General features: G+C 73.9%; 44 protein-coding genes. 19 read left to right on the top strand and 25 right to left on the bottom strand.

The genetic code is table 11. The features are described 5' to 3' along the window. Positions 1–68 precede the first annotated feature (68 nt). The 4 genes from QC029_RS22990 to lipB form a co-directional block, all read right to left on the bottom strand. The gene (locus QC029_RS22990; protein WP_279557657.1) at positions 69–758 is read right to left on the bottom strand and encodes a DUF4191 domain-containing protein; all 690 of its coding nucleotides are present in this window, start codon (positions 756–758) and stop codon (positions 69–71) included. A 10-nt stretch (positions 759–768) separates the two neighbouring features. Continuing rightward, complete coding sequence (locus QC029_RS22985) at positions 769–948, bottom strand: hypothetical protein (RefSeq protein ID WP_279557656.1); 180 nt, start codon at positions 946–948, stop codon at positions 769–771. Positions 949–1,102: 154 nt separating this feature from the next. Continuing rightward, positions 1,103–2,041, bottom strand: a complete 939-nt coding sequence (gene lipA, locus QC029_RS22980) for a lipoyl synthase (RefSeq protein WP_279557655.1) — start codon at positions 2,039–2,041, stop codon at positions 1,103–1,105. A gap of 75 nt (positions 2,042–2,116) precedes the next feature. Continuing rightward, entirely contained in the window at positions 2,117–2,896 is a 780-nt protein-coding gene (gene lipB / locus QC029_RS22975) for a lipoyl(octanoyl) transferase LipB (protein ID WP_279557654.1), read from the bottom strand. 276 nt (positions 2,897–3,172) lie between these two features. On the opposite strand from lipB, the gene QC029_RS22970 reads away from it, so the two are divergent. Beyond that, complete coding sequence (locus QC029_RS22970) at positions 3,173–4,669, top strand: regulator (protein WP_279557653.1); 1,497 nt, start codon at positions 3,173–3,175, stop codon at positions 4,667–4,669. 87 nt (positions 4,670–4,756) lie between these two features. On the opposite strand, the gene QC029_RS22965 is transcribed toward QC029_RS22970, so the two are convergent. Together QC029_RS22965 and QC029_RS22960 are read right to left on the bottom strand one after the other, a co-directional pair. Beyond that, positions 4,757–6,160 carry an FAD-dependent oxidoreductase gene (locus QC029_RS22965; protein ID WP_279557652.1) on the bottom strand — a complete coding sequence of 468 codons (1,404 nt, stop codon included), beginning with the start codon at positions 6,158–6,160 and terminating at the stop codon, positions 4,757–4,759. 262 nt (positions 6,161–6,422) lie between these two features. Beyond that, on the bottom strand, positions 6,423–7,313 hold the full coding sequence (locus tag QC029_RS22960) for a TIGR01777 family oxidoreductase (protein WP_279557651.1): 891 nt from the start codon (positions 7,311–7,313) through the stop codon (positions 6,423–6,425). A 50-nt stretch (positions 7,314–7,363) separates the two neighbouring features. On the opposite strand from QC029_RS22960, the gene QC029_RS22955 reads away from it, so the two are divergent. Continuing rightward, positions 7,364–7,909, top strand: coding sequence for a GNAT family N-acetyltransferase (locus tag QC029_RS22955; protein ID WP_279557650.1), 546 nt, complete (start codon positions 7,364–7,366; stop codon positions 7,907–7,909). Here the strand turns inward: QC029_RS22955 and QC029_RS22950 are convergent. Then, entirely contained in the window at positions 7,890–8,417 is a 528-nt protein-coding gene (locus QC029_RS22950; protein ID WP_279557659.1) for a DUF4240 domain-containing protein, read from the bottom strand. The genes QC029_RS22955 and QC029_RS22950 overlap by 20 nt on opposite strands. Positions 8,418–8,584: 167 nt before the next feature. Here QC029_RS22950 and QC029_RS22945 point away from each other — a divergent pair, with 167 nt between their 5' ends. Then, positions 8,585–9,553, top strand: coding sequence for an SDR family oxidoreductase (locus QC029_RS22945; protein ID WP_279557649.1), 969 nt, complete (start codon positions 8,585–8,587; stop codon positions 9,551–9,553). 54 nt (positions 9,554–9,607) lie between these two features. Here the strand turns inward: QC029_RS22945 and QC029_RS22940 are convergent, their stop codons facing one another. Further along, a complete protein-coding gene (locus QC029_RS22940) occupies positions 9,608–10,573 on the bottom strand; it encodes a YafY family protein (protein WP_279557648.1) in 966 nt (321 codons plus the stop codon). Positions 10,574–10,663: 90 nt separating this feature from the next. Between QC029_RS22940 and QC029_RS22935 the strand changes: the two genes are divergently transcribed. After that, positions 10,664–12,217 (top strand): sodium-dependent transporter, encoded by a 1,554-nt coding sequence (locus QC029_RS22935; RefSeq protein WP_279557647.1) that lies wholly within the window; start codon positions 10,664–10,666, stop codon positions 12,215–12,217. After that, positions 12,217–12,366, top strand: coding sequence for a methionine/alanine import family NSS transporter small subunit (locus QC029_RS22930; RefSeq protein WP_279557646.1), 150 nt, complete (start codon positions 12,217–12,219; stop codon positions 12,364–12,366). Before QC029_RS22935 ends, QC029_RS22930 begins: the two co-directional genes overlap by 1 nt. Positions 12,367–12,425: 59 nt before the next feature. On the opposite strand, the gene aceE is transcribed toward QC029_RS22930, so the two are convergent. From aceE to QC029_RS22890, 8 genes are all read right to left on the bottom strand, one after another. Then, positions 12,426–15,119 (bottom strand): pyruvate dehydrogenase (acetyl-transferring), homodimeric type, encoded by a 2,694-nt coding sequence (gene aceE / locus QC029_RS22925; RefSeq protein ID WP_279557645.1) that lies wholly within the window; start codon positions 15,117–15,119, stop codon positions 12,426–12,428. Between the two features lie 145 nt (positions 15,120–15,264). Beyond that, entirely contained in the window at positions 15,265–15,888 is a 624-nt protein-coding gene (locus QC029_RS22920; RefSeq protein ID WP_279557644.1) for a GntR family transcriptional regulator, read from the bottom strand. Between the two features lie 110 nt (positions 15,889–15,998). Next, positions 15,999–17,840, bottom strand: coding sequence for a 2-oxoglutarate dehydrogenase, E2 component, dihydrolipoamide succinyltransferase (gene sucB, locus QC029_RS22915; protein WP_279557643.1), 1,842 nt, complete (start codon positions 17,838–17,840; stop codon positions 15,999–16,001). Positions 17,841–17,899: 59 nt separating this feature from the next. Next, a complete protein-coding gene (lpdA, locus tag QC029_RS22910) occupies positions 17,900–19,288 on the bottom strand; it encodes a dihydrolipoyl dehydrogenase (protein ID WP_279557642.1) in 1,389 nt (462 codons plus the stop codon). 365 nt (positions 19,289–19,653) lie between these two features. After that, the gene (locus QC029_RS22905; protein WP_279557641.1) at positions 19,654–21,237 is read right to left on the bottom strand and encodes a leucyl aminopeptidase; all 1,584 of its coding nucleotides are present in this window, start codon (positions 21,235–21,237) and stop codon (positions 19,654–19,656) included. Positions 21,238–21,417: 180 nt separating this feature from the next. Then, positions 21,418–22,260 (bottom strand): adenosylcobinamide-GDP ribazoletransferase, encoded by an 843-nt coding sequence (locus QC029_RS22900; protein WP_279557640.1) that lies wholly within the window; start codon positions 22,258–22,260, stop codon positions 21,418–21,420. 40 nt (positions 22,261–22,300) lie between these two features. Continuing rightward, a complete protein-coding gene (locus tag QC029_RS22895; protein WP_279557639.1) occupies positions 22,301–23,422 on the bottom strand; it encodes a nicotinate-nucleotide--dimethylbenzimidazole phosphoribosyltransferase in 1,122 nt (373 codons plus the stop codon). Between the two features lie 42 nt (positions 23,423–23,464). After that, positions 23,465–24,712: a bifunctional adenosylcobinamide kinase/adenosylcobinamide-phosphate guanylyltransferase gene (locus QC029_RS22890; RefSeq protein WP_279557638.1), complete on the bottom strand. Its 1,248-nt coding sequence runs from the start codon at positions 24,710–24,712 to the stop codon at positions 23,465–23,467. A gap of 113 nt (positions 24,713–24,825) precedes the next feature. On the opposite strand from QC029_RS22890, the gene QC029_RS22885 reads away from it, so the two are divergent. Next, a complete protein-coding gene (locus tag QC029_RS22885) occupies positions 24,826–25,038 on the top strand; it encodes a hypothetical protein (RefSeq protein ID WP_279557637.1) in 213 nt (70 codons plus the stop codon). Positions 25,039–25,108: 70 nt separating this feature from the next. On the opposite strand, the gene QC029_RS22880 is transcribed toward QC029_RS22885, so the two are convergent. From QC029_RS22880 to QC029_RS22865, 4 genes are all read right to left on the bottom strand, one after another. After that, positions 25,109–26,173 carry a trypsin-like peptidase domain-containing protein gene (locus QC029_RS22880; protein ID WP_279557636.1) on the bottom strand — a complete coding sequence of 355 codons (1,065 nt, stop codon included), beginning with the start codon at positions 26,171–26,173 and terminating at the stop codon, positions 25,109–25,111. A gap of 42 nt (positions 26,174–26,215) precedes the next feature. Continuing rightward, entirely contained in the window at positions 26,216–28,033 is a 1,818-nt protein-coding gene (locus tag QC029_RS22875) for an ABC transporter ATP-binding protein (protein ID WP_279557658.1), read from the bottom strand. Between the two features lie 267 nt (positions 28,034–28,300). Continuing rightward, a complete protein-coding gene (locus QC029_RS22870; RefSeq protein ID WP_279557635.1) occupies positions 28,301–29,086 on the bottom strand; it encodes a bifunctional 2-polyprenyl-6-hydroxyphenol methylase/3-demethylubiquinol 3-O-methyltransferase UbiG in 786 nt (261 codons plus the stop codon). A gap of 73 nt (positions 29,087–29,159) precedes the next feature. Beyond that, a complete protein-coding gene (locus tag QC029_RS22865) occupies positions 29,160–29,762 on the bottom strand; it encodes a DUF3043 domain-containing protein (RefSeq protein ID WP_279557634.1) in 603 nt (200 codons plus the stop codon). A 233-nt stretch (positions 29,763–29,995) separates the two neighbouring features. Between QC029_RS22865 and QC029_RS22860 the strand changes: the two genes are divergently transcribed. Both QC029_RS22860 and QC029_RS22855 read left to right on the top strand, forming a co-directional pair. Further along, complete coding sequence (locus QC029_RS22860; protein ID WP_279557633.1) at positions 29,996–30,802, top strand: PspA/IM30 family protein; 807 nt, start codon at positions 29,996–29,998, stop codon at positions 30,800–30,802. Positions 30,803–30,893: 91 nt separating this feature from the next. Continuing rightward, positions 30,894–31,184 (top strand): hypothetical protein, encoded by a 291-nt coding sequence (locus tag QC029_RS22855; RefSeq protein ID WP_279557632.1) that lies wholly within the window; start codon positions 30,894–30,896, stop codon positions 31,182–31,184. 26 nt (positions 31,185–31,210) lie between these two features. Here the strand turns inward: QC029_RS22855 and QC029_RS22850 are convergent, their stop codons facing one another. Both QC029_RS22850 and nadA read right to left on the bottom strand, forming a co-directional pair. After that, complete coding sequence (locus QC029_RS22850; protein WP_279557631.1) at positions 31,211–32,101, bottom strand: GNAT family N-acetyltransferase; 891 nt, start codon at positions 32,099–32,101, stop codon at positions 31,211–31,213. A 59-nt stretch (positions 32,102–32,160) separates the two neighbouring features. Beyond that, entirely contained in the window at positions 32,161–33,393 is a 1,233-nt protein-coding gene (nadA, locus tag QC029_RS22845; protein WP_279557630.1) for a quinolinate synthase NadA, read from the bottom strand. A gap of 246 nt (positions 33,394–33,639) precedes the next feature. On the opposite strand from nadA, the gene QC029_RS22840 reads away from it, so the two are divergent. Further along, positions 33,640–34,005 (top strand): iron-sulfur cluster assembly accessory protein, encoded by a 366-nt coding sequence (locus tag QC029_RS22840; RefSeq protein WP_279557629.1) that lies wholly within the window; start codon positions 33,640–33,642, stop codon positions 34,003–34,005. Positions 34,006–34,013: 8 nt separating this feature from the next. Here the strand turns inward: QC029_RS22840 and QC029_RS22835 are convergent, their stop codons facing one another. Further along, positions 34,014–35,549, bottom strand: coding sequence for a hypothetical protein (locus tag QC029_RS22835; RefSeq protein ID WP_279557628.1), 1,536 nt, complete (start codon positions 35,547–35,549; stop codon positions 34,014–34,016). A gap of 187 nt (positions 35,550–35,736) precedes the next feature. On the opposite strand from QC029_RS22835, the gene QC029_RS22830 reads away from it, so the two are divergent. After that, positions 35,737–36,711: a carbohydrate kinase family protein gene (locus tag QC029_RS22830; protein WP_279557627.1), complete on the top strand. Its 975-nt coding sequence runs from the start codon at positions 35,737–35,739 to the stop codon at positions 36,709–36,711. Positions 36,712–36,787: 76 nt separating this feature from the next. Here the strand turns inward: QC029_RS22830 and QC029_RS22825 are convergent, their stop codons facing one another. Continuing rightward, positions 36,788–38,239, bottom strand: a complete 1,452-nt coding sequence (locus QC029_RS22825; RefSeq protein ID WP_279557626.1) for a cysteine desulfurase/sulfurtransferase TusA family protein — start codon at positions 38,237–38,239, stop codon at positions 36,788–36,790. 265 nt (positions 38,240–38,504) lie between these two features. Here QC029_RS22825 and coxB point away from each other — a divergent pair, with 265 nt between their 5' ends. The 4 genes from coxB (at position 38,505) to QC029_RS22805 (ending at position 42,887) form a co-directional block, all read left to right on the top strand. Continuing rightward, positions 38,505–39,449 carry a cytochrome c oxidase subunit II gene (gene coxB / locus QC029_RS22820; RefSeq protein ID WP_279557625.1) on the top strand — a complete coding sequence of 315 codons (945 nt, stop codon included), beginning with the start codon at positions 38,505–38,507 and terminating at the stop codon, positions 39,447–39,449. A gap of 3 nt (positions 39,450–39,452) precedes the next feature. After that, the gene (ctaD, locus tag QC029_RS22815; protein WP_279557624.1) at positions 39,453–41,195 is read left to right on the top strand and encodes a cytochrome c oxidase subunit I; all 1,743 of its coding nucleotides are present in this window, start codon (positions 39,453–39,455) and stop codon (positions 41,193–41,195) included. Next, a complete protein-coding gene (locus QC029_RS22810) occupies positions 41,192–41,590 on the top strand; it encodes a cytochrome c oxidase subunit 4 (protein WP_279557623.1) in 399 nt (132 codons plus the stop codon). Before ctaD ends, QC029_RS22810 begins: the two co-directional genes overlap by 4 nt. 103 nt (positions 41,591–41,693) lie before the next feature. Then, positions 41,694–42,887: an Ig-like domain-containing protein gene (locus QC029_RS22805; RefSeq protein ID WP_279557622.1), complete on the top strand. Its 1,194-nt coding sequence runs from the start codon at positions 41,694–41,696 to the stop codon at positions 42,885–42,887. A gap of 78 nt (positions 42,888–42,965) precedes the next feature. On the opposite strand, the gene QC029_RS22800 is transcribed toward QC029_RS22805, so the two are convergent. Beyond that, positions 42,966–43,367, bottom strand: coding sequence for a hypothetical protein (locus QC029_RS22800; protein WP_279557621.1), 402 nt, complete (start codon positions 43,365–43,367; stop codon positions 42,966–42,968). Positions 43,368–43,581: 214 nt separating this feature from the next. Between QC029_RS22800 and QC029_RS22795 the strand changes: the two genes are divergently transcribed. From QC029_RS22795 to trpD, 5 genes are all read left to right on the top strand, one after another. After that, positions 43,582–44,190, top strand: coding sequence for a heme-copper oxidase subunit III (locus tag QC029_RS22795; RefSeq protein WP_279557620.1), 609 nt, complete (start codon positions 43,582–43,584; stop codon positions 44,188–44,190). Between the two features lie 55 nt (positions 44,191–44,245). Continuing rightward, positions 44,246–45,055: a c-type cytochrome gene (locus tag QC029_RS22790; protein WP_279557619.1), complete on the top strand. Its 810-nt coding sequence runs from the start codon at positions 44,246–44,248 to the stop codon at positions 45,053–45,055. Continuing rightward, a complete protein-coding gene (locus tag QC029_RS22785; protein WP_279557618.1) occupies positions 45,052–46,119 on the top strand; it encodes a Rieske 2Fe-2S domain-containing protein in 1,068 nt (355 codons plus the stop codon). Before QC029_RS22790 ends, QC029_RS22785 begins: the two co-directional genes overlap by 4 nt. After that, positions 46,116–47,756 carry a cytochrome bc complex cytochrome b subunit gene (locus tag QC029_RS22780; protein ID WP_279557617.1) on the top strand — a complete coding sequence of 547 codons (1,641 nt, stop codon included), beginning with the start codon at positions 46,116–46,118 and terminating at the stop codon, positions 47,754–47,756. Before QC029_RS22785 ends, QC029_RS22780 begins: the two co-directional genes overlap by 4 nt. A 205-nt stretch (positions 47,757–47,961) precedes the next feature. Beyond that, a complete protein-coding gene (gene trpD, locus QC029_RS22775) occupies positions 47,962–49,026 on the top strand; it encodes an anthranilate phosphoribosyltransferase (RefSeq protein ID WP_279557616.1) in 1,065 nt (354 codons plus the stop codon). Positions 49,027–49,154: the final 128 nt, after the last annotated feature.

The following is a 49,154-nucleotide window of genomic DNA, read 5'->3' as shown; positions in this document are numbered from 1 at the left end:
CCCGGAACTCGTCCGAGTTCCGGGCCTCCGCCGTGTCCGCCGTGTCCGTACGGTGGTCCGTCAGCGCCTCAGCGGCGGGTCGGGCCCTTGGGCATCCGCATGCCGCGGGGCATCGGCCCCTTGGGCATCGGCAGGTTGTTCATCAGGTCGCCCATGGCACGCAGCCGGTCGTTGGTCTCCGTGACCTGGGGGCCCTGGAGCACCCGGGGGAACTTGAGCAGCTTGGTGCGGAGCTTCTTCAGCTCCGTCTGGCCCTCGCCGGTGCCCACGACCACGTCGTGGACCGGGACCCCGCCGACGATGCGCGCCATGCGCTTCTTCTCGGAGGCGATCAGGCCGCGCACCCGGTTCGGGTTGCCCTCACCGACGAGGACGATGCCCGCCTTGCCCACGGCCCGGTGGACGACGTCCTGCTGCCGGTTCACGGCCACCGCCGGGGTGACCGTCCAGCCGCGGCCGATGTTGTCCAGGACGGCGGCCGCCGCGCCCGGCTGGCCCTCCATCTGGCTGAACGCCGCCCGCTCGGCCCGTCGGCCGAAGACGATCGCCATCGCCAGGAAGGCGAGCAGGAAGCCCAGGATGCCCAGGTAGACCGGGTGGCCGATCCAGAAGCCGATCGCGAGGAGAACACCGAAGGTGACGAGCCCCACGCCCGCGAGGACGAAGCCGATCGACTTGTCGACGCGCCGCGTCATCTTGTACGTCAGGGCGATCTGCTTGAGCCGCCCCGGATTCTCGGATGTTTCCTTCCTCGCCATACAGCGAAGTCTACGTCGCCCTTCTGCGCCCGGTCCCCGCGGCCTCCAGGACCGCGGCGGCCTCTGCCCGCGCCCGCGCCCGGCGGCGGTCCTCCAGGACGGCCGTCCAGGCGTTGCGGCGCGCGGTGCGCTGCCCGCCGGGCAGCAGCAGCCCTTCCAGTCTTCCCAGGATCCGTGTGGTGGTGTGCACCGAGAGGTCCCCTCCCCATGGCTGGCCCCGCGGGGCCGGTGGCGCGGGCGGTCCGTGGTCCCACCCTCGCCGAACGGTGTTACCAGCGGGTGACGGGAGGGTCAAAGACGCCGGGAGCCGGGCGAGCGGATCAGGCCGGGGGAGGGGCGGGGCGTCACGCCGCGGTGGCGCCCCGGCGCTCGACCGCCTGCTGGTACAGGCGTCCGGCGCGGTAGGAGGAGCGGACCAGCGGACCCGACATGACACCGGCGAAGCCGATCTCGTCCGCCTCGTCCTTCAGCTCCACGAACTCCTGCGGCTTCACCCAGCGCTCCACGGGGTGGTGCCGCGGCGAGGGGCGCAGGTACTGGGTGATGGTGATCAGCTCGCAGCCGGCCTCGTGCAGGTCGCGCAGGGCCTGGCTGACCTCCTCGCGCGTCTCGCCGAGCCCGAGGATCAGGTTGGACTTGGTGACCAGCCCCTCCGCGCGGGCCCGGGTGATCACCTCCAGCGACCGCTCGTAGCGGAAGGCGGGGCGGATGCGCTTGAAGATCCGCGGGACCGTCTCGACGTTGTGCGCCAGCACCTCCGGGCGCGAGGAGAAGACCTCGGCGAGCTGCTCGGGCACCGCGTTGAAGTCCGGGATCAGCAGCTCGACGCCGGTGTCCGGCATCAGCGCGTGGATCTGGCGGACGGTCTCGGCGTACAGCCAGGCGCCGCCGTCCTCCAGGTCGTCGCGCGCGACGCCGGTGACCGTGGCGTACCGCAGCTCCATCTGCCGGACGGACTCGGCCACCCGGCGCGGCTCGTCGCGGTCGAACTCGGCGGGCTTGCCGGTGTCGATCTGGCAGAAGTCGCAGCGCCGGGTGCACTGCTCGCCTCCGATGAGGAAGGTGGCCTCGCGGTCCTCCCAGCACTCGAAGATGTTGGGGCAGCCGGCCTCCTGGCACACCGTGTGCAGGCCCTCGCGCTTCACCAGGGACTGCAGCGCGTTGTACTCGGGGCCCATCTTCGCCCGGGTCTTGATCCACTCGGGCTTGCGCTCGATGGGGGTCTGGCTGTTCCGGACCTCCAGGCGCAGCAGCTTCCTACCGTCGGGTGCGACAGCGGACACGTCCGGCACTCCCCTTTGTGTTGGATGGCCTTTGAATCTTCGGCGGACACCAGGGTACGCCTTGGCTTGTTCGGATCAGACGGCGCGGGGCAGCGGTTCCACCGACTCCAGCACCGCGCGCAGGTGCTTCTCCACCACGGGCAGCACCTCCGCGACGGTCACCGTCCTGCCCAGCTCCTGCGAGATCGAGGTGACGCCGGCGTCCCGGATGCCGCAGGGCACGATGCGGTCGTACCCGGTGTTGTCGGAGTCGCAGTTCAGCGCGAAGCCGTGCATGGTGACGCCCTTGGCGACGCGGATGCCGATGGCGGCGAGCTTGCGGTCGTCGCCGCGCTGGCCGGCGTTGGAGGGGGCGTACTCCGGGCCGCGCAGTCTCGGGTCGTACTCCTCGTCCGTCAGCCTCGGGTCGAAGTCCAGGTCCAGGCCGCCCAGCCCGGGCCGTCGCTCCGGGGCGCCCAGCACCCACACCCCGCTGCGGCCCTCGATCCGGGTGGTCTCCAGGCCGAACTCCGCGCAGGTGCGGATCAGCGCCTCCTCCAGCCGCCGTACGTGGGCGACCACGTCCACCGGGCGCGGCAGCTTGAGGATCGGGTAGCCGACGAGCTGGCCCGGGCCGTGCCAGGTGATCTTGCCGCCGCGGTCCACGTCCACCACGGGGGTGCCGTCCAGGGGGCGCTCGCTGTCCTCGGTGCGGCGCCCGGCGGTGTACACCGGCCGGTGCTCCAGGAGCAGGCAGGTGTCGGGGATCTCGTCGGCGAAGCGGGCCGCGTGGACCTCGCGCTGCCTCTGCCACGCCTCCAGATACTCCACGGCGTCGTCACCGAAGCCCAGGTGGACAAAGCGCAGCTCGCTCACGGCGGCTCCTCCTCCGGTCGTCTCGGGCCGCGGCCCACGTCGTTCCACGTCCCGGCAGCCACTGTACGGCGCGGGGGAGGGGAACCGGCGGGGTGGGCCGGGTGGCGGAGGGACGCGGCCGAGCGGTTCCGTTCCCCGCCGTCACTCACACGTATGGATGAAACCTCCGCGCAGACCCCCGGCGGGACGGGCCGGGCGGCTACATTCGCGCCGTTCCAGCAGGGCGCCCCGGCGTCTGTCGTACCCCAAGCCGTGAGGCAGGAGACCGCAAAGCCGATGTCGACGGAACGACCTGGGAAATCCTCCCAGCGCACCCCCAACCGCCAGCTCGCCGCGCTCATCGCCGAGGCCGGGTTCTCCAACGCCGGCCTCGCCCGGCGGGTCGACCAGCTCGGGTTGGAGCACGGACTGGACCTCCGGTACGACAAGACCTCGGTGACGCGCTGGCTGCGCGGCCAGCAGCCGCGCGGCACGACCCCCGCGCTGATCGCCGAGGTCTTCACCCGCCGCCTGGGCCGCAGGCTCACCGCCCAGGACCTGGGCCTGGACGCGTGCGCGCCGGTCTACGCCGGGCTGGAGTTCGCGGCCACGCCGAGCGAGGCGGTGGACATCGTCGGCGGGCTGTGGCGCAAGGACACCGGGAACCACGCCGAGCTGCGCAAGATCGCCTTCACCCCGGCCGGGCTGGTGGTGCCCAGCCGGGACTGGCTGATCGGCCGCCCCGACGAGCGGGTCGCGCGCGGCGAGCCCGCGCCGGAGGCCCCCAGGGTGCCCCCGCAGGGCCGCGCGCCCCTGCCGGGCCCCGCCGCCGTACCGCCGCCCCGGGTGGGGCAGGCGGCCCGGATCGAGCGGGTGGAGCGGGGGCCCGGGCAGCGGATCACGGCCGGGGACGTCGCCGCCCTGCGCTCGGTCGGCGAGCTGTTCCGCACCCTCGACCACGCCTACGGCGGCGGCCACGCCCGGCAGGCGCTGGTGCGCTACCTGGAGCACGAGGCCGAGCCGATGCTGCGCGGCGCCTACGGGGAGCAGACCGGGCGCCGGCTGTTCGCGGCGGTGGCCGACCTGACGCGCCTGGCGGGGTGGACGGCGTACGACATCGCCGCCCACGGGCTGGCGCAGCGCTACTTCGTCCAGGCGCTGCGGCTGTCCCAGGCCGCGGGGGACCGGGCGTACGGCAGCTACGTCCTGGTGACGATGAGCAGGCAGGCGGTGTACCTCGGGCACGGCCGGGAGGCGGTGCAGCTGGCGCGGGTCGCCCAGCAGGGCGTCGGGTCCTCGGTGCCGCCGGTGGTCCAGGCGCTGCTCCACGCGGTGGAGGCCCGCGGGCACGGGGTGCTGGGCGAGGTGCGGGCCTGCACGGCGTCGCTGGCCCGCGCCGAGCGGGCGCTGGAGCAGGCCCGGCCGGGCGACGAGGCGCCGCACTGGGCGCGGTTCTTCGACGAGGCGCAGCTCGCCGACGAGTTCGGCCACTGCCACCGGGACCTCCAGCAGTACCGCGCGGCGGCCCAGCACGCCGAACGCTCCCTGCAGCTGCGGGGTTCGGGCTATGTGCGCAGCAGGCTGTTCTGCCGGATGGTGCTGGCCACGGCCCGGCTGGGGCTGGGCGACGTGGAGCAGGCGTGCGCCCTGGCCGCGGAGTCGGCGCAGCAGGCCGCGGAGATGCGCTCGGTGCGGGCGCACGAGTACGTCAAGGACTTCGAGCGCCGTCTGGAGCCGTACCGGGACGCGACCCCGGTGCGCACCTACCGCGAGCGCGTCGCCGCCCTCGTCTGACGGCCCGGACCGCACCCCCGGGCCCCACCCGGCCACTCGGCCGACCGTGCCGCCGCGCCGCCACGCGGCGGCACGGTCATGTCCGCCTCAGGCCGCGGCGGGCAGGGCCGGGTCCCCCGGGAGCGGCCGGATGCCGAAGTCGCGGCGGATCGCGTCCGCGGCGCGCCGGGCCGAGCGCAGGGCGCCCCGGACGTCGGCGGTGTCGCGGTGGTCGCCGCAGACGTAGAGGCCGTACAGCACCCGGACCGGGCGCCGCGGATCGTGCGGCGCGGGAGTGGCGGGCACGGCCCGCGGGTCGTGGTGGGCGGCCAGCAGCTCCCAGCGGCCGGTCGGGACGCCGTACAGCCCGGCGAGCTGGGCGCGCGCCGCCCGGTCCAGCTCGGCGACCGGTTCGGACGCGGCGGCGCCCAGCACCACCGAGGTGACCAGCGCGCCGCCCGGCCGGGCGCGCGAGGGGTCCACGGCGCTGGCGACGGTGGTGTACGCCACCGGGCCGCGCCGGTCGGCGTCGAGCAGCAGCAGCGGTTCGTCCGTCGGCGCCCGGCCGGCGTCCACCGCGTGGTGCAGCACGGTGACCGGGCGGAAGTCCGGCACCCGCAGGCCCGGCAGCAGCTCGGCCGCGTCGTGCGCACCGGTGGCGATGAGCACCGCGCGGCAGCGGATCGTGCCGTGGTCGCGCGTCACCACGGCGTTCACGGCCACGGAGAGGGCGCGCACGCCGGTGCGGACGGTGCCGGGCGGCAGCCCGTCCGCCAGGGCCCGGGGCAGGGCCGCCGCGCCGCCCGCGGGCAGGCACAGGCCGCCGCGGGCGAAGTCGCGCAGCACCAGGTCGCCGATCCGGCTGGAGGTCGTCAGCTCCGGGTCGCACAGCAGCGCGCCGAGCAGGGGGCGCAGCAGGCTCTCGGCCGTACGGGGCGGCAGGCCGCGGACGGCCAGGGCCTGGGCGGCGGACCGCTCGGGGCGCAGGTCCAGGCGCTCGGCCGGGGTCGAGGCGAGCCGGGCGAGCTGCGCGTGCAGCCGCGCCAGATCCAGTGTGGTGCCGAGGGCGCTGCCCAGCGGGCGCCGGGCGCCGGCCAGGGCGCCCACCGCGGCCCGCGCACCCCGCGCACCCCGCGCGCTCCTGGCGCTCCTGGCCCCCCGGGGGTGGCGGGCGGTGCGGGGCGCGCCGACGCGCAGTCCGCGGTCGCCGCTGCGGATCAGCACCCCGGAGCCGAAGGGGCGCAGGTCGAGCGCCTCCAGACCGGGGCAGTGGCGCAGCTCGGGCCAGCCGGACGACAGCGGCCGGCCGTCGCGGTCCAGCCGGTAGCCGTCGATCTCCTCGGTCGCCATCCGGCCCCCGACGGAGTCGGCCGCCTCCAGCACGGTGACGCCCAGCCCGGCGCCGGTCAGACGACGCGCGGCGGCCAGGCCCGCCAGGCCCGCGCCGATCACGACGACGTCGGTGGTGTCCCGGTCCCGGCCGGGGTTCGGACGGAGTGCGCTGCCGGGCATGGGCCCTCCCGTGGTCGACGCTGCGGCGCGAGCGGACGTCCGGGGGGTTCCTGCCCTCCGAGGACGCGTCCGACGCGCGCTTTCTAGCCGACCCTAGGGAAGCGGGCGATCACGGACAGTCGCGCACGGACCGGGCACGGTCGCACACCGGTCGCGCACGGGTGTACGACGGTCGCACACCGGTCGGATACGGCTCGTGCGTCACTCGCGCACCGGCCGCGCACCGGTCGCGCAGCCGGCCGGAAGGCGCCCGGCCGGGGGCTCAGCGCAGCGCCGCCCTGACGGCGTCCTCGATGCCGGGGAAGGCGAAGACGAAGCCGGACTCCAGCAGCCGCCGGGGCAGCACCCGCTGGCTGCCGAGCACGTCCACCGAGAACTCGCCCAGCACCGCGCGCAGCACGGGCGCGGGCACGGGCAGGACGGCCGGGCGGCGCAGCACCCGCCCCATCGCGGCGGCCACCTCCCGCTGGGTGACCGGCTCGGGCGCGGTCAGGTTGACCGGCCCGGACAGCTCCTCGGTGTCCAGCAGGTGCCGCAGCGCGGCGATGTGGTCGTGCAGCGCGATGTGGCTCCAGTACTGGCGCCCGCTGCCCAGCGGCCCGCCCAGACCCGCCCTGAAGACGGGGAACAGCCGTCCCCACGCCCCGCCGGAGCGGGAGACCACCAGCCCGGTGCGGGCGTACACGGTCCGGATGCCCGCCTCCTCGGCCGGCGCGGCGGCCTCCTCCCACTCCTGGCAGACGTCGGCGAGGAAGCCGTGCCCGGGCGGCGCGTCCTCGTCCACGGCGCGGTCGCCGGTGTCGCCGTACCAGCCGACGGCGGTGCCGACCACCAGGGTGCGCGGCGGGACGTCGAGCGAGGCCAGGGCCTCGGCGACCGCGGCCGTGCCCAGGACCCGGCTGTCGCGGATCGTCCGCTTGTACCCCTCGGTCCAGCGGCGGTCCCCGACGCCCGCCCCCGCCAGGTGCACCACCGCCTCGCAGCCCACCAGCCCGGCGGCGTCCACGTACTGCCGCTCGGGGTCCCACTCCACCTCGTCCCCGGACCGCGCCGGGCGCCGCACCAGGCGGACCGTCTCGTGCCCGTCCGCGTGCAGGGAGTCCAGGAGGGCCTGGCCGATGAGACCGGACGAGCCGGTGACCGCGATGCGCATGGGGCCATCCTGGTGGACGCGCGGGTGGATGGCGAGGCACAGTGACCGGCATGTCCGTACAGCCCGTCATACGATCCGCCGAGCCCGGGGACGAGGACGCCCTCGGGGACCTGGACCGGCGCACCTGGTCGCCGGTGCACGCGGTGACCCCCAGGCCGCAGCCGCCGTACGACCCCTTCTTCGACACGACCCACCGGCCCCGGCAGTTCCTCGTCGCCGAGCTGGACGGGCGCCTCGCGGGGTACGTGCGGCTGGCACGGCCCACCCGGCTCGCCTGCAACGCCCACGTCCGCCAGATCCAGGGGCTGGTGGTGGACGACGGGGCGCGCGGCCGGGGCGTGGGCCGGGCGCTGCTGCGGGCGGCGATGGACGAGGCGCGGCGGCAGGGCGCTTCGCGGATCACTCTGCGGGTGCTGGGCCACAACGCGCCCGCGCGGGCGCTGTACGCGTCGGAGGGCTTCGCGGTGGAGGGCGTGCTGCCCGGGGAGTTCCTGCTGGAGGGCGGCTACGCGGACGACGTGCTGATGGGGCGCTCGCTGACCGCCGCGGGGCCCGCGGCGGCCCGGCCCGCCCCCGTCACGCCTCCGGCTCCCTGAACCGCTCCCACAGCCGGGGGAAGGCCGCGGCCAGGGCCCGTTCGTCCTCGAAGTCCACGGGTGTGCCCTCGGGTTCCGGGGGCGGGTCGGGCAGGCCCAGGTCGGGCAGTTCCAGGCCGGTGAGCCGCTCGTAGGCCTCGTCGGCCGCGCCGCCGATGTCGTCGCCCTCGCCGTCCACGTCCGGGTCGAAGTCCTCCAGCAGTCCGGCGAGCGAGTCCGGGTCGTGCAGCGCACCCTCGAACACCTTCCGGCCCTGGCCGACCAGCCAGCAGCGGAAGGAGTCGAAGACGTCGTCGCTCGCCCCGTCCAGCAGCACCCAGGCCGCGCCCCACACCTCCCAGCGCCAGGCCCGGTTCACCCGGGCCTCGAAGTGGCGGGCGAAGTCCACGACGGTCTCCGGGTCGAGCTGCGTCAGCCGGTCGACGAGCAGCTCGGCGTGGTCCACCGGATCGCCTCCGGCGGCCTCGCGGGTGCCGTCGACCAGCTCCCAGAACTCCGTCTCGTGCATCGTCACGGGACCAGGATCCGCCTTGCCGCCGGGACCCGCACGCGCCACGCCGGACCGGCGGGGTACCCGGCCCGGGCCGGCGGGAAAACCCGACAGGAGGTGTCCGGTATCGGTGGCAGCGTGCCCGGCACGCACAAGGCGTCACGCACACGCGGGAGGACACACGCATGAGCACGGCAGCGGCGGCGAGGGACACGAGGGATGAGGGGGACGCGAGGGCCGCGAGGGACCTGAGGGGCAAGGTCGCCCTGGTGGCGGGGGCGACGCGGGGCGCGGGCCGGGCCATGGCCGTGGAGCTGGGCCGGGCGGGCGCGACGGTGTACGTCACCGGCCGCACCACGCGCGGGAACGTCAGCGAGGTGGGGCGCGCGACCGAGACCATCGAGGAGACCGCCGAGCTGGTCACGGCGGCGGGCGGCACCGGCGTCGCGGTGCCGGTCGACCACCTGGAGCCGGAGCGGGTCCGCGCGCTGGTGGAGCGGATCGACCGCGACCACGGGCGGCTCGACGTCCTGGTCAACGACGTCTGGGGCGGGGACCACCTGCTCGACTTCGACACGAAGGTGTGGGAGGTCGAGCTGGAGAAGGGCCTGCGGATGCTGCGGCTCGGGGTGGAGACCCACCTGGTCACCAGCCACTTCGCGCTGCCGCTGCTGATCCGGCGGCCGGGCGGGCTGGTGGTGGAGGTCACCGACGGCACGGCGGAGTACAACGGTCCCCGGTACCGCGGCAACCTCTTCTTCGACCTCGCCAAGAACGCCCCGATCCGGGCGGCCTTCGGCCTGGCCGAGGAGCTGAGGGAGTACGGCTGCACGGCGGTCTGCGTCTCCCCGGGCTTCCTGCGCTCGGAGGAGATGCTCGACGGCTTCGGGGTGACGGAGGAGAACTGGCGCGACGCGGTCGCCCGGGAGCCGCACTTCGCGATCGCCGAGTCGCCCGCCTACATCGGCCGGGCGGTCGCGGCGCTGGCGTGCGACCCGGACGTGGCGCGCTGGAACGGGCAGTCGCTGTCCAGCGGGCAGCTCGCGCAGGAGTACGGCTTCACCGACACCGACGGGTCGCGGCCGGACGGCTGGCGCTACTTCATCGAGGTCGTCCACGGCGGGAAGGAGGCGGGGGTGGAGGAGTACCGGTAGGGGCGCAGGGGCGCAAGGCTCCGCGCCCTCCGCGTAGGGCCCGTGCGTCGCGCCCTACGCGTAGAGCCCGGCCATCCGCTCGGCCGCCCGCGCCATGCGCTCGCGCAGCTCGGGCGGGCCGAGCACCTCGCACTCCGGGCCGAGGGCGAGCAGCTGGCTGTAGGCGACGTCCAGGGACTCGACGGGCAGGGTGACGGTCGTCCGTCCCCGCCCGTCGGTCTCCCCCCGCTCCAGCGCCTCCTCGGCCGCGGCGCGGTCGGCGGCGTACCGCAGCGCACGCGCGCCGGCCTCCGTCAGCCGCACCACCGCGGTCTCGCGCAGGATCGAGCGGGCGAAGGAGGCGGCGCGCTCCTCCCAGAAAGAGGGCAGGTCGAACTCCCCGTCCCGCTCGAACCGCCCGTCCAGCGGGGCGACGGAGGCGAAGCGGTCCACCCGGTAGACGCGCGGATCGCCGTCGGCGCGGGCCACGAGGTACCACACGCCCGCCTTGAGGACCAGGCCGTACGGCTCCAGCGTCCGCTCCACCTCGCCGCCGTCCCGGCGGCGGTAGCGGGCGGCGACCGGCCGGTCGCCCCACACGGCCTCGGCCAGCTCCGGCAGCACCTCGGGGGTGGTGGGCGGCTGCCACCACCCCGGGGCGTCCAGGTGGAACCGCTGCGCCGCGCTGTGCGGGGCGTCCGCCAGCTCGGGCGTGAGCGCCGCCGCCACCTTCAGCCGGGCGGCCGACGCCGCGTCCGCCAGGCCCATGTCCCGCAGCGCGGCGGGCACCCCGGACAGGAACAGCGCCTCCGCCTCGTCCCGCCCCAGTCCGGTCAGCCGGGTGCGGTAGCCGCCGACCAGCCGGTAGCCGCCGGCGCGGCCCCGGTCGGCGTAGACGGGGATCCCCGCCTCCGACAGCGCCAGCACGTCGCGGGCGACGGTGCGCTCGGAGACCTCCAGCCGCTCCGCCAGTTCGGCGGCGGTCATCGACCGCCGCGTCTGGAGCAGCAGAACCATCCTGATCAGCCGGGCAGCGCGCATGCGCCCTATCATCCCGCCGGAGCGCGCGGTGCCGTGAGCACTGTTAGCGTGCTGTCAACCTGTAGGGACAAAAGTCAAGGAACGTCGCATATGGCTACTGAATCCAGCGGCACCCCGACGACCCCACCCCGTGCCCAGTGGGGGTCCCGCACGGGCTTCCTGCTGGCGGCGATCGGCTCGGCCATCGGACTCGGCAACATCTGGCGCTTCCCGTCCGAGGCCTACAAGAACGGCGGCGGGGCGTTCCTGCTGCCCTACCTGATCGCCCTGTTGACGGCGGGACTCCCGCTGCTGGTCCTCGAGTACACGCTCGGCCGCCGCTACCGCAAGTCCCCGCCGGGGGCGTTCCGCCGGATGTCCGGCCCGGCGCAGGCGATCGGCTGGTGGCAGGTGGCGGTCTCCTTCGTCATCGCCGCCTACTACGCCGTCATCCTGGCCTGGGCCGTGCGGTACGTGGGGTTCTCGGTCGGGGAGCAGTGGGGCGACGACCCGAACGCCTACTTCTTCGGCGACTTCCTGCGCACCGCCGAGGCGCCCGGCTGGATCTCCTCCTACGTCGGCGGGGTGTTCTGGCCGCTGCTGGTCATCTGGATCGCGGTCCTGACGGTCCTGGCCCTGGGGGTGCGGCGCGGCATCGAGACGGCCAACAAGATCTTCATCCCGCTGCTGGTGCTCTTCTTCTGCGTCCTGGTGGTCCGGGCGGTCACCCTGGACGGCGCCGCGACCGGCCTGGACGCGCTGTTCTCGCCCGACTGGGGGGCGCTGGCCGAGGGCGGCGTCTGGGTCGCGGCCTACGGGCAGATCTTCTTCTCGCTCTCGGTCGGCTTCGGCATCATGATCACCTACGCCTCCTACCTGCGGCGCCGGGCCGACATCACCGGCTCCGCGCTGGTCGCCGGATTCGCCAACAGCTCCTTCGAGATCCTGGCGGGCATCGGGGTCTTCGCCACGCTCGGCTTCCTCTCCGTCTCCAGCGGGACGCCGGTGGGGGAGACCGTCACCGACGGCATCGGACTGGCCTTCGTCGCCTTCCCGACGATCATCTCGAACATGCCGCTGGGCGTCCTGTTCGGGCTGCTGTTCTTCGGCTCCCTGGTCATCGCCGGCTTCACCTCGCTGATCTCCATCGTGGAGGTGGTGGTCGCCTCGGTGCAGGACAAGACCGGCATCGGACGCGTCCCGGCGGTGCTCGGCGCCGGAGGGCTGACGGCCCTGGTCTCCATCCTGCTCTTCCCCACCGACAGCGGGCTGTACCTGCTGGACGCCGCCGACCACTTCATCAACCGGTACGGCATCGCCCTGGCGTCCCTGGTCTCGGTGATCGTCATCGCCTGGGTGCTGCGCAGGCTGCCGGTGCTCCAGCGGGACGCGGACGCCACCTCCGCCGTCCGGCTGGGCGTGTGGTGGCGCCTGGCCCTGGGGGTCGTCACCCCGCTGGTGCTGGGCTGGATGATGGTCGACAGCCTGCGGGGCGAGCTCGACGAGAACTACGGGGGCTACCCGACCGGGTTCCTGTTCTGGTCGGGATGGGCGGTCGCCCTGGGCGCGCTGGTCTTCGCCGTCCTGGCCTCCCTGATCCCCTGGCCACGCGGCACGGAACCGGCGGGCACGGAACCCCATGACACCGCGGAGGGGAGGTACTGATGTCCACGGGCGCCGTCGTGATGATGATCGTCGCCATGGTCGTGGTGTGGGGCGGGCTGCTGGCGGCCGTCCTCAAGCTCCGCGGCCACCCCGACGACCCGGGGCCGGAACCGGAGCCGGAGCTGGGGAGGCTGCCGGAGGACGGCTGACCCGGGGCCGGCGCGCCCGACCCTCGCCGGGGGTCGGGCGCACCGGCCCGGAGGGGCCGTCAGGCCAGGCCGTAGCGCTCGGCCGCCTCCCGCACCGTCTCCCGCTTGACCTCGCCGCGCCGGGCCAGCCGGTCCAGGGCCGACACCGTGATCGACTCGGCGTCCACGCCGAAGTGGCGGCGGGCCGCCTCGCGGGTGTCCGACAGACCGAAGCCGTCGGTGCCCAGCGAGGACCAGTCCTGCTCGACCCACTGGCTGATCTGGTCCGGGACCGCCCGCATCCAGTCGCTGACGGCGAGGACCGGGCCGGGCGCGCCGCTGAGCGCGCGGGTGACGTACGGGACCCGGTCCTCGCCGTTGAGCTGCGCCGCGTCGCAGGACAGGGCATCGCGGCGCAGCTCGCTCCAGGAGGTGGCGGACCACACGTCGGCGGTCACGCCCCAGTCGTCGGCGAGGAGGCGCTGGGCGTCCAGCGCCCAGTGGATGGCGGTCCCCGAGGCCAGCAGCTGGATGCGCGGGGCGGCGACGCCGGAGGGGGAGAGGGCCGGGGTGCCCTCGCGGAAGCGGTACAGCCCCCTGAGGATGCCCTCCTCCACGCCCTCGGGCATGGGCGGCTGGACCTTCGGCTCGTTGTAGACGGTCAGGTAGTAGAAGACGTCCTCCTGCCGCGGCCCGTACATCCGGCGCAGGCCGTCGCGCACGATCACCGCGATCTCGTAGGCGAACGCCGGGTCGTAGTTGAGCGAGGCCGGGTTGGTGGCCGCGATCAGGTGGGAGTGGCCGTCGGCGTGCTGCAGGCCCTCGCCGGTGAGCGTGGTGCGTCCCGCGGTGGCGCCGACGACGAAGCCGCGGCCGAGCTGGTCGGCGAGCTGCCACATCTGGTCGCCGGTGCGCTGCCAGCCGAACATCGAGTAGAAGATGTAGAACGGGATCATCGGCTCGCCGTGCGTGGCGTACGACGTGGCGGCGGCGATGAAGTCGGCCATGGCGCCGGCCTCGGTGATCCCCTCGTTGAGGATCTGCCCGTCCCTCGCCTCCTTGTAGTACATCAGCTGGTCGCGGTCGACCGGCTCGTACGTCTGGCCCTTGGGCGAGTAGATGCCGACCGAGGGGAACAGCGACTCCATGCCGAAGGTGCGCGCCTCGTCGGGGACGATCGGGACCCACCGCCGGCCGGTCTCCTTGTCCCGCATCAGGTCCTTGACCAGGCGTACGAACGCCATGGTCGTGGCCATCTCCTGCTTGCCCGACCCCTTCTCCAGGGCCCGGAAGGCGCGCTCGGACGGCTCGGGCAGGGCCGGTACCGGGTGCGTGCGGCGGGCCGGGGCGGGGCCGCCGAGGGCGGCGCGGCGCTCGGCGAGGTAGCGGACCTCGGGGGAGTCGGCGCCGGGGTGGCCGTAGGGCACCGGGCCGTCGTCGAAGGCGCTGTCCGGGATCGGCAGTCCGAGCAGGTCGCGCATGCCCTTGAACTCGTCGGTCGTCAGCTTCTTCATCTGGTGGTTGGCGTTCTTGGACTCGAAGCCCGCGCCGAGGGTGTGGCCCTTGACCGTCTGCGCCAGGATCACGGTCGGCGCGCCCCGGTGCGCGAGCGCGGCCCGGTAGGCGGCGTACACCTTGCGGGGCTCGTGGCCGCCGCGCGAGGTGTGGAAGCACTCGGTGATCTTCGCGTCGCTCAGCACCTTCGCCATCTCCACCAGGGCCGGGTCGGCGCCGAAGAAGTGCTCGCGGATGTAGGCGGCGTCGCGGGTGGCGTACGTCTGGAACTGCGCGTCGGGCACCTCGCGCAGCCGCCTGACCAGCGCGCCCGTGGTGTCCAGGGCGAACAGCTCGTCCCAGGCGGAGCCCCACAGCGACTTGACCACGTGCCAGCCCGCGGCGCGGAACTGGGCCTCCAGCTCCTGCACGATCCTGAAGTTGGCGCGGACCGGGCCGTCGAGGCGCTGGAGGTTGCAGTTGACCACGAAGGTGAGGTTGTCCAGCCCCTCGCGCCCGGCGAGGGCGAGCGCGGCGGTCGACTCGGGCTCGTCCATCTCGCCGTCGCCGAGGAAGGCCCACACGTGCGAGCCGGAGGTGTCCTTGATGCCGCGCCCGGTCAGGTAGCGGTTGAAGCGGGCCTGGTAGATCGCGGAGAGCGGGCCCAGGCCCATGGAGACGGTGGGGAACTCCCACAGCCAGGGCAGCCGGCGCGGGTGCGGATAGGAGGGCAGGCCGCCGCCGCCCGCCTCCCGGCGGAAGTTGTCCAGCTGCGCCTCGGTCAGCCGTCCGTCGAGGAAGGCGCGGGCGTAGATGCCGGGGGAGGCGTGGCCCTGGATGTAGAGCTGGTCGCCGGAGCCGGGGGCCTCGGGCGACTCCTTGCCGCGGAAGAAGTGGTTGAAGCCGGTCTCGTACAGCCAGGCGGCGGAGGCGAAGGTCGCGATGTGGCCGCCGACGCCGAAGCGGGAGCCGCGGGTGACCATGGCGGCCGCGTTCCAGCGGTTCCAGGCGGCGATCCGCCGCTCCATCTCCTCGTCGCCGGGGAAGGCGGGCTCGGCGGCGGTGGGGACGGTGTTGACGTAGTCCGTCTCCAGCAGCGGGGGCAGGCCGAGCCCGGTGCGGCCGGCGTGCTCCAGGGTGCGCCGCATCAGGTACGCCGCCCGGTGCGGACCGGCCTCGCGGGTGACGGCGTCCAGGGACGCGGCCCACTCGGCGGTCTCCTCGGGGTCGCGGTCGACGAGCTGGTCGAGCTCGCTGGGGGTGCGTTCGGCGTCGGTCACGGTGGCCGCCTTCCGGACGGGACGGGACAGGGGGGCGGGGGGTGTCACACCCACTGCCGGACTGTACGCCCACGATCGATGATCGATCAAAGGGTGGGAGGCGAAAAAGTGCCGGACGGACGAAATTGGCATTCAGTGCCGCTGATCAGGCACGGGGTGCACACCCCAGGACGTGCTCCTTGACCAGTTCGCCGATGCGCGGATCGCGCCGGCGGAACGCCTCGACGACCGCCTCGTGCTCCTCGGCGTACGACTGCTGCCGGGTGCCCAGCCAGCGGATGGCGAGCGCGGTCCACACCCCGATGCCCAGCGACTCCCAGGTGTGCAGCAGCACGCTGTTGCCGGAGGCGCGCACCAGTTCCCGGTGGAAGGCGACCGTGTGCCGCACCTGCGCCTCGCCGTCCCCGGCGCGGTCGGCCTCGTACAGCCGCGCCACGTGCCCCTCGAGCGCCGAGACGTCCTCGGCCAGGCGGCCGCAGGCCAGCTCGGCCGCGATCTGCTCCAGCCCGGCCCGCACCGGGTAGATCTCCTCCAGGTCGGCCGCCGTCAGGTTCCGCACCCGTACGCCCTTGTTCGGGGCCGACTCGATCAGCCGCAGCGCCTCCAGCTCGCGCAGCGCCTCGCGCACGGGCGTCTGGCTGACCTCCAGCTCCACCGCGATCCGCCGCTCCACGATGCGCTCGCCCGGCTTCCAGCGCCCGCTGACGATGCCCTCCACGATGTGCTCGCGGATCTGCTCGCGCAGGGAGTGGACGACGGGCGGGACCATGGAGGCTCCTTCTCGGGACGGGGAGGACAACGACGATACGGCCGTCCACACGGCGGCGCCCCCGCCCGGAGGAGATCCGGGACGGGGGCGCCGCCGTGCGGAGGGGCCGCTCAGAGACCCAGCTCGCCCTCGAACTCGCCGGCCTCCAGACGGGCCTTGACGTCCGTCAGGTAGCGGGCGGCGTCCGCGCCGTCGACCAGCTGGTGGTCGTAGGACAGGGTCAGGTAGACCATGTCCCGGATGGCGATGGTCTCGCCCAGCTCCGGGTGGTCCACCACGACCGGGCGGCGCACGGTGGCGCCGATGCCCAGCTCGGCCACCTGCGGGTAGTTCACGATGATCGTGTCGAACAGCGCACCGCGCGAGCCGGTGTTGCTGATCGTGAACGTGCCGCCGGACATGTCGTCCGGGCTGAGCTTGCCGGTGCGGACCTTGCCCGCCAGCTCGGCGGTCTTCTTGGCGATGCCGGCCAGGTTGAGGTCGCCCGCGCCCTTGATGACCGGGACCATCAGGCCCTTCTCCGAGTCCACCGCGATGCCGATGTTCTCGACGTCGTGGTAGGTCACGGTGCCGTCGTCGTTGATCTTGGCGTTGATCGACGGGTGGGCCTTCAGCGCCTCGGCGGCGGCCTTGACGAAGAACGGCATCGGGGAGAGCTTGACGCCCTCGCGGGCCAGGAAGTCCTCCTTGGCCCGGGCCCTCAGCCGCATGATCCGCGTGACGTCCACCTCGACCACGGAGGACAGCTGCGCCTGGCTGTGCAGCGCCTTCATCATGTTCTCGGCGATGACCTTGCGGATGCGGGTCATCGGCACCGTCTGGCCGCGCAGCGGCGACGGCTCGGCCTTGGCCGGACCGCGCCCGGCCGGCGCCGCCTGGGCCGGGGCCTGGGCGGCCTGCTCCCGGGCCGCCGCCGCCTGACGGGCGGCGGAGACGACGTCCTGCTTGCGGATGCGGCCGCCGACGCCGGTGCCCTTGACGGTGGACAGGTCGACGTCGTTCTCGGCGGCGAGCTTGCGCACCAGCGGGGTCACGTAGGCGCCCTCGCCGCCGGAGGCCTGGGCGGGAGCCGGGGCCTGGGCGGCGGGCGCCTGCTGCGCCGGGGCGGGGGCGGCCTGAGGCTGGGCCTGGGCCGGGGCGGGAGCGGCCTGGGGCTCGGGCGCCGGAGCCGGGGCGGGCGCCTCGGCCTGCGGCTCGGGCTGGGCCTGCGGCTCGGGCTGGGCCGGGGCCTGGGCGGCCTGCGGCTCGGGCTGCGCCGGAGCCGGGGCCTGGGCCGGAGCGGCACCGGCGGCGCCGATCACGGCCAGCTTCGCGCCGACCTCCGCCGTCTCGTCCTCGCCCACCAGGATCTCCAGCAGGGTGCCGGAGGCGGGAGCGGGGATCTCGGTGTCGACCTTGTCGGTCGAGACCTCCAGCAGGGGCTCGTCGGCCTCGACCTCCTCGCCGACCGACTTCAGCCAGCGGGTGACGGTGCCCTCGGTGACGGACTCGCCGAGCGCCGGCAGCACCACGTCGGTGCCTTCCGCCGCGCCGCCCGACGGGGCCGCCTGCTGCGGGGCCTCGGCCTGCGCCTGCGCGGGCTGCGCAGGGGCTTCCCGGGCCTGCGCCGGGGCGGGAGCGGCCTGGGGCTGGGGCTCGGGCTGCGGCTCGGGCGCCGGGGCCTCGGCGGCGGCCGGCGCCTCCGCCTGGGCGGGGGCCTCGGCCGGGGCGCCGCTGCCGTCGTCGATCACGGCCAGCTCGGCGCCGACCTCGACCGTCTCGTCCTCGGCGACCTTGATGGAGGACAGGACGCCGGAGGCGGGGGCGGGGATCTCGGTGTCGACCTTGTCGGTCGAGACCTCCAGCAGGGGCTCGTCGGCCTCGACGCGCTCACCCTCGGCCTTCAGCCAGCGGGTGACGGTGCCCTCGGTGACGCTCTCGCCGAGCGCCGGCAGGGTTACGGAAACCGCCATGGTTTCGGTTGCTCCTAACGAAAAGTGCGAATGGCGTGGTGCTCTCGCGCCCGGGAGTGTCAGTCGTGGGAGTGCAGCGGCTTGCCGGCCAGGGCCAGGTGGGCCTCGCCGAGGGCCTCGTTCTGCGTCGGGTGCGCGTGGACGAGCTGCGCGACCTCGGCGGGCAGAGCCTCCCAGTTGTAGATGAGCTGGGCCTCGCCGACCTGCTCGCCCATCCGGTCACCGACCATGTGGACGCCGACCACGGCACCGTCGCGGACCTGCACGAGCTTGATCTCGCCCTGCGTCTTGAGGATCTTGCTCCTGCCGTTGCCGCCCAGGTTGTACTTCAGCGTCACGACCTTGTCCGCACCGTGGATCTCCTTGGCCTTGGCCTCGGTCAGACCGACGGAGGCGACCTCCGGGTGGCTGTACGTCACGCGCGGCACGCCGTCGTAGTCGATCGGCACGACGTCCAGCCCGGCCAGCCGCTCGGCCACCAGGATGCCCTCGGCGAAGCCGACGTGCGCGAGCTGGAGGGTGGGGATGAGGTCGCCGACGGCGGAGATGGTGGGCACGTTGGTGCGGCAGTACTCGTCGACCAGGACGTAGCCGCGGTCCATGTTCACCCCGGCCTCCTCGTAGCCCAGGCCCTGCGAGACCGGGCCGCGGCCGATGGCGACGAGCAGCAGCTCGGCCTCGTACTCCTTGCCGTTGGCGAGGGAGACCTTGACGCCGTTCTCGGTGTACTCCGCCTTCTCGAAGAAGGAGCCGAGCGAGAACTTGATGCCGCGCTTGCGGAAGGCGCGCTCCAGCAGCTTGGAGCTGTTCTCGTCCTCGGCGGGCACCAGGTGGGGCAGGCCCTCGACGATGGTGACGTCGGTGCCGAACGACTTCCACGCGGAGGCGAACTCGCAGCCGATGACGCCGCCGCCCAGGATGACGACGGACTGCGGCACGCGGTCCAGCTTCAGCGCGTGGTCGGAGTTGATGATCCGGTTGCCGTCGATCTCCAGACCCGGGATCGACTTGGGCACCGAGCCGGTGGCCAGCAGGACGTGCCGGCCCTCGTAGCGCTGCCCGTTCACGTCCACCGAGGTCGGGGAGGACAGCCGGCCCTCGCCCTCCACGTAGGTGATCTTGCGGGAGGCGATCAGCCCCTGCAGACCCTTGTACAGGCCCGAGATCACGCCGTCCTTGTACTTGTGGACGGCCGCCATGTCGATGCCCTCGAACGTGGCGCGGACGCCGAACTCGGCGCTCTCGCGCGCGGAGTCGGCCACCTCGCCGGCGTGCAGCAGGGCCTTCGTCGGGATGCATCCGTAGTGCAGACAGGTACCGCCGACCTTGTCCTTCTCGATCAGGGCGACGTCCAGACCCAGCTGCGAAGCCCGCAGGGCAGCGGCATAACCGCCGCTACCGCCTCCGAGGATCACTAGGTCGAAAACGGTGCTGGCGTCGTTCGCCACGTCACGTCCTCCATGCATGGGTACGCCGGAGCCGGTCCGTCGGAGACCGGGCGGCTGTATGTTCGGCCGCTTCTTGCTCGGCCCTGTGGGTTGAGCGGGCCCTGTCCTGCCGAGACAACATCTTTGCACTTGTCGGCGGGCAGTGGGACGGCGGGCCGGTGTCCGAACCCCTCATACCCACGTGAACAGGAGGATTGCGAGCGGGTACGCGTGTCTACCGGAGAGTAGGCGCACCCTGATCGCTCACAGCGAACGCGCCGGGTCCCGAGGGGGCCGGGGAGCGCCGAGGCCCCGGACACGCTGGGTGTCCGGGGCCTCGGCGGAAGGTCACGTACCGGACCGGTCGGGCACCGGTCAGGCACCGGTCAGACGACGTCGCCCGCCGCCGCGCGCTCGGCGAGCCGGACCAGGGTGCGCACCGCGCAGCCGGTGCCGCCCTTGGGGGTGTAGCCGAAGGGGCCGGACTCGTTGAAGGCCGGGCCCGCGATGTCCAGGTGCGCCCAGGTGGTGCCCTCCGGGACGAACTCCTTCAGGAACAGGCCGGCCACCAGGCCGCCGCCCATCCGCTCGCCCATGTTGGCGATGTCGGCGATGGGCGAGTCCATGCCCTTGCGCAGGTGGGCGGGGAGCGGCATCGGCCACGACGGCTCGCCCGCCTCGGTCGCCAGTTCGTGGACGGCCGTGCGGAAGGCGTCGTCGTTGGCCATGACGCCGAACGTGCGGCTGCCCAGCGCCAGCATCATCGCGCCGGTCAGGGTCGCCACGTCCACCACCGCGTCCGGCTTCTCCTCGCACGCGCGGGTCAGGGCGTCGGCCAGCACCAGGCGGCCCTCGGCGTCGGTGTTGAGCACCTCGACCGTCTTGCCGCTGTACATGGTCAGGACGTCGCCCGGCCGGGTCGCGGTGCCCGACGGCATGTTCTCCGCCAGCGCCAGCCAGCCGGTGACGTTCACCCGCAGGCCCAGCCGGGCGGCGGCGACCACGGCGGCGAAGACGGCGGCGGCGCCGCTCATGTCGCACTTCATGGTCTCGTTGTGGCCGGCCGGCTTCAGCGAGATGCCGCCCGAGTCGTAGGTGATGCCCTTGCCCACCAGGGCCAGGGTCTTCTTCGCCCTGGAGTGCGTGTACGACAGGCGCACCAGGCGCGGCGGGTTCGCCGAGCCCCGCCCGACGCCGAGGATGCCGCCGTAGCCGCCCTTGGCCAGGGCCTTCTCGTCCAGGACCTCCACCGTCAGCCCGTGCTCCTTGGCCGCGCTCTGGACGGCGGCGGCGAAGGACTTCGGGAACAGGTCGTTGGAGGGGGTGTTGACCAGGTCGCGGGCGCGGTTGACCTCGGCGGCCAGCACCTCGGCGCGCTCGGCGGCGGCCTTGTGGGCCTTGTCGCGCGGCTTGGCGCCGAGCACGGTGACCTCGGCGAGCGGGGCCCCGGCGTCGCCGTCCCCGCCCTTCCCGGCCCTGCCCCTGCCCTTGGCGCCCTTGCCGTCCTTGGCGTCCTTGGCGTTCTTGTCGCTCTTCCCGCGGTACGCGGTGAAGGCGTAGGCGCCCAGCAGCGCGCCCTCGCAGACGGCGGCGAACGACGCCTCGTCCCCGGTCGGCAGGGCGAAGCCGGCCTTCTTCCGGCCGGCCAGCGCGCGGGCCGCCGCGCCGGCCGCGCGGCGCAGCGCCTCCGGGTCGTACGCCCCGTCCCCGGCCGGGACGTCACCGAGCCCGACCGCCAGCACCAGGTCCGCCTTCACCCCGTCCGGCGCCGGCAGCTTGGTGACCTCACCCTCGCCGCCCGAGGCGCCGAGGGTCTCCAAGGCGGCGGCCAGCCCGCCGCCGAACGCCTGGTCCAGGGTCTCGCCGCCCGGAGCGACCACGGGCCCCTCCGGGCCCTTGGCCACGCCGACGACGACGGCGTCCGCGCGCAGCGTCGCGGCGGACGAGGAACTGAGAGTGAGAGCAGACACAGTGGTGGGAATCCCTCTTCCGATGGTCAAGCCGAGTGGATGTGCACGGCTTCGGGCACGGGCCGAGCCTACGTCGCGGCCCGGGAGGCCGCGGTGTCGGCTCCGGACCGGCCCGGGGACCGGCCGCTGGGCGGGGCGTGACGGAAGCACGGACCGTCCCGCGGAATTCTCCGAGGGGCGTCAACCCAGCGCAAGCACCACCAGGGAGGTGGTGAGAGCGGTTTCGCACACTCCGCCGAAGACGTCGCCGGTCACCCCGCCCAGTCTGCGGCGGCAGCGGCCCAGCAGCAGTTCCGCCGCGCCCAGCGCCAGGACGACCGCCGCGGCGCACCGCACGGCCCCGTACGGACCCCACAGCGCGCCCGCGCCCGCCGCCGCCAGCACCGCCGCCGCGCCGGTCAGGACCGCGGAGCGCGAGGGCACCGCGCCCGCGACCGCGGCCCCCAGCCCACCGGGGCGGGCCGCGGGGACGCCCTCGCGGGCGGCGAGCGTCAGCGCGGCGCGGGCGGCCACCGCCGACACCGCCACCGCCACCGCGCCCCACGCCCAGCCTGCGGCGTACAGCCCGGCGACGGCCGCGACCTGGGCGAGCAGCACCAGCAGCAGCGCGACCACCCCGAACGGGCCGATGTCGGAGCGCTTCATCACCTCCAGCGCGCCCTCGGCGGGCCGGCCGCTGCCCAGCCCGTCGGCGACGTCCGCCAGCCCGTCCAGGTGCAGGCCGCGGGTGAGTACGGCGGGCACGGCGACGGTGGCGACCGCCGCGAGCAGCGGGGAGGCGCCCAGCAGCAGCGCGGCGCCCCCGGCCGCGGCCGCGCACAGCCCGACCACCAGGCCGGCCAGCGGCGCGCACACCATGCCGGCGCGGGCGGCGGACCGGTCCCAGCGGGCCCCGGACACCGGCAGCACGGTGAGCGTGCCGAAGGCGAAGCGGATCCCGTCCGGCACGCCGGCGGGCGGCGGCGGGGACGCGGGGGCCGGGGACGGTTCCGGATCCCGGGGAGGCTGCGGCGTGGTGTCCATCGGGCGCAGGCTACCGGGCGGCCGTACGCGCCCGGGCCGCTCAGGTGACGTCGAGCATCTCCGCGGCGCCCGCCCGGCCCGCGTCCTCCCCCGGTTCCCCGGCGTCCTCCGGCTCCCGCACCGGCAGCTCCGCCGCCAGCGCGGCCGCCGCCCGGACCAGGGGGAGGGCGAGCAGGGCGCCGGTGCCCTCGCCCGCGGTGACGCCGTGGTCCAGCAGCGGGTCGAGCGCCATCCGGTCCAGCGCCTTGGCCTGCGCGGGCTCGCCGCCGGCCTGCCCGGCCAGCCACCAGTCCGGCGCGCGGAACGCCACGCGCTGGGCGACCAGCGCGCACGCGGCCGAGACCACGCCGTCGAGGATCACGGGGGTGCGGCGCACGGCCGACTGGAGGAGGAAACCGGTGATCGCGGTCAGGTCCGCCCCGCCGACGGCCGCCAGCAGCCGCAGCTGGTCGCCGAGCACGGGCCGGGCGCGGCGCAGGCCGTCGCGGATGGCCGCGCACTTGCGCATCCAGGCGAGGTCGTCGATGTGCCCGCCGCCGCGGCCGGTGACCACGGAGGCGTCGGTGCCGCACAGGGCGGCGACCAGCACCCCGGCCGCCGTGGTGCCGCCGACGGAGATGTCGCCCAGGACCACCAGGTCGGTCCCGGCGTCGGCCTCCTCGTCGGCGACGGCCATCCCCGCCCTGAAGGCGCGCTCGGCCTCCTCGGCGGTCAGGGTGTCCTCGACGTCCAGCCGCCCGCCGGAGCGCCGCACGCGGTGGCGGGTGACCTCCGCGGGCAGCTCGTCCGGGTCGCAGTCCAGCGACATGTCGACGATCCGCAGCGGCACGTCGAAGCGGCGGGCCAGCACCGCCACCGGGCTCGTGCCGTCCAGCACGGCGCGCACCAGGGTGTGCGCGCCGCCCGCGGGCCGGGCGGAGACGCCCAGCTCCGCCACCCCGTGGTCGCCGGCGAACAGCACGGCCCTGGGCCGCGAGACCGGCTCGACGGGGACGCGGGCCTGCGCCGCCGCCAGCCACTCGCCCAGCTCGTCCAGCCGCCCCAGCGCCCCGGCCGGCAGTCCGGTCCGGGCGCGTCGGTCCTCGGCGTCCCGGCGGACGCCGCTGTCGGGACGTTCGATGAGGTCGCCGAAGTCGTCGAGGTTCAGGCTGCCGTCGCTCATGCGGCCGACACTACCGTCCCCCCGTCCGCCTCCGGCCGGGGCTCAGCCCCGCAGCGGCAGGGCCGTGCCCGCCGTGACCAGCAGCACGTGCTCGCACTCGGCCGCCACCGCCGCGTTCAGCCGGCCCAGCTCGTCGCGGAAGCGGCGGCCGGCGGCCGTGGCGGGCACCACGCCCGAGCCGACCTCGTTGCTGACCGCGACCACCGTGCGGGTGGCGGAGCGGAAGGCCGCGACCAGGGCACCGGTCCGCTCGGCCAGCGCGCGGGGGGCCTCGCCGCTCCGCCAGCGGCCGTCGTCCCAGGCCCCGGCGGAGTCCATCGCGTCGGTCAGCCACAGGGCCAGGCAGTCGACCAGCATCGGCGGGGCGTCGGGCGCGGTGAGCAGCGGGACCAGGTCGCAGGTCTCGGCCGTCCGCCAGGAAGGCGGGCGGCGCTCCCGGTGGGCCGCCACCCGTACCGCCCACTCCTCGTCGCCGCCCCGGGTGCCGCCCGTCGCGACGTACAGCACGTCCGGGAAGGCGGCCAGACGGCGCTCGGCCTCGGCCGACTTGCCCGAGCGCGCGCCGCCCAGGACCAGCGTGCGCCGGGGGAGATCGGGGACCGCCCGGTAGTCGCCGACCACCACCGTGGTGCCGTCCGGCGCGGTACGGGCCCCCGCGGCGGCCAGCCGCCGGCGCAGCTCCGGGCCGGGCGGGACGTCGTGGTCGACGTGGACGGCCAGCACGTCCGTGGTCGGGCCCACGGCCCCGGCCGCCCGCAGCCGGGCCAGCGCGTCGGGACGGCCCAGGACGTCCAGCAGCACCAGGGCGTACGGCGCGGACGGCCACGGGGACCCGGCGCCCCCGCCCCCGCCCCCGCTCGCGGCGGCGGGCAGGCCCGCGGCCCCGGCGCCCGGCGGCAGGTACAGCAGGCGCTCGCCGTCCGGCCCGCCGATCTCGTAGCCGGTGCCCGGCGCGTCCAGCGCCACCGCCCGCACCCGGTGGCCGCTGATCAGCGTCAGCTCCCGGCCGTCGGGCACCCGCACCGGCGCGGGCAGCCCGGCCGGGATCTCCAGCGCCGGGCCCTCGTGGGGGTGCGACAGCAGCACCTGCCGCACCCCGTGCAGGGAGCGGCCCGCGCGGGCGGCGGAGAGCGCGGGCCCGGGGGTGAGGTCGAGCATCAGGACGTCGTCGACGAGCAGCGCGGTCGCCGCCCGCGCGTCCGCGCCGACGGCCGTGGCGCAGGACGCGCAGGGGCAGCCGGGCCGGGGGAGACCGGCGGGTGCGCCGGTGCCGAGCAGAGTGAGTTCCACGGCACGATCGTCTCGTGTCCGGCGGAGCGTCGCGCGAGGGGCACTAGTCTGCGCTCAGCGGGACAGGATCATGGACACACGGCAACACCGGACACAGCACAGGGGAGGCGCACATGGCGTGGACGTGGCGGTTCGAGAAGGCCGACGGCACGGAGACGGAACCGGCCGTCCAGCCGGAGGAGTTCTCCACCCAGGGCGACGCGGAGAGCTGGATCGGCGAGACCTGGAGGGAGCTGCTGGAGGGCGGCGTCGAGCAGGTGACGCTGCTGGAGGACGGCACCGAGATCTACGGGCCCATGAGTCTGAGCGCGGCCGGGGAGAGCTGAGCCCCGGGCACCGGACGGCACCCGCCCCGGCCGCTCCGGGGCGGGTGCCGTCCGGGGTCGTCCGGTGCCGTCAGCGTTCGCCGAGGGTGATGGTGACGGTCCGCTCCTCGCCGCCGCGCCGGTAGACGGCCTTCACCTCGTCGCCGGGCTCGCGGGAGGCCAGCGCCTCCGCCAGCGCGGTGGTGTCCGGGGTCTCCCTGCCGTCGAGCCCGGTGATCACGTCGCCCGCCCGGAGCCCGGCCGCGTCCGCCGCGCCGCCCTCCTCGGTCTCCACGATCGCGACCCCGGCGGGCCGGTAGTCCTCGCCCAGGACGGTGCGCACCGTCGCCTCGATCGCCGCCTCGTCGGAGTCGACGACCTCGCCGTGCTCGATCATCTGGTCGGCGAGGTGGCGGACGGTGTCGGAGGGGATGGCGAAGCCCAGGCCCGGCGCCGCGCCGCCGTTCCCGTCCGGGGTGCGGGCGGCCAGGGTGGGGACGCCGATGACGCGGCCGGAGAGGTCGACCAGGGCGCCGCCGCTGTTGCCCGGGTTGATCGGGGCCGAGGTCTGGATCAGGTTGCCGATGGTGGCCTCGGCGCTGCCCTCGCTGATGGCGCGGCCGGTGGCCGAGATGATCCCCTCGGTGACGCTGGAGGAGAGCCCCAGCGGATTGCCCATCGCCAGCACGATCTGGCCGACGTCCACCTCGTCGGACTCCCCGAAGGTCGCGGGGCGCAGGTTCCGGGGCGGATCGGTGAGCTTCACCACCGCCAGGTCCTCCTCCGGGTAGCTGGCGACCAGCTCGGCGTCCAGCTCGTCGCGGCCGGTGGCCATGGTGATCCGGAACCGCTCGGCGTCCCCCACCACATGGGCGTTGGTGACGATGTGGCCCTCGCCGTCGTAGACCACGCCCGAGCCCAGCCCCTCGCCGGTGGTGATCTGGACGACGGACGGCAGCACCCGGTCGACGACCTCCTGGAAGGACTCCTGCAGGTCGTCGGCGGCTCCGGGCACGGGGACGGTGGCGCTGGGGGAGGGCGAGCCGCCGGCGCCGTCGGAGGAGCCCGGCCCCGTGCAGCCGGTGAACAGGACGGCCGCCGCGCACAGGGCTGCGGCGCCCGCGCGGCGCCCGCCGCGCCGTGGGGAACGAGTCATGTGAACGAGCCCCCCTTCGCTGGTCTCCGCGCGGCCGGGCCGTCACGGCCGCGGAGCGTCCGCGTTCCCCGACGGGGCCGCCAGAAACTGCGTCGCCGCCAGCTCGCCGTAGAGCGGGTCGCCCGCCACCAGCTCCTCGTGGGTGCCCACCGCCCGCACCCGGCCCGCCTCCATCACCACGATCCGGTCGGCGAGCGTCACCGTGGACAGCCGGTGGGCGACGACCAGCACCGTCGTGGCGCGGGCCGCCTCGGCCACCGTGTCGCGCAGCGCCAGCTCGTTGACCGCGTCGAGCTGCGAGGTCGCCTCGTCCAGGAGCAGCAGCCGGGGGCGGCGCAGCAGCGCCCGCGCGATCGCCACCCGCTGCCGCTCCCCGCCGGAGAGCCGGCTGCCCCGGTGCCCGACGACCGTCTCCAGGCCGTCGGGCAGCCGACCGACCAGTTCGGTGAGGCGGGTGCGCTCCAGCACCTCGCGGATCTCCTCGTCGCCGGCGTCCGGCGCGGCGAACACCAGGTTCTCGCGCAGCGTCCCGGAGAGCACGGTCGCGTCCTGCTCGACGTAGCCGATCGAGGCCCGCAGCCCGGCCAGCGGCCAGTCGCGCACGTCGCGCCCGTCGACCAGCACCCGGCCGCCGCTCACCTCGTGGAAGCGCTCGATCAGCGAGAACACGGTGGACTTGCCCGCCCCCGAGGGACCGACGAACGCGGTCATGCCGCCGCCGGGCACGGAGAAGGAGACCCCGTGGTGGACGGCGGGCAGACCGGGCCGGTAGCGGAAGACGACGCGGTCGAAGACGACCGAGGCCGGCGGGTCCTGCGGGCGCGGGGCCGCGTCCCCGCCGTGCCCGTGCCCGGTTCCGGCCTCGGCCTCGGTTCCGGCTTCGGCCTCGGTTTCGGGTCCGGCCTGGGTTTCGGCTCCGGCTCCGGGGCCGGGTTCGGTCTCCATGCGCTCGGCCTCCGCGATCCGGGCGACGGCCGCCGCCCCCACCTGGTACTGCGTGGCCGCGTCGACCAGCCGGGAGACCGGTCCGATCAGGTAGAAGAGGAACAGCAGGAAGGCCACCAGCGACGAGACGGGGAGCGCGCCCGCGGCCACCCGCGCCCCGCCGACGCCCAGCACCGCCAGGAACGACACCTGCACGGCCAGCCCGACCGACGTGCCCGCCACCGCCTGCCAGCGCGCGGCCCGCACCCCGTGCCGCCAGGCCGCGCGCGCCGCCTCCTCCACGGCCCGCGTCTCGCGGGCCTCCGCGCCCGACGCCTTGACCGTGCGGAACGCGCCGAAGGAGCGCTCCAGCACCGACGAGATCTCCCCGACCGACTCCTGCGCCCGCTTCGACGCCCGCGAGATCCTCGGCATCACCAGCCCCGTCGAGGCGGCGATCAGCACGATCACCCCGAGGGTGACGCCCAGCAGCACCAGGTCCATCCGCGCCATCATCACGAGGGTCGCCACCAGCGTGAGGGAGCCGGTGACGGCCGACACCAGGGAGTCCGTGGTGACCTGCCGCAGCAGCGTGGTGTCGGAGGTGACCCGCGCCATCAGGTCGCCCGGCTGGGTCCGCTCCACCTCCGGCATCCGCAGCCGCAGCAGCCGGGCCACCAGCCGGCTCCGCGCGGCCAGCACCACGGACTCGGCGGTGCGGGCCAGGACGTACGCGCCGACCGACTCGATCGCCGTGCCCAGCACCACCAGCGCGGTGAGCAGCACCAGGACGCCGGCGATCGACTCGCCGCCGCCCAGCCGGTCCACCAGCTCCTTGGCGGCCAGCGGCTGCGCGAGCCCGGTGACGGAGCCGACCAGCGCCAGCAGCGCGCCGAGCGCGATCGGCGCCCGGTGCGGGCGGATGTGGGCGTACAGCGCGCGCCAGGTCTCCCGGGCGGGGAGCCGGTCACCGGCGGCGGGGAGTTCCCGGGCGTCCGCGGGCGCCGGGGACGCCTCGGGCGCGGGGGGTGCCGGGGACGACCGGGACGGCTGGGGTGGCTGGGACGGCTGGGGTGCCGGGGGTGCCGGGGATACGGACACGGTGGCCTTCCGTTCGGCGAACTGCTGCCGGTCTGCTGCCGGTGAGGACGCCGGACCGCCCCCGGACGCCTGAGTCCCCCCGCCCGCCCGGCGGTCCGGCGCTCAGCCGCGTACGGCGCACAGGTGCAGCAGCTCCGCCACCGCGCGGTACGGGTCGGTGCGCCCGGCCCGCTCCTCGGCGGCCAGCAGCCGCTCCCCGGCCTCGCCGGGCGGGAGGGCCGGGTCGTCGGTGCCGCCGGTGAAGACCCGCACCCCGTACCACCGGTGCACCGGGGTGCTCATCCCGGCGAGGGTGGCGGTCAGCGCCTCGCGGCGCAGGGCGCGGTCGGCGGGATCGGGCGGGACGAGCCGGGCCAGGGCCGCGGTCCAGTCGCCGGCCAGCCCCGGCCGCATGGCCGCGGCCTCGATGTTGGGCACCAGCAGCGACAGCAGCCCGCCGGGGGCCAGCACCCGGCCCAGCCCGGCCAGCAGCGGGCCGGGCTCGTCGCCGGGGACCAGCACACCGTGGCAGAGCACCACGTCGAAGGAGCCGGGCAGGAAGTGCGCCCCGGTGCTGCGGCTGTCGCCGGAGACGACGCGCATCCGCTCCCGTATGCCCGCGGGCTCCTCCCCGAGGACCCGGCGCACGGCGTCGGCCAGCTCCGGGTCGGACTCCAGCCCGGTCACCTCGTGCCCGGCCCTGGCCAGCGTCAGCGCCTGCCGGCCGTGGCGCAGCGCCACGTCCAGGACGCGCAGCCGCCGCCCCACGGGGAAGCGCGCGGTGATCTGCTCCTCGAGCTGCCGGGCGATCAGGGCATGCCCCAGGGCGCCGAGCCGGGGCACACCGTCCCGGCGCACGTCGTCGTGTCGTACGGCGATGTCCATCGGTGGTCCGTCGGGATCCGTCAAGGGGGTTCCGTCAGTGGTCCGTCAGCGGTCTGTCGGTGGTCCGCGGGGGCGGGAGGCCGACCCCCGCGCCCCGTCAGCGGCGCGGCGCCTCGCCCCGGGCGACCTGCGGCTTGGGCAGCCGCATGCGGCGCATCTGGAGCGTCCGCATCAGCGCGTACGCCACGGCGCCCCGCCGGTTCTCGTCGGGGAAGCGCTCGCGCAGGCCCTTGCGCAGCTTGTGGGAGGTGACGAAGGAGTCGACGACGATCATCACGATGACGCCCATCCACAGCAGCAGGGAGGCGTTCTTCACCTGCGCCGACGGCATCATGCTCAGGATCAGGATGAGCACCGCGAGGGGCAGGAAGAACTCCGCCACGTGCCACTTGGAGTCCACGAAGTCGCGGGCGTAGCGCCGCACCGGGCCGCGGTCGCGCGCCGGCAGGTAGCGCTCGTCGCCGCCGGCCAGGGCCTCGCGCTGCCGCGCCAGCTCCGCGCGGCGGGCCTCGCGGGCGCGCCGCGCGGCCTCCTTGCGGTCGGCCGGTGGTTTGACCACGGCGCGGCGCAGCGCCTCGGCCTCGCTGCGCTTGGGCGTGGGGCGGCCCTTGGGGGCCTGCGGGTCACGGCGCTGCTTGGTCAGGTCCACGCTCTCCCGGGGAGGCGCGGTCTGCTCATCACGGGAACGGCTTCGGAACACAGTGCCAAGAGTACGGGGCGTCCAGGTGTGGCCCCCACCCCCACGGGGAACGATCCGGCAACGGCGGGTCGCCGTACTCCCTACTTCCTGGGCGGGAGAGACCCTCTCGCCGATCGTCCTGGAGGAGGAGCACATCCGGGTCCGAACAGTGCGGTAATGGAAGCAGGGCCCGTAGTGTGGGACCTGTCGGTGTGCGAGGTTCAGTCCGTCTTCGAAGGGGGCGCGCGAAGCCCATGAGCGGTGTCATGAAGCGTATGGGAATGATCTTCCGCGCGAAGGCCAACAAGGCCCTGGACCGGGCCGAGGACCCGCGCGAGACGCTCGACTACTCCTACCAGAAGCAGCTCGAACTGCTGCAGAAGGTGCGCCGTGGCGTCGCCGACGTCGCGACCTCCCGCAAGCGGCTGGAGCTCCAGCTCAACCAGCTCCAGGGGCAGTCCGCCAAGCTGGAGGAGCAGGGCCGCAAGGCGCTCGCCCTCGGCCGCGAGGACCTGGCGCGCGAGGCGCTCTCCCGCCGCGCCGCCCTCCAGCAGCAGGTGACGGACCTGGAGCAGCAGCACCAGACCCTCCAGGGCGAGGAGGAGAAGCTCACCCTCGCCGCCCAGCGCCTCCAGGCCAAGGTGGACGCCTTCCGCACCAGGAAGGAGACCATCAAGGCCACCTACACCGCGGCCCAGGCCCAGACCCGCATCGGCGAGGCGTTCTCCGGCATCTCCGAGGAGATGGGCGACGTCGGCCTGGCCATCCAGCGGGCCGAGGACAAGACCGCGCAGCTCCAGGCCCGCGCCGGGGCGATCGACGAGCTGCTGGCCTCGGGCGCGCTCGACGACCCCAGCGGGCTGGCCAAGGACGACATCGCGGCCGAGCTGGACCGGATCTCCGGCGGCTCCGACGTGGAGCTGGAGCTCCAGCGGATGAAGGCCGAGTTGGCGGGCGGCACGGGCGGCGACCGGCAGGCCATCGAGGGCGGTCAGGACCAGGCGGGGCAGCGGCAGGCGCAGCAGCAGTCCCAGGACGCCCCCCGGTTCGACAAGCAGTAGCCGGCCCGACGAGCGGTGGCCGGGCGCCGGGGGCGCATCACCCCCGGCGTACCGGGCACCCGCTCCCCGGGAAGCCCGGAAGGAGAGCGTCGTGATCGTACGGATCATGGGGGAGGGGCAGGTCAGGCTGGACGACAGCCACCTGCCCGGCCTGAACGCACTGGACGACGAGCTGCTCCACGAGATGGAGCACGGCGACGAGGCCGGCTTCCGCCGCACCCTGAACGCCCTGCTGGACGCCGTACGCTCGCTGGGCACGCCCCTGCCGGACGACGCCCTGGAGCCCTCGGAGCTGATCCTGCCCGAGCCGGGCGCCACGCTGGAGGAGGTGCGCGCCCTGCTGGGCGAGAACGGACTGTTCCCCGCCGACGCCTCCGCCTGAGGGACGGGCGCCCCTCCCCGGAACCCCTACAGGAACGCGGCGGAGGGGACGTACGGCGACGGCGGCCGCATGCCGCGCAGGCCCACCCAGCCCGCCGTGTCCGGCTCCAGCCCCGCGGCCAGCCCGACGTCCAGCGCCCACTGCTGCTCGGCGGTCAGGCCCTCGATCCGCACCGGGCGGCCCTCGCCGACGACGCCCAGGGCGGCCGTCAGCAGCCGGGTGGCCAGCCGCCGGGAGGTCGCGCCCAGCAGCTCCACCCGGGCCTCGCCGCCGTCGCGGCCCCCGGACAGGTAGCAGTAGCCGCTGCCGGCGAAGTCGTCGGTCACCAGCGGCCTGGCGTGGCGCGGCAGCTCGTCGTGGTCCGGGCCGTGGGCGCCGCCGCGCAGCCGCCGGTCCACCGAGTCCATCAGGTCCCGGTCCTTCGGCCCGCCCTCGGCCACCACGCCGTCCGGGGCGGCGAGCCCCGCGGTCGAGACCGTCCCGGTCAGCCGCGCCGCCGGGTGCAGCTCGAAGCCCGCCCGGCGGCAGACGCGGGCGGCCACCGGATGGGGCGGCACGAGGACGATCCCGCGCAGGCAGCCGCGGCCGTACGCCAGCGCCCGCTCCAGCAGGGCGGTGCCCACGCCCCGGCCCCGCGCCTCGGGCAGCACGGCGAGCAGGGACAGCCCCCAGGTGCCCTCCCGCCGTGTGGACAGCACGGCTCCGACGGGGCGTCCCGCGGCGTCCTCGGCCAGCCAGCAGCCCCCCGGGTCGGTACGGGCCAGATGGCGGGCGTGGTGGGGGCGGCGGACGGCCGGGGCGGGCAGCGGCGCGTCCCGCGCCGGCGGGGCGGGGTGCGGTGCCCGGAGGGCGGCGTCCGCGACGAACCGCACGGCCGCGGCGTCCTCCTCGCGATCGTGTACCGGGCGCAGCAGCATGCCGACCATCCTGGCCGACCGCGCCGCGCCCGGTCACACGCGTCGCGGAATCCCGGCGCCTACGGCAGGGCGAGCATCCGCTCCAGGGCCAGCTTGGCGAACTTCTCGGTCTCCGGGTCGACCTGGACGCGGTTGACGACCTTGCCGTCGGCCAGCGACTCCAGGGCCCACACCAGGTGGGGCAGGTCGATCCGGTTCATGGTCGAGCAGAAGCAGACCGTCCGGTCGAGGAAGACGATCTCCTTGCCCTCGGGGGCGAAGCGGTTCGCCAGGCGGCGCACCAGGTTGAGCTCGGTGCCGATCGCCCACTTCGAGCCGGCCGGGGCGGCCTCCAGGGTCTTGATGATGTGCTCGGTGGAGCCCACGTGGTCCGCCGCCGCGACGACCTCGTGGCGGCACTCGGGGTGCACCAGCACGTTGACGCCGGGGACGCGCTCGCGCACGTCGTTCACCGACTCCAGCGTGAAGCGGCCGTGCACCGAGCAGTGGCCGCGCCACAGGATCATCTTCGCGCCGCGCAGCTCCTCGGCGGTCAGCCCGCCGTTCGGCCGGTGCGGGTTGTAGACGACGCAGTCCTCCAGGGACATCCCCATGTCGCGCACCGCGGTGTTGCGGCCCAGGTGCTGGTCGGGCAGGAACAGCACCTTGCCCCGCCCGGGCTCCCCCTGCGAGAACGCCCAGTCCAGCGCCCGCTTCGCGTTGGAAGAGGTGCATATGGTGCCGCCGTGCCGCCCGGTGAAGGCCTTGATGTCGGCCGAGGAGTTCATGTACGAGACCGGGACGGTGACGTCGGCGACGCCCGCCTCGGTCAGGACGTCCCAGCACTCGGCGACCTGCTCGGCGGTGGCCATGTCCGCCATCGAGCAGCCCGCGGCCAGGTCGGGCAGGACGACCTGCTGCCGGTCGCCGGTGAGGATGTCGGCGGACTCGGCCATGAAGTGCACGCCGCAGAAGACGATGTACTCCGCCTCCGGGCGGGCGGCGGCGTCCCGGGCGAGCTTGAAGGAGTCGCCGGTGACGTCGGCGAACTGGATGACCTCGTCGCGCTGGTAGTGGTGGCCGAGCACGAAGACCTTCTCGCCGAGCCGCTCCTTCGCCGCGCGGGCGCGCTCGACCAGGTCCGGGTCCGACGGGGAGGGCAGGTCGCCGGGGCACTCCACACCGCGCTCGCTCTTCGGGTCGGCCTCGCGGCCGAGGAGGAGCAGGGCCAGCGGGGTCGGCTGGACGTCCAGGGCGTCCCCGGGGGTGACCGGGACGGAAGCGGAAGGCGGGGCGGTGTTCACGGCACGCACCCTTTCATCGGGCTCAGCGGGTCTTTTCGTCGGATTGACGCTATCTATCATAACCGCTTCACGTCATATTGACGATGCCGATCGCGTCAGTGTGACGCATCCCCGTCCGCGCACACGCGGAAGTGACCGCCGGGCGGTGGTGTGCGAGCATGAAAGACGCAAAGACGTACCCGGCCTGGAATGAAACCGGGAGGCCGCCTGTTGAGCAGGCGGCAGAGCAGTCCGTACAACCCGGGAGAGAAGCAGATGTCCGTATCGGACGAGACCGCTGTGACGACTGACGGAATCATCCTGTCCGACGCCGCCGCGGCGAAGGTCAAGAGCCTGCTCGAACAGGAGGGCCGCGAGGACCTGGCCCTGCGCGTCGCCGTTCAGCCCGGCGGCTGCTCCGGCCTGCGGTACCAGCTCTTCTTCGACGAGCGGTCGCTCGACGGCGACGTCGTCAAGGAGTTCGACGGTGTCCGCGTCGTCACCGACCGGATGAGCGCCCCGTACCTGGGCGGCGCCTCCATCGACTTCGTCGACACCATCGAGAAGCAGGGCTTCACCATCGACAACCCGAACGCCACCGGCTCCTGCGCCTCCGCCGTTCCGCGTGAGCGTGGGGGGTGAGGGGCGGCCTACCGCCGCGGCTCCTCCTCCCTCCCCGGCGCGCCCTCCGGCAGCCGCTCGCCCTCCCGGTCCAGGACCTCGCGGTCGCCGACCGGCTCGTCGAGCGTCACCTCCACGGCCATGTCCTTGGCGACCAGGACGCACGCCTTGCCCGGGGGCCGGGGCTTCTCGGTGATCCGCACCGTCACCTTCTCCTCGCCCTCCTCGGCGGACGCGTCGTACTCACCGCACACCCCGCCCCAGAAGTGGACCGTGAGCGTGCGGTCCCCGGGCGCGTACTCCTCGACGTAGGTGGCGGTCCTGACCGGCTTCTCCGCCCCCGGGCCCGGCTCGCCCGGCGCGGAGGTGGGGTCGTCGCCGTCCGCGGGGGGCGGCGGCGCCAGGAACTCCGGCTCCACCGCCGGGTGGACCACCGTGTGCGTCCCCGAGCCCTCCGGCGCCACCTCGAACAGCCAGGAGGGGACGAGCAGTTCGCGCCCCTGCGAGGAGTACGCCGACAGCCCGAACGACGCCCCCGTCACCTCCACCGGCTCGCGCTCCCCGGCCGGGCCGCAGGGCTCGGGGCCCCCCGGTCCGCCCGGCCGCTCCGGATCGCCGTCGGCCGGCGGGACGATCGGGACGGTTCCGGGCTTCCCGCCGCCCGGCCCGGCGGTCCCCGGTTCCACCGCGCCCTTCTCCGGAGGCGCGGCGCACTTCGCTCCCAGGTCCACCCGGCCGCTGCGCCCGTTGAGCGCGGCGAGGGCGTCCCCGGCGCTCATCACCGGGTACTCCGCGCCCCCGCCGGCCTTCACCAGCCCGGTCGCCCGGCCGCTGCCGCTCACCGGCACGCCCCCGTCCGCGACGCCGATCTCGGTGGTCCAGCCGTGGACGGGCAGCCCGTCCTGCCGCGGTTCGACGCGGACGGTCCGCAGCCCGCCCCGCTCCCGCCCGGCGTCCACCTCGGCGCCCTCCAGGCCGAGGGCCTCCACGATCGGCCCGGCCGCCTCCTCGGCCTCCCGCTCGGAGACCTCGCCGTCCTCCGGCGGCGCCGCGCCGGTGAACGACCAGGCGCCGGACGCGGCGTCCACCGTGAGCCTCCCGCCCCGGCCGCCGTCGGTGCCGCCGTCGGTGCCGTCGTCGGTGTCGCCGGCCGTCCAGACGCCGTCCTTCCCGCGGACCCCGCCGCGCAGTCCCAGCGCCTCCGCCAGCGCGGCCGCCCTCTCCCTGCCGACCTCCCCGGCGGGCCGGTAGGCGGGGGCCGAGCCGGGCCCGTCGGGCAGGGGCCCGGCCGCCTTGTAGACCGGGCCGCCGCCGGGCGCCGGCTCGCCGGGCGCGATCCCGCGCTCCGCCGAGGCCGTACGGGTCTCCCCGTAGCCGTCCAGGACGAGCGGGGCCGGCGTGCCCCGGTCCCCCTGCCGGGCCGCGTCCGAGGTCCCGCCGCTCCCGGTGGTCGAGGCCCAGTACGCGCCGCCGCCTCCGGCCAGCAGGACGGCGAGGGCCACCGAGACGGCCGTCAGCCCGCGTCGCCGGGGTCGGTCGGATTCCGGGGTGTGGTCCGCACTCACCGCATCGCTCCTTCGGTTCCGTGCACCGCGCGTCCGTGCCGCGCGCACCTGGTGCTGTCGTCTCCAGCCGTGCGCCGATGGGACGGGAGCGGGGCGCGGACGGTTCCACGGGTCGGCCGGGCGGTGCGGAGGGGGAGGAAGTAGCGTGGTGGCGCCCGCAGTCCCGCCTCTCCAGGAGCAGCCCGCCGTGCGTATCGCTGTCACCGGCTCCATCGCCACCGACCACCTGATGACCTTCCCCGGCCGCTTCGCCGACCAGCTCGTCGGCGACCAGCTCCACACGGTGTCGCTGTCCTTCCTGGCCGACACCCTCAACATCCGGCGCGGCGGGGTCGGCGCGAACATCAGCTTCGGCATGGGCCAGCTCGGGGTGCGTCCGATCCTCGTCGGGGCCGCGGGCGCCGACTTCGAGGAGTACCGCGCCTGGCTGGAGCGGCACGGCGTGGACACCGCCTCGGTGCGCATCTCCGAGATCCTGCACACCGCGCGCTTCGTGTGCACCACCGACGCCGACCACAACCAGATCGGCACCTTCTACACCGGCGCCATGAGCGAGGCCCGGCTGATCGAGCTCAAGACGGTCGCCGACCGGGTCGGCGGCCTGGACCTGGTGCACATCGGCGCGGACGACCCCGAGGCGATGATGCGCCACACCGAGGAGTGCCGCTCCCGCGGCATCCCCTTCGCCGCCGACTACTCCCAGCAGCTCGCCCGGATGGACGGGGAGGAGATCCGGGGGCTGACCGAAGGCGCCGCCTACCTGTTCACCAACGAGTACGAGGCGGCGCTGGTGGAGTCCAAGACCGGCTGGGGCGCGGAGGACATCCTCGAGCGGGTCGGCACCCGCGTCACCACGCTGGGCGCCAAGGGCGTCCGCATCGAGCGGGCGGGCCGGGAGCCGATCACCGTCGGCTGCCCCCGGGAGGAGGCCAAGGTCGACCCGACGGGCGTCGGCGACGCCTTCCGCGCCGGCTTCCTGTCGGGCCTGGCCTGGGAACTGGGCCTGGAGCGGGCCGCGCAGCTGGGCTGCATGCTCGCCACGCTGGTGATCGAGACGCTGGGCACCCAGGAGTACGAGCTGCGGCGCGCCCACTTCCTGGAGCGCTTCACCAAGACCTACGGCCACGACGCCGCGGCCGAGGTCCAGGCCTGCCTGTCCTGAGCACCCGCCCCCGGCGGAGCCTCCCGGCACGGGGGCCGGGGGCCGGGGCAGGCGGTACGGGTCGGACGGCGCGGGGTCAGACGGCGCGGCGCACCCGGTGGGCGTGCCCCTCGGCGCCCAGGTACGCGTGGCCGCGCATCTCGCACCAGGCCGGGACGTCCAGCCGGGCCGCCTCGTCGTCGGCGAGCAGCACGACCGTGCCGCCGACCGGCACCCGGTCGATCACCTTCGCCAGTTCGATCACCGGGATCGGGCACCGCTTGCCCCGGGAGTCGACGGTGAGCTCCGCCTCGCCGATCTCCCCGGTCTCTCCGGCTCCTCCGCTCCCCTCGTCCGCCGCCCCGGTCCCCCCGGCTCCTCCGGCTCCTCCGGCCGGGGCGGCGGGCGCCCGGAGCCGGTCGCGCACCTCCCGCACCGCGTCCGGGAGCACCGACAGGAAGGCGTCGACGTCCTCCGCCGCCGTGCCCGGCGGCAGCGAGACCCGCACGTTGCCCTCCGAGAGCACCCCCATCGCGCGCAGCACATGACTGGGCACCAGCGTGCTGGAGGTGCACGAGGAGCCGGAGGAGACCGAGAACCCCGCCCGGTCCAGGGCGTGGAGGAGCGCCTCGCCGTCCACGTACAGGCAGGAGAACGTCACCACGTGCGGCAGCCGCCGCACCGGGTCGCCCACCACCTCCACGTCCGGCACCAGTCCGGGCACCTCGGCGCGGACGCGGTCCACCAGGGCGCGCAGCCGCGCCGCCTCGGCGTCCGCCTCCGCCCGCACCGCCCGCAGCGAGGCCGCCGCCGCGACGATCGCCGGGAGGTCCGCGAAACCGGGGGAGCGCCCCGACTCCCGCTCGTCCACCGGGGCCGGCGGGGCGAACCGCACCCCCTTGCGCACCGCCAGCAGACCGACCCCGCCCGGGCCGCCCCACTTGTGCGCGCTGGCCGCCAGCAGCGACCACCGGCCGGGCACCGGACCCCACGCCAGCGACTGGGCGGCGTCCACCAGCAGCGGCACCCCGGCCGCGGCGCAGGCCTCCGCCGCCTCCGCCACCGGCTGCTCGGTGCCCACCTCGTGGTTGGCCGACTGCAGGCAGGCCAGCGCCGTTCCGCCCCCCGCGGCTCCGCCCTCCCGCAGCGCCGCGGCGAAGGCGCCGGGGTCCACCCGCCCCGTACGGTCCACGGGCACCGTCTCCACCGTCCCGCCGCTCGCCTCGTGGGCCTCGGCGGCGTGGAGCACCGCGGAGTGCTCCACGGCGGAGACCACCAGGGTGCGGCCGACCCGCCTCCGCCCCGAGAGCGCGCCCGCGATCCCGGTGTGCAGGGCCCGGGTGCCGGAGGGGGTGAAGACCAGCTCGTCCGGGCGGCACCCCACCGCCTCGGCCGCCGCCTCGCGCGCCGCGTCCAGCAGCAGCCGGGCCCGCCGGCCCTCCCGGTGCAGCCGGGCGGGATCGGCCCAGCCCTCGTCGAGCGCGGCGAGCAGCGCCTGGCGGGCGACGGGGTGGAGGGGGAGCGAGGAGGCGGCGTCGAAGTAGGGCACACCAGCACGCTAGCGCGCCCCCTCCACCCGTGCGCCGCCGAGCCGTCCCGGCCGCCGCCGCGATCGCGGAAGCGTTGATTCCACCCGATTCCACCCCATCGGAGGGCCGCGCGGCGCGTTGGGCACCCTCCCCGCGCGACCCCAAATGGCGTCCAGTAGGGTTTGGTCCGCATAAACATCCAAACCCCTGCCCGCGCCAGGGCCGGCGCCCGACCACCACGGCCGAGCCCGGGCCGAGCGGGCGAGACTCTCGGGAAGGCGCTACGTGAGTCCCAACGGCTCCGACCGCTCGTCGCGGCGCCCGATGCGGCGGAAGCTGCCGCAGGCGCTTGCCGCGGGCCTGGTCCTGGCGACCGCCACCGGTTGCACATACAAGGACTTCCCCCGCCTCGGTATGCCCACCCCGGTCACGGAGGAGGCGCCGCGGATCCTCTCCCTGTGGCAGGGCTCGTGGGCGGCCGCGCTCGCGGTGGGCGTCCTGGTGTGGGGCCTGATCCTGTGGTGCGTCATCGTCTACCGGCGCACCAGGACCAAGGTCGAGGTACCTCCGCAGACCCGGTACAACATGCCCATCGAGGCGCTGTACACGGTGGTCCCCCTCATCATCGTCTCGGTGCTCTTCTACTTCACGGCTCGTGACGAGTCGAAGCTCCTGGAGCTGTCCGAGAAGCCCGACCACGTGATCAACGTGGTCGGCTACCAGTGGAGCTGGGGCTTCAACTACCTGGAGGACGTGGACGGTGACACCGGCACGTCCAACATCGACGCCGACGAGCTGTCCGGGATCCCCGACGACATGCTGAAGGCCGTCCCCGAGGGCGCCGAGGGCGTCTACACGGTGGGCACGCCGGGCGAGCGGAACCCGCAGACCGGCAACCCCGGCCCGACACTGTGGCTGCCCAAGGGCGAGAAGGTCCGGTTCATCCTGACCTCGCGCGACGTCATCCACTCCTTCTGGGTCGTGCCGTTCCTGTTCAAGCAGGACGTCATCCCCGGCCACACCAACCAGTTCGAGGTGACCCCCGACAAGGAGGGCACCTTCCTGGGCAAGTGCGCCGAGCTGTGCGGCGTCGACCACGCCCGGATGCTGTTCAACGTCAAGGTCGTCTCCCCGGAGCGCTACCAGCAGCACCTGGAGGAACTGGCGGAGAAGGGCCAGACCGGCTACATCCCGGCGGGCGGAGCCCGCCAAGAACGAGAAGGCCAGTAACCCGTGAGCATCCTCAACGAATCCCAGGGTGCCGCCGCAACGTCGGACCAGCCGGCGGCGACCCCCGCCCCTCTGCGCCCCAGCGAGCGCGGCAATCGTGTGATCCAGTGGCTGACCACCACCGACCACAAGACGATCGGCACGCTCTACCTGGTCACCTCGTTCTTCTTCTTCTGCGTCGGCGGTGTGCTGGCACTCTTCATGCGTGCCGAGCTGGCCCGTCCGGGCCTGCAGGTCATGTCGAACGAGCAGTTCAACCAGGCGTTCACCATGCACGGCACGATCATGCTGCTGATGTTCGCCACCCCGCTGTTCGCCGGCTTCGCGAACTGGATCATGCCGCTGCAGATCGGCGCGCCCGACGTGGCGTTCCCGCGGCTGAACATGTTCGCCTACTGGCTCTACCTGTTCGGCTCGCTGATCGCGGTGGGCGGCTTCCTCACCCCCGACGGCGCCGCGAGCTTCGGCTGGTTCGCCTACACCCCGCTGAGCGACGTCGTCCACAGCCCGGGCGTCGGCGGCGACATGTGGATCATGGGCCTGGCCTTCTCCGGCTTCGGCACGATCCTGGGCTCGGTCAACTTCATCACCACGATCATCTGCATGCGCGCCCCGGGCATGACGATGTTCCGGATGCCGATCTTCACCTGGAACGTGCTGCTGACCGGTGTGCTGGTCCTGCTCGCCTTCCCGGTGCTGGCCGCCGCGCTCTTCGCGCTGGAGGCCGACCGCAAGTTCGGCTCGCACATCTTCGACCCGTCCAACGGCGGCGCGCTGCTGTGGCAGCACCTGTTCTGGTTCTTCGGCCACCCCGAGGTGTACATCATCGCGCTGCCGTTCTTCGGCATCGTCTCCGAGGTCATCCCGGTCTTCAGCCGCAAGCCCCTCTTCGGCTACATCGGCCTGATCGCCGCGACCATCGCCATCGCCGGTCTGTCGGTCACCGTCTGGGCGCACCACATGTACGTCACCGGCGGTGTGCTGCTGCCGTTCTTCTCCTTCATGACGTTCCTGATCGCGGTGCCCACCGGTGTGAAGTTCTTCAACTGGCTGGGCACGATGTGGAAGGGCTCGCTCTCCTTCGAGACCCCGATGCTGTGGTCGATCGGCTTCCTGATCACCTTCACCTTCGGCGGTCTGACCGGCGTCATCCTGGCCTCCCCGCCGCTGGACTTCCACGTCTCCGACAGCTACTTCGTCGTCGCCCACTTCCACTACGTGGTCTTCGGCACCGTGGTCTTCGCGATGTTCGCCGGCTTCCACTTCTGGTGGCCGAAGTTCACCGGCAAGATGCTCGACGAGCGGCTCGGCAAGATCACCTTCTGGACGCTGTTCGTCGGCTTCCACGGCACGTTCCTGGTCCAGCACTGGCTGGGCGCCGAGGGCATGCCCCGCCGGTACGCCGACTACCTGGCGGCCGACGGCTACACCGCGCTGAACACGGTCTCGACGATCTTCTCGTTCATGCTCGGCATGTCGATCCTGCCGTTCCTCTACAACGTCTGGAAGACGGCGAAGTACGCGCCGAAGATCGAGGTCGACGACCCGTGGGGCTACGGCCGCTCGCTGGAGTGGGCGACCTCCTGCCCGCCGCCGCGGCACAACTTCGTCTCCATGCCGCGGATCCGCTCCGAATCCCCGGCGTTCGACCTGCACCACCCGGAGATCGCGGCCGTCGACCAGCTCGAGAACGCCGAGGGTCCCGAGGGCAAGGTCCTCTCCGGCGCCAAGGAGGCCGGCAAGTGAAGATCCAGGGACGCATGTTCATCTGGCTGTCGGTCTTCATCCTGGCCGTCGCCATCATCTACGGACTCTGGTCCAAGGAGCCGGTCGGCACCACCGCGCTGTTCATGTCCTTCGGCCTGTCGATCATGATCGGCTACTACCTGGCCTTCACGGCCCGGCGGGTGGACACCGGGGCGCAGGACAACAAGGACGCGGACGTCGCCGACGACGCCGGCGAGCTGGGCTTCTTCAGCCCGCACAGCTGGCAGCCGCTGGCCCTGGCCGTCGGAGGCGCGCTGGCCTTCCTCGGCGTCGCCATCGGATGGTGGCTGGTGTACATCTCGACGCCGATCATCCTCATCGGCCTCTTCGGCTGGGTCTTCGAGTACTACCACGGCGAGAACCAGAACCAGTAGCACTACCCCATCACGCACGGGTCACCTCCGGACACGCTCCGGAGGTGACCCGTTCGTACGTATCCGGCTCGTCCGTTCCGACCAGCGTTCCTACCGTGGCAGCATGAGTCGTGGATCACGCAGGACAGCAATGATCTGCTTCCTGGTGCTCGCGCCGCTCGCGGTGGGACCCGCCGCCTGCAGCAGCGGCGAGCAGCCTCAGGACGCGGCTCCTCACGACGCCACCGCGCACGTCGCGCTGAGCGCCGGAGAGGACGGCCGCACCGCCGACCCGGACAAGCCCCTCGAGATCACCGCCCGCGACGGCAGCCGCATCACGGACGTCCGCGCGGTCGACACGGCGGGCCGCCGCCTGACCGGCGAGCTCTCCGCCGACGGCTCCCGCTGGCGCAGCGACACCCCGCCGGCCGGTGCCATGCGCTACACCGTCGTCGTCGGCACCGAGCGCGACGACGGCGCCCCCGGCCGCCGTACCGCCGAGCTCACCACGCGCCCGGCGACCGGGGGCAAGAGGCTGGAGGTCGACCTCGGTCCGGACGACGGCACCTACGGCGTCGGCCAGCCCATCACCGCCGAACTCAGCCGGCCGGTCAGGAGCGCGGGGCAGCGCGCGATCGTGGAGCGCGCGCTGACGGTGGAGTCCACCCCCGCCGTCGAGGGCTCCTGGCGCTGGATGGACGACAGGACGCTCCACTACCGCCCGCGCGCCTACTGGCCCGCGCACGCCACCGTCGTGGCGCGCGGCAACCTGGAGGGCCTGTGGATCCGCGAGGGGCTGCGCGGCGGCGGGACGGAGCCGCTGCGCATCCGGACGGGCGACCGCGTCGAGGCCGTCGTCGACATCGACAGGACCACGATGACCGTCCGGAGGAACGGCGAGGTCGTCCGGACCATCCCGGTCACCACCGGCAAGCCCGGGTTCCGCACCCGCGAGGGCGTCAAGGTGGTGCTCGGCCGGCAAGCCGCCGTACGCATGACCGGTACCAGCATCGGCATCCCCGAGGGCAGCGCCGAGTCCTACGACCTCGACGTCCAGTGGGCCACCCAGCTCACCGACAGCGGCGAGTTCGTCCACGCGGCGCCCTGGTCGGCGGCGCACCACGGCCGGGACAACGTCAGCCACGGCTGCACGGGCATGAGCACCGAGAACGCCCGCTGGTTCTTCCACGCCGTCCGACAGGGGGACATCGTCCGGCACGTGGGCGGGGACGGGCCGAAGATGCCCGCCTTCGGCAACGGCCTCGGCGACTGGAACCTCTCCTGGGAGCAGTGGCGCCGGGGCAGCGCCCTGAGCTGACCCGGGCGGGGCCCCGGAAAGGGCGACGGGCCGCGCCGGCACCTCCGGGTGCCGGCGCGGCCCGTGCCGCGGGTGCGCTCAGGCGGCCGCGTGCCGCACGCCGCGCAGCAGCCCGGCCAGGGCGTCGGCCAGGAGAACCGGGTCGACCGGGTGCGCGACCGCGGCCTCCGCCCGGCTCCAGGTGGCCAGCCAGGCGTCCTGCGGGCGGCCGATCAGCAGCAGGACGGGCGGGCAGTCGAAGATCTCGTCCTTGATCTGGCGGCACACGCCCATCCCGCCGGCGGGCACCGCCTCGCCGTCCAGCACGCAGACGTCGATGCCGCCCTCCTCCAGCGCGGCGATCACCGCGGGCAGCGTGGCGCACTCCACGTACTCGACCGGCGGCACGTCGGCGGCCGGGCGGCGCCCGGCGGCCAGCCGCACCTGCTCGCGGGTGTTGGCGTCGTCGCTGTAGACCAGCACCGTGGCGGTCGGCTGCATGGTTCCTCCGTGTCCTCAAAGGTCCATGGGTCCATGGGGCATGGGGCCATGGGTCGCGTATGCCGTTGTTGGCGGATGCTACTCCGTCCCGAGCCCGCCCGTCAGGGATCCGGAAGGCCCCGGGATGGGCTGTCTGAGCAGGACACGGGCGGTTGACACACCGAACAGGACCCCCCGAGGTGAGGGCCGGATAAGCGACCGACATAATGTCGGCGTGGCGACAGCAACAGCAGTAGATACCGGGCACGCGCACCCGTCGGTGAACAGGCCGAACCTCACCAGCGTCGGAACCATCATCTGGCTGAGTTCCGAGCTGATGTTCTTCGCGGCCCTCTTCGCGATGTACTTCACCCTTCGGTCGGTGACGGGAGCCGAGTACTGGACGGGAGAGGCGGACATCCTCAACCTTCCGTTCGCGGCGACGAACACCACGATCCTGGTGCTCTCCTCCCTCACCTGCCAGCTCGGCGTCTTCGCCGCCGAGCGCGGTGACGTGAAGAGACTGCGCCTGTGGTTCGTGATCACCTTCATCATGGGTGCGATCTTCATCGGCGGCCAGGTCTTCGAGTACACCGAGCTGGTCCACGAGGGCGTCTCGATCTCCTCGGGGCCGTACGGGTCGGCGTTCTACCTGACCACCGGCTTCCACGGCCTCCACGTGACGGGCGGCCTGATCGCCTTCCTGTTCGTCCTCGGCCGGACGTACATGGCACGGCGCTTCACGCACCACCAGGCCACTGCGGCCATCGTGGTGTCCTATTACTGGCACTTCGTCGATGTCGTCTGGATCGGCCTCTTCGCCACCATCTACCTGATCAAGTGATCAGGCAGTACAGCCAGAAGCATCGACGCAGAAGATCCTGACACCGGGGTAATCCGTGAAAAAGCTCTCCGCACGACGGCGCCATCCGCTGGCGGCGCTCGTCGTCCTACTCTTCGCGCTGGCGGCCACCGGGGGGCTGTACGCCGCGTTCGCTCCCGCGGACGAGGCGAAGGCCGACACGTCGGCCCAGTCCCTCGCCATCGAGGAGGGCAAGAAGCTCTACGCCACCGGCTGCTCCAGTTGCCACGGAACCGGCGGCCAGGGCACGAGTGACGGTCCCAGCCTCGTCGGCGTCGGCGCCGCGGCCGTAGACTTCCAGGTGGGCACCGGCCGCATGCCGGCCCAGTCCCCGGGCGCCCAGGCGCCCAAGAAGCCGCAGGTCTACACCCAGGCGCAGATCGACCAGCTCGCTGCGTACGTCGCCTCGCTGGGCCCCGGTCCGAGCATCCCGACGGAGGAGCAGTACGACCCCTCCGGCGCCGACAGCGCCGCGGGCGGCGAGCTGTTCCGCACCAACTGCGCGCAGTGCCACAACTTCACCGGTGAGGGCGGCGCCCTCACCAACGGCAAGTACGCTCCCGAGCTCGACGGCGTCTCCGACAAGCACATCTACGAGGCGATGCTCCACGGCCCGCAGAACATGCCCGTCTTCCCCGACACGGTGCTGCCGGAGAAGGAGAAGCGGGAGATCATCGCCTACATCAACGACGTCCAGGGTGAGGACGAGAAGTCTCCCGGCGGCTTCAAGCTGGGCGGCTTCGGCCCGGTCGCCGAGGGCATGTTCGCGTGGACCATCGTCCTCGCCCTTCTGATCGGCGTCGCCGTGTGGGTCGCGGCGCGTACCGCCAAGGCCAGGAAGTCATGAGTAGCCACACCGGATCCCACGACGTGCCAGAAGAGAACCTGCCGGGACGGCGCGAGGGCGCCCACGGCGAGGTGGCGACCCGGGCGGAGAACCCGTTCGCCGACCCGGGGCTGCCGCCCCACGAGCCGCGCATCCAGGACATCGACGAGCGGGCCGCCAAGCGCTCCGAGCGCGTCGTCGCCCTGCTGTTCACGGTGTCGATGCTGGCCACCATCGGCTTCATCGTCGCGTACGTGCTCATCCCCATCGACCAGTACATCCTCGTCTGGCCGCTGGGCGAGATCAGCGCCCTGAACTTCACGCTCGGCCTGACCCTGGGCACCGCCCTGTTCTGCATCGGCGCCGGCGCGGTCCACTGGGGCCGCACGCTGATGTCCGACCACGAGCTGATCGGCGAGCGCCACCCGGTCGAGGCCGACGCGCCGACCAAGGAGAAGGTCCTCGCCGACTTCCACCAGGGCGCCAAGGAGTCGCAGATCGGGCGGCGCAAGCTCGTCCGCAACACGATGTTCGGCGCGCTGGCCCTGGTGCCGCTCTCCGGCGTGGTGCTGCTGCGCGACCTCGGCCCCCTGCCGGAGGACAAGCTCCGCCACACCGCGTGGGAGAAGGGCAAGCTGCTCGTCAACCAGAACACCGGCGAGCCGCTGCGCCCGGAGGACGTCACCGTCGGCTCGCTGGTCATGGTCCAGCCCGAGGGTCTGGAGGAGGGCAGCCACGAGTTCCAGACGGAGATCGCCAAGGCCGCGGTCATGCTCATCCGGCTGGAGCCCGAGGACATCAAGGACAAGCAGGAGCTGGACTGGTCCCACGAGGGCATCGTCGCCTTCTCCCGGATCTGCACCCACGTGGGCTGCCCGGTCACCCTGTACGAACAGCAGACCCACCACGTGCTGTGCCCGTGCCACCAGTCGACGTTCGACCTGGCCGACGGAGCGCGTGTGATCTTCGGCCCGGCCGGTCACCCCCTGCCGCAGCTGCGGATCAGTGTCAACGAAGACGGTTTCCTCGAGGCGCAGGGCGACTTCGCGGAGCCCGTCGGCCCCACCTTCTGGGAGCGCGGATGAGTACTGCAGGCGACGCCCCGAAGCGCCGGGGCAAGGCGCCCGCCGGTGAGCGGGTCGCGGACTGGGCCGACGGCCGCCTGGGCATCTACACCCTGGCCAAGGCCAACATGCGGAAGATCTTTCCGGACCACTGGTCCTTCATGCTCGGAGAGGTCTGTCTCTACAGCTTCATCATCATCATCCTGACCGGTGTCTACCTGACGCTGTTCTTCCACCCGAGCATGGCGGAGATCGAGTACCACGGCACCTACGTGCCGATGCAGGGTGTGCACATGTCGGAGGCGTACGCCTCGACCCTGGACATCAGCTTCGACGTCCGCGGCGGCCTGCTCGTGCGGCAGATCCACCACTGGGCCGCGCTGGTGTTCCTGGTGGGCATGTTCGTCCACATGATGCGCGTGTTCTTCACCGGCGCCTTCCGCAAGCCGCGCGAGATCAACTGGCTGTTCGGCTTCCTGCTGCTGGTGCTGGGCATGTTCACCGGCTTCACCGGCTACTCCCTGCCGGACGACCTGCTGTCGGGCACCGGCCTGCGCTTCATGGAGGGCGCGATCCTCTCCATGCCGGTGGTCGGCTCGTACCTGGCCATGTTCCTGTACGGCGGGGAGTTCCCGGGGACGGAGATCATCCCGCGGTTCTTCGTGGCCCACGTCCTGCTGCTGCCCGGCATCATGCTGGGGCTCGTGGTGGCGCACCTGATCCTGGTCTTCTACCACAAGCACACCCAGTTCGCCGGTCCCGGCCGGACCGAGAAGAACGTCGTCGGCATGCCGCTGCTGCCGGTCTACATGGCCAAGGCGGGAGGCTTCTTCTTCCTGGTCTTCGGCATCATCGCGGTCATCTCCGCGACGTTCAGCATCAACCCGATCTGGGTGCTGGGCCCGTACCGGCCGGACCAGGTGTCCACCAACGCGCAGCCCGACTGGTACATGGGCTTCTCCGAGGGCCTGATCCGCGCGATGCCCGGCTGGGAGATCGTCATCCCGGGCGGCTACACGCTCGCCCTGGGCGTGCTCGTCCCGCTGATGATCTTCCCGCTGATCCTGGCGGCGATCGCGGTGTACCCGTTCATCGAGTCCTGGGTCACCGGGGACAAGCGCGAGCACCACATCCTGGACCGCCCGCGCAACGCCCCGACGCGCACCGCGTTCGGCGCGGCCTGGATCGCCCTGTACTTCATCCTGCTCGTCGGCGGCGGCAACGACCTGTGGGCCACGCACTTCCACCTGTCGATCAACGCCATCACCTGGGCGGTGCGGATCCTGTTCTTCGTGGGTCCGGTGCTCACCTTCATCGTCACCAAGCGGATCTGCCTGGGTCTGCAGCGGCGCGACCGCGAGAAGGTGCTGCACGGCCGCGAGAGCGGCATCATCAAGCGGCTGCCGCACGGTGAGTTCGTCGAGGTGCACGAGCCGCTCTCGCAGGAGCAGCTCCACACCCTCACGGCCCACGAGCAGCACAAGCCGCTGGAGATCGGCCCGGAGACGGACGAGAACGGGGTGACCCGCAAGATCAGCCCGATCCAGAAGCTCCGCGCCAGGCTCAGCCGCGGCTACTACGGGGAGGGCAACCAGATCCCGAAGCCCTCGGCGGAGGAGTTCAAGGAGCTCACCAGCGGCCACCACGGCCACCACTGACGGGTACGCCCGAAGGCACGTCCGAAGAACGCCACACCGAGGGCCCCGGGCCCCTCCCGCGGGAGGGACCCGGGGCCTTCCGGTGTCCGCGGGCGTGTCCGGACTGCGGGCAGCGGCCGTGGACGGCGCGGCGCGCCGATAGGCTGGCCGCGGGCCGCCGCGTCGATCCGGCCCCTCGCATCCGACCACGCCAGGAGTGATTCCCATGAGCGCTGCTACGACCACCGGAGGCGACACCGTGGCGGCGCACACCTGGCCGGACGTGCTGAGCGCCCTGCTGGCCGGCGAGGACCTGCCCGCCGGGAGCACCGCGTGGGCGATGGACCAGATCATGCGCGGCGAGGCGACCGACGCCCAGATCGCCGGGTTCGCGGTGGCGCTGCGCGCCAAGGGCGAGACGGTGGACGAGGTCACCGGGCTGGTCCGGGCGATGTACGGGCACGCCAACGTGATCGAGGTGCCGGGCCCGTCGGTCGACATCGTCGGCACCGGGGGCGACCGGGCCAGAACGGTGAACATCTCGACGATGTCCTCGATCGTGGTGGCCGGCACCGGCGCGCGCGTCGTCAAGCACGGCAACCGCGCGGCCTCCAGCGCCTCCGGTTCCTCGGACGTCCTGGAGAAGCTGGGCGTCAACCTGGACCTCGGGCCCGAGCGGGTCGCCGCGGTCGCGGAGGAGGCCGGGATCACCTTCTGCTTCGCGGTGAGGTTCCACCCCTCCCTGCGCCACGCGGGCGCGGCCCGCAAGGAGCTGGGCATCGCGACGATCTTCAACTTCCTCGGCCCCCTGACCAACCCGGCGCGGGTGAAGGCCCAGGCCACCGGGGTCGCCGACGCCCGGATGGCGCCGATCATGGCGGGCGTGCTCGCCGAGCGGGGGACGTCCGCGCTGGTCTTCCGCGGCGACGACGGACTGGACGAGCTGACCGTGACGGGCACCTCGACGGTGTGGGTGGTGCGGGACGGCCGGGTGCGCACCGAGGTCTTCGACCCGCGCGACGTCGGCATCTCCCCGGTGCCGCTGGAGGCGCTGCGCGGCGCGGACGCCGCCCACAACGCGGACGTGGCCCGGCGGCTGCTGGAAGGGGAGACCGGCCCCGTACGGGACGCGGTCCTGCTGAACTCCGCCGCCGCGCTGGTCGCCCTGGAGCCGTCCGGCGCGCCGCTGGCCGAGCAGATCGCGGCGGGCATGGCGCGGGCCGCGGAGTCCATCGACTCCGGCGCGGCCAAGGCGACGCTGGAGCGCTGGGTGGCGGCCAGCAACGCCTGAGCCGCCCCCGCGGGCCGGGGGCGGACGCGCACGGCCCGCAGCGGCCGGGGACGGCTGCGGGGACGGCCACGGAGACGGTCGCGGAAAAGGCCGCGGACAGGGGGAGGCCCCGGCGCACCGCGTGCGCC

It is taken from the genome of Streptomyces sp. DH37 (assembly GCF_029813835.1).
GTDB lineage: Bacteria > Actinomycetota > Actinomycetes > Streptomycetales > Streptomycetaceae > Streptomyces.
The sequence above is the reverse complement of the archived record's forward strand: the minus strand, read 5'-3'. Positions and strand labels throughout refer to the sequence as shown.

What these genes read in the sequence shown, in the direction of transcription:
- QC029_RS22990 (WP_279557657.1), bottom strand. Translation starts at nt 758, where the DNA reads ATGGCGAGGAAGGAAACATCCGAGAATCCGGGGCGGCTCAAGCAGATC.
- QC029_RS22970 (WP_279557653.1), top strand. Translation starts at nt 3,173, where the DNA reads ATGTCGACGGAACGACCTGGGAAATCCTCCCAGCGCACCCCCAACCGC.
- QC029_RS22965 (WP_279557652.1), bottom strand. Translation starts at nt 6,160, where the DNA reads ATGCCCGGCAGCGCACTCCGTCCGAACCCCGGCCGGGACCGGGACACC.
- QC029_RS22960 (WP_279557651.1), bottom strand. Translation starts at nt 7,313, where the DNA reads ATGCGCATCGCGGTCACCGGCTCGTCCGGTCTCATCGGCCAGGCCCTC.
- QC029_RS22955 (WP_279557650.1), top strand. Translation starts at nt 7,364, where the DNA reads ATGTCCGTACAGCCCGTCATACGATCCGCCGAGCCCGGGGACGAGGAC.
- QC029_RS22950 (WP_279557659.1), bottom strand. Translation starts at nt 8,417, where the DNA reads ATGCACGAGACGGAGTTCTGGGAGCTGGTCGACGGCACCCGCGAGGCC.
- QC029_RS22945 (WP_279557649.1), top strand. Translation starts at nt 8,585, where the DNA reads ATGAGCACGGCAGCGGCGGCGAGGGACACGAGGGATGAGGGGGACGCG.
- QC029_RS22940 (WP_279557648.1), bottom strand. Translation starts at nt 10,573, where the DNA reads ATGCGCGCTGCCCGGCTGATCAGGATGGTTCTGCTGCTCCAGACGCGG.
- QC029_RS22935 (WP_279557647.1), top strand. Translation starts at nt 10,664, where the DNA reads ATGGCTACTGAATCCAGCGGCACCCCGACGACCCCACCCCGTGCCCAG.
- QC029_RS22930 (WP_279557646.1), top strand. Translation starts at nt 12,217, where the DNA reads ATGTCCACGGGCGCCGTCGTGATGATGATCGTCGCCATGGTCGTGGTG.
- QC029_RS22920 (WP_279557644.1), bottom strand. Translation starts at nt 15,888, where the DNA reads ATGGTCCCGCCCGTCGTCCACTCCCTGCGCGAGCAGATCCGCGAGCAC.
- sucB (WP_279557643.1), bottom strand. Translation starts at nt 17,840, where the DNA reads ATGGCGGTTTCCGTAACCCTGCCGGCGCTCGGCGAGAGCGTCACCGAG.
- QC029_RS22900 (WP_279557640.1), bottom strand. Translation starts at nt 22,260, where the DNA reads ATGGACACCACGCCGCAGCCTCCCCGGGATCCGGAACCGTCCCCGGCC.
- QC029_RS22895 (WP_279557639.1), bottom strand. Translation starts at nt 23,422, where the DNA reads ATGAGCGACGGCAGCCTGAACCTCGACGACTTCGGCGACCTCATCGAA.
- QC029_RS22885 (WP_279557637.1), top strand. Translation starts at nt 24,826, where the DNA reads ATGGCGTGGACGTGGCGGTTCGAGAAGGCCGACGGCACGGAGACGGAA.
- QC029_RS22880 (WP_279557636.1), bottom strand. Translation starts at nt 26,173, where the DNA reads ATGACTCGTTCCCCACGGCGCGGCGGGCGCCGCGCGGGCGCCGCAGCC.
- QC029_RS22860 (WP_279557633.1), top strand. Translation starts at nt 29,996, where the DNA reads ATGAGCGGTGTCATGAAGCGTATGGGAATGATCTTCCGCGCGAAGGCC.
- QC029_RS22850 (WP_279557631.1), bottom strand. Translation starts at nt 32,101, where the DNA reads ATGCTGCTGCGCCCGGTACACGATCGCGAGGAGGACGCCGCGGCCGTG.
- QC029_RS22840 (WP_279557629.1), top strand. Translation starts at nt 33,640, where the DNA reads ATGTCCGTATCGGACGAGACCGCTGTGACGACTGACGGAATCATCCTG.
- QC029_RS22805 (WP_279557622.1), top strand. Translation starts at nt 41,694, where the DNA reads ATGAGTCGTGGATCACGCAGGACAGCAATGATCTGCTTCCTGGTGCTC.
- QC029_RS22800 (WP_279557621.1), bottom strand. Translation starts at nt 43,367, where the DNA reads ATGCAGCCGACCGCCACGGTGCTGGTCTACAGCGACGACGCCAACACC.
- QC029_RS22785 (WP_279557618.1), top strand. Translation starts at nt 45,052, where the DNA reads ATGAGTAGCCACACCGGATCCCACGACGTGCCAGAAGAGAACCTGCCG.
- QC029_RS22780 (WP_279557617.1), top strand. Translation starts at nt 46,116, where the DNA reads ATGAGTACTGCAGGCGACGCCCCGAAGCGCCGGGGCAAGGCGCCCGCC.
- trpD (WP_279557616.1), top strand. Translation starts at nt 47,962, where the DNA reads ATGAGCGCTGCTACGACCACCGGAGGCGACACCGTGGCGGCGCACACC.